Consider the following 56,568-nt stretch of genomic DNA (forward strand, 5'->3'; position numbering starts at 1 on the left):
GCGATTTGGACAATCAGCGAGACGGGCTGGATCAATTGCAAGCCAATCTGATCGAGATTGAGATACGACTGGCGCAAGCCGGAAAGGACATGGCCAGTACGCAGGCCGCAATGGACCAAAACCGGATTGCGTTGCTTGAGACCGCCAACAAGGAAGTCTTCGAACTGCAGGACCGCATCGACATTCTGACCGGCCAGCTGGAGGCTTTGACGGCACGGCGAGACGCCCTCCGGATTCGCGCGCCCGAGCCCGGTTACATTCACGCTGTCGGCTATCCAAACAAGGGCGAAGTGATCGCGGCAGGCACCACTTTGTTCGAATTGATGCCCACCGGACCGCAATTGGTCGCACACTTGGAAATCGATCCTGTCGACATTGGCCATATCAAACGCGGGGACAGCGTCGGTTTGAAATTCGACACTTTTGATGCCCGGCGATTTGGTCAAGTGAACGGAAACATCGCCAGCATCTCGCCCACCTCGGTAATTGATGAAGCCACGGGGATGGGACATTTTCGCGCAACCGTCGCACTCGACAGCGGGTCAATCGGTCAGGGTGTCTGGCAACGTCAATTGCACGCCGGAATGGGGGCATCAGCAGAAATCGTGACCGATGAAAGAACTGTATTGGCGTATCTTCTGAAACCGATAAACCGCTCGTTGCAAGATGCGTTCGGCGAAAGATAGCACATCACCTGGTGTGCGGCGCCGCTAACCGCCCTTCAGGCGTGCCAATAAAACAACTTCGCTGTCCGGCTTGATCGGCGTGAACCAGCTGTCGTTATAGATGCGCCCGTCGATGGCGACCGACACGCCACGATCCAACTGAGGACGCAGGCCGGGATACTTCCCGGCCAGTCCATCCAAAAGCTCACGCAGCGTACTGGCGTCGATCTCAACTTCGGTCTGCGCGTCCGTCATGGCCGCCAGCGATCCCCAAATCTTAACCTGGACCATCGCTGGCACCTTTCCTCAGCTTTTCTGCACTGCGTCCAGAACTTTAGGCGGCGACATCGGCAGCGCCGTCAAACGCACCCCAGCGGCTTCGGAAACCGCGTTGGCAACCGCTGCCAATGGCGGGACGATAGACGTCTCCCCCACACCGCGCACGCCGTAGGGGTGACCGGGATTGGGGATTTCCAAAATAACCGTGTCGATCATCGGCAGATCCGACGCTACGGGGATACGGTAGTCCAAGAACCCGGCGTTTTGCAGGATACCGTCATCACCGTAGATGTATTCCTCGTTCAAGGCCCAGCCGATGCCCTGCACCGCACCCCCCTGAAACTGCCCTTCGACATAGTCAGGATGTACTGCCTTGCCCGCATCCTGGAACACTGTGTAGCGCAGGATTTTGACGGCACCGGTATCGGGATCAACTTCCGTATCAACCATATGGGTCGCAAAGCTCACGCCCGCACCCTCAGGGTTCGCCTCGTGGTGACCGGCAATTGGCCCTCCGGTGTTTGAGGCAACAGCGGCAATGTCCTTTAGCGTCATAGGGGGATGCTTACCCGCATTGGGGCCGGCTGGATGCGCCGCACCGTCTTCCCACTTCACCGCATCCTCTTCGATGCCCCAAACCATCGCTGCGCGTTTACACATTTCACGTTTGGCGGCCCGTGCGGATTCGATCGTGGCGAGACCAACAGCAAATGTGACCCGGCTGCCATCCGTGACCTCGTTTTGGCCCAATGATCCGGTATCCGCCACAATGGTGCGAACCTGTTCGTAGGGAATGCCCAATTCTTCGGCCGCCATCATCGACATCGATGCGCGCGATCCGCCAATATCCGGGTTGCCCTCGGATACGGTCACGGTGCCATCCGGCGTGATGTTCAGGGTCACGCATGTATCACCGCCAAAGTTGAACCAGAAGCCACATGCAACGCCGCGCCCCTGATTTTCACCCAATGGTGCTTTCCAATGGGGATGGTCTTTGGCCGCCCGCAGCGTGGCCTCGAGCCCGATCGCTGGGAAAGTCGGGCCGTAAGACGCCTTTGTCCCTTCGCGGGCCGCATTTTTCAGACGTACCGCCAAAGGATCAAGATCAAATCCTTTGGCCAGTTCGTCAATCGCACTCTCCACGGCAAAGGCTGCCATTGGCGCGCCGGGCGCACGATATGCTGCCTGTTTGGGTCGGTTCGTGACCACATCCCAGCCGATTGTCTTAACGTTTTCAAGATCATAGGGCGCAAATGCCGACATCGATCCGAATTCGACGGGCGAGCCAGGATACGCCCCGCCCTGATATCGAAGCTCAGCGCTCGCAGCGGTGATCTGGCCGTCCTTAGTCATGCCAATGCGCACATCAATCGAGCTTGACGCGGTCGGTCCCGTGGCGCGCAGCACCTCCGAGCGGCTCATCACCATCTTGACGGGACGTCCGGTTTTCTTGGACAGCGCCAGCGCAACAGGCTCCAGGAACACAGTGGTTTTGCCACCGAAACCGCCACCAATTTCCGACGCGGTCACGCGCAACTGGCCCTGTTCCATGCCCATGATCGCCGCGCAAACGTTACGCACCATGTAGTGCCCTTGCGTGCAACACCACAAATCGGCCTGCCCATCGGGACTCATTGACGCCAGACAGGCGTGAGGCTCTATATAACCCTGGTGTGTCGCCTCGGTCCGGTAGGTGCGTTCCAGCACGCGGTCGGCCTTGGCCAAACCCGCCTCGACATCACCGTGGCCAAACTCATAGCGCGCCAAAACGTTGGCCGACATGCCCGCAGGAACCGTTTCGTTCGCCCGACCTTCATGCAAAACGGGCGCATCTTTTTCCATCGCTGCGTCCACATCCGTGACATGGGGCAACACATCGTAGTCAACCTTGATCAGCTTCAGCGCTTTCTTGGCAACCGCCGCATCATTGGCCGCGACACCGGCGACCGCATGGCCGTCATACATGGCCTTGTCGCCCGCCATGCAGTTGTCAAGAATGTCAGCGGTGAAGTCATCATCGGTGATCTCATTAAAATCCGCGCGCGTAACGACAGCATGCACACCGGGCAACGCCTCGGCAGCCGACGTATCGATGGATTTGATCCGCGCATGGGCGTGGGGTGACCGCAGCACCCGCGCGATCAACATACCCGGCGCGCTGATATCCGCGCCAAAACGCGCCTTGCCCGTTACCTTGTCAATCCCGTCAGGTCGCTTGACCCGCGTCCCGACGACTTTGAATTCGCGTGTTTGATAAAGCTGTTTGTCATCAAGTGCCATCAGGAGGCCTCCCGCATTTCCTGCGCCGCGTCCATTACGGCCCGAATAATCTTATCATACCCCGTGCAGCGACAAAGATTGCCCGCCAACCAATAGCGTGTTTCTTCCTCCGTCGGATCCGGGTTTATTTCCAAAAGTGATTTTGCCGCCACCAGGAGACCCGGTGTGCAGATGCCGCACTGAAGGGCCGCATGTTCAATGAATTTGCGTTGCAGAGGGTGCAGGTTTTCACCTTCCGCCATGCCTTCGATGGTACCGATCTCGCACCCTTCGGCCTCCGCGCCCAAAACAAGGCAGGAACATACAAGCCGACCGTTCACCGTGACGGAACATGCCCCACAATCGCCCGTGCCGCAGCCTTCCTTGGCGCCGGTCATGCCCAGACGGTCGCGCAATGCATCCAGCAGCGTTTCATCCGCCTCACACAGGAATTCTGTAGGATCGCCGTTGATCGACGTCGTCACATGGATCTTGCTCATGCTGCACCTCCAGCGCGGTTCTTGGCAATAATGGCGGCACGTCGTCCCAAAACACCGGCCACATGGATGCGGAAATCAACAGTACCGCGTTTGTCATCAATTGGTGACGCTGCGGCCGAACAGGCGGCCGCCAACGCATCAAGCGCGGCATCGTCCAATGTGGTGCCGATAATGGCATTGGCCGCGTCGTCGACCAGCAATACCGTGGGCCCTACAGCCCCCAAGGCCAAACGCGCGTCTGTGCAGGTGCCATTTGCATCCAACGTCACAGACACGGCACACCCCACGACAGCAATGTCCATTTCGGTGCGCGGAATGAAGCGCAAATACGCATCCGATGATCTGTCCGGACGCGGTGGCAAAACGATTGCCTCGATCAGTTCACCTTTGGTCAGCGATGTTTTCCCGGGCGCCGTCGGAATGTCCTGAACCGGTACAACGCGCGTTCCCTTCGGTCCCGCGATATGCGCCATGGCGTTGGCCGCGACCATTGCTGGCACGCTATCCGCGGCGGGCGATGCATTACACAGGTTTCCCGCCATGGTGCAGCGTCCCTGAATTTGCGTAGAGCCGATCAGGTTCGTGGCTTCGACAACACCGGGCCAATCCGCAACCAGATCCGTGTGTTCCCCCATCTGGGCGCCGGATACCGCCGCGCCAATACGCCACCCATCGTCGCTTTGAGTGATCTGGCCAAGCGCATCAATGCGCTTGAGATCCACGACCGTGTCAGGATCGGCCATATCCGATCTCATCCGCACCAGCAGGTCGGTACCGCCAGCTAAAATTCTGCAGTCGCCGGAATGTTCCGCCAATGCGCTGACAGCTTCATCAACTGTCGTTGGGGCCAGATATTGCATGATACGCCTCCGTCAAAATTGAATGGGCTCTTACTTGCGGACTACATCGCATGACGGGTTGGATGACAAGCAAGTTTCTTGTCGCACCGCGCGAAATCGCCCCTGTTCTAAACCTGTGTAGATTGCGCGAGTTTGCGGACTGGTCTGACAGCGCCGTTTATTGCGCAGGCACCGACGCCGCCGTGATACATCTTGATGCCACGGGCCGTCTCGCATATCTGATCGTGACAGGTTCAAGACACGCACAGAAAGCCCCCATGGAAACGCTGGAAAAAATCGACCGCGCACTTATGTCGACGATCATAACGGTGTTGATGCTGACTGTTGGTATCTATCTGTGGGATAAGCAATATTTTACTTTCAAATTCGCCGCCGAGGATGGTTTCGCAGAATACGGCACGGCGATCGCCCTGTTTGTGGCCTGCCTGATCCTGATCAAAAACGCCTTGTCGATGAAAGGCCGCGCCACAAAACTGGCGGTTGGATTGACTTTTTTCTACGCGCTTTTGTTTTTCTTCGGCGCAGGTGAGGAGATTTCTTGGGGGCAGCGGATCTTTGGCTGGGAAACCAGCGAGGCCATGAAAGACATCAACCGTCAAGATGAAACCAACCTGCACAACATCGAAATCGGGGGCGTAGCGTTGACCAAACATCTGTTTGGCCCTGTTCTGACGACTGTGATTTTGCTCTACCTCGTTGTTCTTCCTCTTCTTTATCCGCGCTCAGGCGTGATCGAACAGATCGCGAACCGGTTCGCTATTCCCGTCCCTGGCCTGCGTCATGCCGCACTTGCCCTACTTGGCAGTGTGATCATCGCCGCCATCAGCGTGGAACGGAAATGGGAGGTATATGAGCTCGTTTTCGGCTTGCTGGTCGTCTCGATATTTCTCTCGCCGCAAAATCGCGAGCACGTCACCTAAACGCACACAGACGACGTTATCCGTCAAATTTTCCCCGTGACCCGCGGGGCGGTAAACCTGTTGATGTCTCCCATCAGAACCGGGCGCTTTCAGCCCGCAAGAGGAGACAGAAGATGAAGAAAATGGTCGCCGAGTTCATCGGCACGTTCACATTGGTATTGCTGGGGTGTGGCTCTGCGGTAATTGCCGGGGCCGATATTGGCCTTATGGGCATCAGTTTTGCTTTCGGCCTTGCCCTTATCGGCATGGCCTACGGAATTGGCCCGGTATCGGGCTGCCACATCAACCCGGCGGTTTCTCTAGGCGCGGTTGCCGCAGGCCGGATGGATATGGGTGAGGCAGTGCAATACATCATCGCACAAGTCGCTGGTGCGATTGCCGGTGCCCTTGTTCTTTTGATGATCGCCAGCGGTAAGGCAGATTACTCCGTTGCCGAAAACGGACTGGGCCAAAACGGTTGGGGCGCGGGGTATCTGGGTGAATACACCATGATGGCCGCCTTCCTGTTTGAACTGGTTGCGACGTTCCTCTTTGTGACCGTCATTCTTGGTGCAACAGGCGCAGGCACACCATCGGCCATGGCCGGTCTGGCAATTGGCCTGGCATTGGTTGTGATCCATCTGGTGGGCATCAACGTGACCGGTGTTTCCGTGAACCCGGCGCGCTCCATTGGCCCCGCACTCTTTGCAGGCGGTGGCGCATTGGCACAGCTGTGGCTCTTTATCGTCGCGCCAATCATCGGCGGCGTTCTGGCCGGCATCGTATTCAAGTCCGGCTTGCTGGACGCAGACGTGGCCGACTAAACGAAATCACGGGGACGGGATCAGATGATCTCGTCCTCGTCATAAAGCGGTGCAGCCTCGATATGGGCTGTCACGCCATCAGCGGCATCATCAGCCCGGGACGTTTCTGCGATGTGAAACATGGCCTCACCTTCATAAACAACCGGCATGTTTGTCCGCCCGATCACAATGCCTTCGACATCAGCGCTGACTTCGGTCTCGACCTCCCCAAAGGGATCCGTGACCGCGCCCAGAATGGTTCCTGGCGTGACCGTATCGCCAATTGTCAGATAGCCCCGGAACAGCCCCCGGCAGGCGCACGGTACCAACTGGACGCGCCGCAGAATACAGGCGTGCCTCGCATCTTTGGCACACCCTTGGCCGGGATCATGGCCAGATGCCGCATCACGCGCAAAATGCCGCTGACACCGGCCCGCGCCGCCAACTCATCAAACCGAAGGCCTTCACCACCTTCGTACAGAAGCACATCAACGCCCATTTCTTCGGCGGCCATACGCAAAGAGCCATCACGCAGCTTCGAATGCATCATGACAGGCGCACCAAAGGCCTGACCCAGATCACGCAGGCGGTCATTGCCGGGTGTCAGACGCAGCTGCGGCATATTAGTGCGATGGATGGCGGCGGAATGCAGATCAATTCCTACATCTGACCGCGCCACAACTTCGGTCATGAAAATATGTGCCAAACGCGAGGCCATTGATCCTTCGGCCTGCCCCGGAAAACATCGGTTCAAATCGCGCCGATCCGGCAGATATCTTGCGTTGTTGAGAAACCCGAACGTGTTGACAATCGGCACTGCCAGTAACGTCCCCGCCATCGTTTTCAGCGCATCTGCCCGCAAAAGGCGGCGCACGATTTCCACGCCGATGACCTCGTCCCCATGGATGGCCGCAGAGACAAACATGACCGGTCCGGGTTTGCGCCCATGGATCACATGCACCGATAAGTTGACCGGCGTGTGATCCGACAATGTGCTCACGGGCACGTCCACCGTACGGCGCGTGCCGGGCGCAACTTCTGTACCGTTGATTTTGAATGGTTCGCGCATTGCCATCGCTGCTGTCCCAGTTGTTTTGCTCACCGATAGGCAAAATCCATCGGCCTGTCCATCAACGCCCGCCAACCGCATTCTTTCATCACTTCACGCTCTGGTGACCAGCAACCCGCCAAGACTTGGAAATCACGCGCCAACGCGCCATCTTAAGAGCAAGTAAATGAACGTGAGGATGTTGCCATGACCTACACCAAAGACCCCGACGCGATTTCCCGTCTCAGCCCGGAAGAATACCGGGTCACACAGGAATCCGGCACCGAGCGTCCCGGCACAGGCAAGCTTCTGGCCAACAAAGAGCCTGGTATCTATGTGGATATCGTCTCGGGAGAGCCACTGTTTGCCTCGTCCGACAAATATGAAAGCGGCTGCGGATGGCCCAGCTTCACCAAGCCCATCGAACCCGCGCATATCAACGAGTTAAGCGATACCACCCTTGGCATGGTGCGCACTGAGGTGCGCTCGACCCATGGCGACAGCCATCTGGGCCATGTCTTTCCCGACGGCCCCCGCGATCGGGGTGGTTTGCGCTACTGCATCAACTCCGCCAGCCTGCGGTTCGTCCATCGCAATGAGATGGAAGCAGAAGGCTATGGCGAATACTTAAACCAAGTGGAGGATATCTGATGAGCGAACGTGCTGTTTTGGCAGGTGGCTGTTTCTGGGGCATGCAGGATCTGATCCGCAAGCTTCCCGGCGTGACAGCGACCCGTGTCGGTTACACCGGCGGCGATGTGCCCAATGCCACCTATCGCAACCACGGCACCCATGCCGAGGGGATTGAGATCAACTTTGAGCCGGAAACCATCAGTTTTCGCGAGCTTCTCGAGTTTTTCTTTCAGATCCACGATCCCACCACACCCAACCAACAGGGCAATGATCGGGGCATGTCCTACCGGTCCGCGATTTATTATGTCGATGATGTGCAAAAGGCCGTGGCCGAAGACACGATCGCCGACGTAAATGCCAGCGGGCTCTGGCCCGGTCGGGTGGTCACAGAATTGGAGCCCGTGGGTGATTTCTGGGAGGCTGAACCCGAGCATCAGGATTACCTGCAGCGTATCCCCAACGGATATACTTGCCACTTTGTGCGACCCGGGTGGCGTTTGCCCAAGCGCGATGCGGCCGAGTAACAGCGCCATAGCGCACGGTTTGCTGGGCCAACCCGCGCCTGAGTTGCGCGTGGCCCATTGGATCGACGGATCAGGTGAGCCGATGGAGAACCCTCTTCGGCTGGCCGATCTGGGTGATGGTTTCAAGGTGATCTATTGTTTTCAGCACTGGTGCCCCGGCTGTCACTCTCATGGCTTTCCAGCGCTGCAGTTTTTGCACAAAACGCTGGCCGGAAAGGGGTTTGAATTCGCCGTGATCCAGTCGGTTTTCGAGGGGTTTGAGGAAAACACCTTCGATCGTCTGCGCCCAACCCAAGAGCGCTACGGCCTTGGCATTCCTTTCGGGCATGACGTGCAACCCGACGGCGCTGGCATATCGAGTTTCATGCAGGATTACGAAACCGGTGGCACGCCCTGGATCACCGTAATTGATCCGTCGGGGCAGGTAAGTTACGCCGATTTTCACCTCGATCCGAAACGGTTTCTGTCAGCTCTTGGTCAGAACGTGCCCGATCAATGGGCCTGATCAGGGTCGGCTTTGGCGGCGGCTGCCACTGGTGTACCGAAGCGGTGTTTGCGTCTTTGCGCGGCGTTGAACACGTTGATCAAGGTTTTGCACGCGCCCGTGCTCCGGATGACACGTGGTCAGAGGCCATTGATCTGCTCTTTGATCCTGCGTTGACGCCCCTTGAGGCATTGATCGAAGTGCACTTGCGAACCCATGCCAGCACGTCCAATCACAAAATGCGCGGCAAATATCGGAGCGCCATTTACACCGTATCCGAAGAACAGGCCATGGACGCTGACAACGCCCTGCAGGCCTTACAATCCGGGTTTGATACGCCACTGGTAACCCGAGTGCTGCATTTTGAAGCGTTCAAGCCATCGGACGCACAATTTCAGAATTACCACCTGAAACATGCAGAAGGGCCCTTTTGTGCGCGCTACATCGATCCAAAACTGGATCTATTGAGAGCAGAATTCTCGCATCTTCTCGGGGAATGACCCCTGCGTAGAGAGATTGGGTTCTGTCACAGTTTCAAATTTGTCGGCACGCCAACCTTATCGAGCAAGTCCTGACCGGGCACCAACCCAAAGAAATCGAAGAGTTCCTTCACCCGCTCAGGGCGGTTCAGATCATCCGTCGTGGTCTCAAAAAATTTGCATTCAGGGTATTTCTGGCGAAATGCCTCACCAAGCGCATAAGTTTCATCCCAATACCACGACACAGCAGCTCTTTGATACCCGGGGAACAGGGCAGGCTCTTCTGTATCAAGACCCATTCTTTTGCCAATTTGGCTCAACTTTGCCACACCGGATTGCACCGCGCGGGCAAGAGAATACCCGGCAGCACCCGGCAACCCCATAAATCCGGGAGGCCCGTTTATCGGTGCTGCGATGTCGGGCGTCAGAATGTATCGACGCCCGAGTTTTGCCAGGGGACCTGAGCCCGCGCGCAGGGTGCTGTTCACCACCGCCTCTTTATCGCGGCGCAGAACGACCACACCGATGTCAGATGGGTCGAGATGTTCCATCAATGGCCATGCGAAACCCTTGACGAAACAATGCGTTGTGTCGGCGTAAATCAGTCCCTGATCCGACGCTTTTCTAACTGCTTCCGCGACATGTAGGGCAACGTCGCGCATCGGCCCCGCATCGCCACGCTGATACCGCCGCAAAGGTTCTCCGAACCCATGTGGTTTAACCTCATGATGGCTAATACAGTTTGTCGCGCCGTCAAAAAGCCCGGACAGGTAATGTGACCCGCTGCGGCCAGGGCTGACGCAGAATATAGCATGGACCATTTTAAAACTTTAAGCGAACTGGTTTCACGTTATCTGCTAGCCTGCCCGTGCGACGACAAAAAGACGTCTTTAAGGCAAGGTTTGGTTCAATTGCCAAGTTACTCGTCAAATATTTGTAGTGCAGTGACCTGCAGCATTGAAGCTGCAGATCACGCTGTCAGAAAATGCTCTCGCAATCGCAAAAGGTCAGCCTGGCATTTTGGTCTTCCGTAGGTAGGGCAGCACTGTCTCGAACTCCCCGAACTTGGCCTTGGCGTCCTCGTTCGACACGGTCGGCGGGATGATCACGTCTTCGCCCATCTGCCAATCCGCAGGTGTCGCCACACCTTTACCCGTCGAGGTTTGTAAAGCATCAAGCGCCCGAAGAACTTCGCCGAAATTACGGCCCACGGTCATTGGGTAGGTCATATTCAGCTTCAATTGCTTATCCGGGCCGATGATGAACACGCTGCGCACCGTAGCGCTGTCGGCGGGAGTTCGGCCATCGGGCATATAGGCTTCGGCTGGCAGCATATCGAAGGCCTTGGACACGGCCAGACCTTCATCCGCGATTATCGGAAAACCGGCTTTGGCACCGGCCACGGTCTCGATATCACCCTTCCACTTCTTGTGATCCTCAACCCCGTCCACCGACACACCGATGACCTTGGTGCCGCGCTTCTCCCATTCGGCACTTAGCCGCGCCACGGCGCCAAATTCGGTTGTGCAGACCGGCGTGAAGTCTTTGGGGTGCGAAAACAGGATCGCCCAGCTGTCCCCGATCCAGTCATGAAAGGTGATTGTGCCCTGATCGGTCTCGGCCGTGAAATTCGGTACCGTGTCGTTAATTCTAAGTCCCATGTCATTTTCCCTTTTCGACGTTTTCAATACAGTCGCGATTAATCAACAAACAGTGCAGAACTTTAAAACTGCCATCTTGAAGCTTCCGCTGTCCCCTGACACAGTGCCGCGAAATTCACGGAGGTCAACCATGATCGAGAAAAGAAATTTCTACATCAATGGCACATGGGTGGCGCCGGTCACCGCCAATGATCATCACGTCATTGACCCCAGCACCGAAGAGCCCTGTGCGGTCATTTCCCTGGGTGGACAGGCCGACACAGATGCGGCTGTGGCAGCGGCCAAAGCCGCATTGCCCGGCTGGATGAACACCCCGCCTGCCGATCGTATCGCGGCGGCAGAACGCATCCTTGCCGCCTACGAAGCCCGTGCCGAGGATATGGCGCAAGCCATCAGTCTGGAAATGGGTGCCCCGATTGATATGGCGCGCCAGCAGCAGGTGACATCCGGAACATGGCATATCTCGAACTTCATTACAGCGGCCAAATCCTTCGCCTTTGATGCACCATTGGGTGAACACGCGCCAAATGACCGGATCATCCACGAAGCGGTGGGCGTCTGCGCATTGATCACACCGTGGAACTGGCCAATGAATCAGGTCACGCTCAAGGTTATCGCCGCGATGATCGCCGGCTGTACGATGGTCCTGAAACCATCAGAAGAATCCCCGTTGAATGCCACTCTCTTTGCCGAGATCGTCGACGCCGCGGACATACCACCCGGTGTTTTCAACTTGATCAACGGCGATGGCGCCGGTGTTGGCAGCCAACTAACCGCCCATCCGGATGTGGACATGGTCAGTTTCACTGGCTCGTCCCGTGCGGGCAAACTCATTTCCAAGTCTGCGGCTGATACACTCAAACGTGTCAGTCTTGAACTGGGGGGCAAAGGGGCGAACCTCATTTTTGCAGACGCCGATGAAAAAGCCGTCAAACGCGGCGTTTTGCACTGCATGAACAATACCGGACAATCATGCAATGCGCCGACGCGCATGTTGGTAGAGCGCGACATCTACGATCAGGCGGTTGAAACCGCGGCAGAGGTCGCAGGCAAGGTATCCGTAGGATCAGCGCATGACGAAGGGCGGCATATGGGCCCCGTCGTGAACGAGGTGCAATTCAACAAAATCCAGGCATTGATCCAAAAGGGCATCGATGAGGGCGCCAGATTGGTCGCTGGCGGCACGGGGCGGCCCGACGGCCTGAACCGCGGTTTTTATGTGAAACCAACGGTTTTTGCCGATGTCACCCCCGATATGACCATCGCCCAGGAAGAGATTTTTGGCCCTGTCCTGTCGATCATGGCCTTTGATAGCGAAGAAGACGGGATTCAGATTGCCAATGACACACCTTACGGTCTGACAAACTACGTCCAGACGTCGGACCCGGCCCGCGCCAACCGGCTGGCCCGCGCGCTTCGGTCCGGGATGGTTGAAATGAACGGTCAGGGACGCTCCGCCGGATCTCCCTTTGGCGGCATGAAGCAATCCGGTAACGGGCGCGAAGGCGGCACATGGGGCATTGAAGACTTTGTCGAAGTCAAAGCCGTCTCCGGGTGGACACCGGGCGCTTGAGATGCAGCTTTGCGCCTTTGTCCTGCACCTGCTTCGCGCCGATCAGCGCCGGGAGAATGCGCAAACGCTGAGAGAAACTTGCGGTCTGGCCAGTGAAATATGGCCGGCTGTTGACGGGTCGACATTGGCATCTTCGGACCTTAGTGCCCTTGTGCGGAAACAGGTCTTCGAACCGGCCTATCCCTTCACTTTAAAGCCGGGTGAAATCGGGTGTTTCCTGAGCCATCGGCAGATGTGGGCTGAAATTGTCCGCCGTGAATTGCCCGCCGCCTTTATCATCGAAGACGATGCCGGACTGGATATGACTCAATTCGACAGCGCGCTTGATTTGGCCAGCCAACATATTGAAAAATTAGGATATATCCAATTTCAAACACGACACCTCGCCGGACCAAGCACATTGATCGATAGCGCTGGTGGATGCGCGCTTGTGGTGCCGGAACAGGGCGGCTTGCGCACCACGGCACAGATGGTCAGCCAGACGGCCGCGCGACACTTGCTGGACAAATCGCAAACCATAGACCGGCCCGTGGATACGTTTGTTCAAAGCCATTGGCACACAGGTCTTCGACCCGCATCGATCACGCCATCGGGCGTGTTGGAGATCGGCGAAACTCTTGATGGATCAACCATTCAGGGCGGCAAGAAACCACTAATGGAAAAGCTGCGCCGCGAATTTTCACGGGGCAGATATCGCAGTGCGGTCAAACGTTTGTCTCACCACAGCGCGGCACCTGCAGAAGGCGGATTGCATGGCTGACCGTATCATTTCGCGCCTCTTCGGCGGTGCGGGCAACCAGCTTTTTCAATATGCTGCGGGTCGGGCATTGGCGGACCATCTCGGTTGCGATCTGGTGCTTGATACGCGTTACGTCGCCGACAGCGCGGACCGCGGGGATTGTTTTGAGCATTTTGCCAACGCCCGCTTTATCCGCGACGCTCCTTTGCCCCCTTCTAAGTCTGATGGCGCGATCAAATACGGCCTCTGGCGCAAATTTGGCCGCGATCCAAGGTTTCACCGCGAGCAGGACCTCGGCTTTGATCCGGCTTTTTTCGAGCTTGGGTCTGGCACGTATTTGCACGGCTACTGGCAGTCCCAGAAATACTTCGCACCAATCATGAATGAGCTGCGCCGGGATCTGCAATTTACAACGGAGCTGAACCCCGCAAACGCCGCAATGGCCACCGAGATCGCAAAGGCGCACATGCCGGTAGCGCTTCATGTCCGGCGCGGTGACTACATTGCCTCTGGCAGTTACGCCGCCTGCTCACCCGCTTACTACCGTGCGGCGACGGACTTGTTGGCACAAACACTCGGAACCCACCTGACCTGTTTCGTGATCTCGAATGACCCGGCCTGGGCGCGCGAAAATCTGGATCTGGGGCAGGAAACGGTTTTCGTTGATCTGAACGATGAAAAGACAGGCCATTTCGACCTGCATCTGATGTCGCTCTGCGCCCACAATGTCATTGCCAACTCCACCTTTTCGTGGTGGGGAGCATGGCTGAATTCGTACGCTGAAAAACGCGTGGTTGCACCCAAGGAATGGTTTGCAAAGGATGCCCTGAAAAACCCGGATATCTGCCCCGAGGATTGGTTGCGGCTCTAGTGTGCCCCCGTCAAACCCTTTAAGACATCAGCCATGACGACGGATCATGATATCGCCAATGCGCTTTTTGTGCCCGAGACCGTGCACAAGCGCGATATATTTTCCGAAACCATTTCCGGCACGTTAGACGGGATCGATGATTTCCCTGTGGTTTTGCGCAAACTGGACGGCGTTCCAATCTATGCCCGGCCCATCGCATGGTTTCTGGCGCGAAAGGAAATCAAAGGGTTACGGGCAGTCCAAGGCATTGAGGGTGCGCCCGTTTTGGTCCGTGTCGACAAGACCGGCCTCCTGCGCAGCTGGACCCAGGGCACGCCGCTTCAACTGGCAAAACCGACCGAAGCGGCGTGGTATATCGACGCCAAACGCCTGTTGCGGCAAATGCGACGTGCCGGTGTCACGCATAATGACATCGCCAAACCGCAAAACTGGCTGATGACGCCCGATGGGCGCGCGGCGGTGATTGATTTTCAACTGGCCTCCGTTCACCGGCGCAAGGGCACCCTGTTTCGGGTCATGGCGCGTGAAGATCTGCGGCATTTGCTGAAACAAAAGCGGGCATATGCGCCTGACCTGCTGACGCCGTCCGAACACCGGATGCTGGCCACCAAGGCGCTGCCCGCCCGCATCTGGATGGCTACGGGAAAACGGCTCTACAATTTCATCACAAGGCGCCTGATGAACTGGTCAGATGGCGAAGGAACAGAGGATCGGATCAGCCGCGATGGCCCCGCCTTGATCGCGGCGCTGGCAGATCATCCCGATATCCACGATGTGGCGCTGCACACCTATGCCTTGCCAGCCAAAGGTGTCGGCCTCTATGCATTCGTCGAAACCTCTCTCGGTATGGAGGAACTTCGCGCGCTTGTTCCTGACCCGAAACCGGAATTGATCCAACCCGTTTCATCCCTGCCCCGCACCTCCGACGGGCACCTGCGCGATGACGCGCTCAATCTGATCGCCACCAATCGCCTGGATGAACTGGAACTGCTGCAAGCGGACGATCCAGCGCTTGCCAAATCCCTCAAACCCATCATCAGTGAACGCCTAAACCTGACAGATCGCGTCTTGCGGGCCTGAATTAGAACGGCACCGGTGCCTTGAATGACATGCCGCGACCCCCATCCGGATGTTTGAGCCGCAATTCCTGCGAATGCAGCATCAACCGCGGATGCGCGGCCGCAGCACCAGTTGCGTAAAGCGGATCGCCCAAAATGGGATGCCCCAGGGCCAGCATATGCACCCGCAATTGATGGCTCCGCCCGGTCTTTGGGCTCAGTTTGACGCGGCTTTCACCGTTACCCGCCCGCATCACCCGCCAACCGGTCTCCGCGGGTTTGCCGGTTTCGTGACATACCTTTTGCAAAGGCCGGTTGGGCCAATCCACGATCAGCGGCAAGTCAACAACGCCTATCTTGGGCTGCAACTCACCGTAGACCCTTGCAACATATGTCTTTTTTGTCATGCGCTTTTCAAACTGCAGGCCCAGATGCCGCTGCGCATAGGGTGTCAATCCGAACACCATCACACCTGATGTATCCCGATCCAAGCGATGAACCAAAAGAGCGGTCGGGAAGGCCTCCTGAACGCGGGTGAGCAAGCAATCAGCCAGATGTGCGCCCTTACCAGGCACCGAAAGCAGCCCCTCGGGTTTGTTCACAACGACAATCTCATGGTCTTCGTGCAACACATCCAATGGCGTATCAGGGGGCGCATAATCTGACATATCAGCCGCTTACACCAACCTGTCTCCAAGCGCCAACCCCGAGGAGACTGCCGGAGGCAGACGACGAGACATCAGGCGCGGGCCAAGGGCCCGCACAATCAGATCACCTTTATGCCTTGGCGCGCTCGCCCTTGGGGTCATACATCGGGCGCAGGCTCGCCTCAGCTGTGACCCGTGTGCCTGCCACGTCGATCTCATAGGTGGATGCCAGAACCTGATCCGGTGTTTCCCCTTTGCACGGCACATATCCCAGGCCCATCGCGGCCCCAAGGTGATGGCCGTAGCTGCCCGACGACAGATATCCCACGATTTCACCATCCCGGATCACCGGCTCGTTGTGGTACAAGAGTGGCTCGGGATCGGTCAGCTTGAATTGCAGCATCCGGTTTTCAAGACCCGTTTCCTTTTTGCGCAGCACCGCATCACGGCCAATGAAGTCCGGCTTGGCGGTCTTCACGGCAAAGCCCAAGCCCGCCTCCAGCACATGGTCTTCGCAGGTGATGTCATGGCCAAAGTGGCGGAAGCCCTTCTCAATCCGGCAGCTGTCCATCATGTGCATACCGCAAAGCTTCATGCCATGCGCCTGCCCGGCTTCATGCAGCACTTCAAACGCATGCCCGGCCATGTCCGAGCCGACATAGACCTCCCAACCCAGCTCACCCACATAGGTCACACGGTGAACGCGAGCCCTGCCAAAGCCCAGCTCAATCTCCTGCGCCGTGCCAAAGGGGTTTACGTCATTGCTGAAATCATTCGGGGATGCGGCCTGCAGCACCTCGCGCGCCTTGGGCCCCATCACGGCCAACACGCCTTCGCCTGCCGTCACATCGGTGATGACCACGTTGAAATCGCCCTTATGGCGCATCATCCAGGTCTGGTCTGCCTGTCGCGTCGCGGCAGGGGTCACCACCAGATATGAGGTTTCGGTCAGGCGCGTGACGGTCACATCCGCCTCGATCCCGCCCGTGTTGTTCAGGAACTGCGTATAAACGATCTTGCCATTGGGCACGGAGTAATCGCCGCCGCCCACGTAGTTCATGAACGCTTCGGCATCCGGCCCTTCGACCCGGATTTTGCCAAAGGAGGACATGTCGTACATGCCCACGCCCGTGCGGATCGCGTTATGCTCTGCCGCTGCGTTGTCGAACCAGTTCTGGCGCTTCCATGTGTATTCATACGCGCGCTCCTGGCCTTCGTTGGCAAACCAGTTGGCCCGTTCCCAGCCCGCAATCTCACCCATGACCGCGCCTTGTTCCAGCAAGTGATGGTGGAACGGCGTGCGGCGCACTCCGCGAGCCGTGCGTTTTTGCAAGTAAGGGAAGTGATCCGCATAGAGCAGGCCAAGCGTTTCTTTCGAACGTTCGAAAAGATAGTGCTTGTTGCCCTGGAAAGGCTGCATCCGACTGATATCGACATCGCCCAGATCGAACGGTTTTTCACCCGCATCCATCCATTGCGACAGCGCTTGACCCGCGCCGCCTGCAGATTGAATCCCGACAGAATTGAAGCCCGCGGCGACCCAGACATTGTCCATTTCAGGCGCCAGCCCGAGGTGATATGCGTCATCGGGCGTAAAGCTCTCAGGACCGTTGAAGAAGGTATGAATGCCAGCCTCCGCCAAAAGCGGCATACGTTCACAGGCTGCTTCAAGGATGGGTTCAAAGTGATCAAAATCTTCGGGCAGCTGATCAAATTCAAAACTGTCCGGGATACCATTCATACCCCATGGTTTTGACACCGGCTCAAACGCACCCAAAAGCATTTTGCCCGCATCTTCCTTGTAATACGCGCATTCATCCGGCACCCGCAGCACTGGCAGCTGTTTCATGCCCTCAATTGCTTCCGTCACAATGTAGAAGTGCTCACACGCGTGCAGGGGTACGTTCACCCCGGCCATACGGCCCACTTCGTGGCCCCACATGCCCGCACAGTTTACGATCATGTCGCATTTGATATGACCTTGGGCTTTACCATCGTCACTGGCCCAATCCACACCGGTCACACGGCGGCCATCCTTGGCAATCCCGGTGACCTTGACGCGTTCTTTGACGGTTGCACCGTTCTGGCGGGCGCCCTTGGCCAACGCCAGGGCGATGTTGGCCGGATCACCCTGCCCGTCCAGCGGCAACCAGACCCCTGCGGTCACATCATCGACATTCAGATGCTCGTACTTTTCTTTGACCTCTGCCGGGCTGATTTCCTCAACCTCAACGCCAAAGGCGCGCGCCATACCGGCCTGGCGGAAAATCTCTTCCTTGCGCTCTTCGGTCAACGCAACAGTGATCGACCCACAGCGTTTGAATCCAGTCGCAACGCCAGTCTCGGCTTCAAGGTTGCCATAGAGTTCCTGACTGTATTTCGCCAGCTTGGTCATGTTGGCCGTCGCGCGCAGCTGCGCAATCAGGCCAGCCGCGTGCCATGTCGTGCCACAGGTCAGTTGCTTGCGCTCGAGCAAGACAATGTCTTTCCAACCAAGCTTGGCCAGGTGATATGCGACAGAGCACCCGATGACACCGCCACCAATAATGACCACACGCGCCTGCGAGGGAAGTTCCATGTCCAAGTCTCCTGTCAATTCTGTCGACGCCGCTCGGGGCGACGGCGGTAAACCCATCTGGCTGGGATCATTCTACTGTTACCGGAGGAGATTACCCCGCGCGATCCGTCAGGCAATCCAAATATTTCAGCATGTCAGCCGGATTTGGACCCGGCACCACGCCGCTGTTTGCGTACCGCCTGCGGCGTCAGGCCAAACAGCCCACGATAGTGCGGCGTGAAACCACTTGGGAATCCACAGGCCAGTGCGATTTCATTGATCGGCATAGAGGTGTTCAAGAGCAGGTTGTTGGCCTTGTTAAGCCGCAGAGCCCGGTAGTATTCCGCCGGGCGGCTGGCCAGTTTATCGCGGAAGCGCCGCTCGAGGGATCGGGACGAAACGCCGACCAGTCGGACCAGTTCGGAAATGGGCAAAGGTTCTTCGATATTGGCCTGCATGAGGGCAATACAGTCATCCAGTTCCCGGTCGCCCGTCAACGATACCGTGCTGCCGCCAAAGGGCTGCAATGTCCCCAGATCACGAATGCGGTCATGCAAGAGCACATTCGCAACCGCCGTCACGGTGGCAGAAGGAATATGTCGGCTCATCAATGTCAGGACCACGTCGACGGTCGATCCCATGCCCGCACAGGTAATGATCTGCCCTTGTTCCGTCGCAAGCACCTGGGTTGTTTCCTCAAGCCCGATTTCTTCCTGCAAAATCGCCCGATTTTCCCAGTGGGTCGTCATGCCGCTGTCGCCGCGTTCCCCGATGTACCGGCTGGCCGCTTCTGCCAGCAAAATCACGGTGGCGCCGCGGCTGACATAGGTATCTATGACGCGGCCCATCGACAAATCCGGATGGGCGGGATCCGCGTTGCCCAGCACAAACACGTAATCTGCTTCCGGGTAGGATTCGAAAGGGACGGTGTTTACCGTCGCGTCCGCCGGGGATGCAACCAATCCTCCCCCAGCCGACATGCTGCGCCACGCAAAAACCTGTTTGAGCATCAGTCGGTTTGCCAGGCGCAACTGGTCGACAACCCCGGCATATTCAGTCAGCACAAAGCCCTCTGTCAGCAACAGATCGAATTGAACAGGTTTGGGGTCAGCCTCTACCATTGTCCGATACTACACAATATCGTGCCCGGCTGCTTGAATTTGCTGTGACAGCTCCGCGATATGGTCTGGCCCGACTTCGCAGCACCCCCACAATCGTGGCCCCCTGACCAACCCATTCCATCGCGAATTTCGCATAGGCAGATGGGGTCAGATCAACCCGCGCCTCCAGCGCATCAACGGTTGGTCTATCCTGCAAATAAGCCTCGGAAATTTGTGTGAACCCGTTGGCATAGGCGCCAAACGGCAGTCCAAACTTCTTTATTTTTTTCAAAGCTGTACCAATCACTTCGGGGCGCGAACAATTGATCAAAACGGCCGCCGGCGCGTGTTTCGCAATCAGAGGTTCCAAGAGGTCCAAGCTTTCGCCAGAACGCAGGCGCGTACCGTCTTCATCATCCACTGTAACCGCGATCCAAACCGGCTTTGTCGACATGGCAGCACCCTGCAGCGCGCCTTCGGCATGTTCCAATGACGCCACAGATTCCAGCAGGATCAGATCGACCCGATCCTGTAGCAATTCGACAATCTCAGCAAACCGCGGCGCGGCCACATCGGGCGCGATACGGATGTCCGGGCGATAGGTGGCCTCCAGCGGGCCAATCGTCCCGGCAATCCTGCCTGCACCATTATGGGTCGCACGGGATGCCTCAATTTCGGTCAGGGCATTTTCAACCAATCCCGGCATCAGGTCAGGATCAAGATTGACCTTTTCTAACCGGTCGCGATGCACACAATAAGTATTGGTCGAGGCGATCGTCGCCCCGGCACGGTAATAGGCGTCATGCACCGCTTCGACCATGCCGGGATGATCCATCATCACCTGGATAGACCAGATCGTTGTCGGGACGTCGCCCGAACGTTTCATCAATTCCTGGCCAATCGAGCCATCCAGCAGGTGTATTTGCGCCATGGTATTCCCTCAGTTCATTCTCACGTGGCCCAGGGCAGCAATATCAGCTTGCCCGCCTGCGCCTTGGATTGGAAATCCTCCTGCGCCGTGTGGATGTGCCGCAAGGGATAGGTTTTGGCAATCACCGGTTTCACTTTGCCCGCAATTGCCAGATCAACCAGCCCCTCAAACACGTCGCGCGACATGAAGGAACATCCGTGGATCGTGATGTCCCGCAGGTAAATCTTGCGCAGATCCGCCTCGACCATCGGTCCGGCAATGGCCCCGGATGTCGCGTAATGCCCGCCCGGTTTCAGCGCCATGATCAGATCAGGCCAGGCTTCGCCCGCCACGACGTCGATCACCACATCAAACCGGTCCTGCCCCACATCCGCGCCGCGCGGCAGCACATCTATGGCACCGGCCTCGTAGACGCGTGCCGCCTTGGCGTCTGCCGCAATGCCTGTGACCCGCGCGCCCAGCAACGTGGCCAATTCCACTGCCGCAAGGCCCACCACGCCTGACGCACCGGTGATCAGCACATGATGATCTTGCCCGACGCCTGCGCGCTTCAATTGGTTCCAAGCGGTGCCGTAGCCGCAGGGGATCGCGGCAATTTCTGCGTCGCCCAGGGGTGAGGTGCTCACGTCAAAGACCTCATCGGCCTCCAGCAGGCAAAACTGCGCAAATGCGCCATCCACTTCCGAACCAAGCGCGATGTAAGATACCGGGTTGTCCGTCTTGGGGCGTGGAATATTGATCTGGCTGGTGACGCGCGTGCCAAGCGCCGGGGTTGTCACGCCCGCGCCCTGCGCCACGACCTGCCCACAGATATCGCCACCCTGAATGCGGGGAAATCCAAGCGCCCCGTCCCAGCCTCCGGCTTCAACCTTGGCATCCTCGCCAACATCTTCGGTCGCGGTGGTGACTTCGGATGCATACCAACCGATGCGCGTGTTGATATCGGTATTGTTCACTCCCGCGGCCAGAACCTTGACCAGCACCTGGCCCGGTCCGGGCGTTGGCACGGGGATATCCTCGCGAAATTCCAGCACCTCCGGCCCGCCATGGCCGGTCAGATAGACACCGGACATCTGCGCCGGGATCATTTCGCTGGCTCTTGCGCGATGTCCTTGAGGCCCAGCAATACGGCCGCACCAATCATCAGCGCGCCAGAGATCCGGTTGATCCAGACGCCTGTCAGGTTTTTGACCCGCCCAACGGTGCGCACCGCCGCCCAGCCCCACAGCAACAGGATCACACCGTCCACAACCAGATAGGTCACGCCAAGGATCAAAAGCTGCGGCAGAACCGGCAGTGCAGGGTCAATAAATTGCGGAAACAACGCGCCAAAAAAGACCACGGCATAGGGGTTGGCGGATGACGTTACAAACCCTTGGCGGAAAAGTTTGCCTCCCTGCGCGGCATCCGGGCTTTCTGCCTTGGCGGTCTGGAACATCAGTCGCAAACCGATCCAGACGAGGTAGGCAACGCCCAACCATTTCACCACCCAAAGCGCATTGGCAGAGGCGGCGACAAGGGCTGTCAAACCAAATGCCGCCAGGGTCATCTGGACGGCATTGGCGCTGAGGTCACCCGCAATGGTCGCCGTGGACCGGCGCAGCCCATGGCGCAGGCTGTTGGAGATGATCAGAAGTTGGCTGGTATCTGGCGGCGTCGCAAAAAACGCCGCCAGAACCCCTAGGTAGATAAGGTAGGTTTCGATGCTCAAGCACGTATCCGTTCGTTCTGCGGATCCCACAATGGCTGATCCTGCTGAACAACAGCCTTGCACCGCTCGCCGTAAATTTCCACCTCCAACTCGGTACCGGGCTCCGCCAGATCGGCGCGGATCATGGCCAGTGCGATGCTGGCATTGACCCGGTGCCCCCAGGCGCCGCTGGTGGTTTCACCCACGACCTCATCGCCGGCCCAGATCGTCGACATATAGGGCGCATCGGCCTCTTTAGCGTCGATGATCAGCGTCGAAAACGCCTTCTTGCGGCCCTGCTGCTTTTCAGACATCAGCGCGGCTTTGCCTTTGAAATCCTGCGGTTTGTCGAATTTCACGAAACGCTCATGCCCGCCTTCCAGCAGGGTGTAGTCGGTGCTCAGATCGCCCTTCCACGCGCGATACCCTTTTTCGATCCGTAGAGAATTCAGCGCATACATGCCAAATGGCGTGGCGCCGGCTTCCAAAACGGCTTCGTAGATCGCAGGCATCACGGCGTTTTCGGCGTGGACCTCCCATCCTAGCTCTCCTGCGAAGGACACACGTGCCAGAAACGCCTTTTGCCCGGCCACGGTAGCGTGCTGATGGGTCAACCAGCCCAGGGACAGATCCGCATCGGTCAGACCCGACAGGACATCGCGGGATTTCGGACCGGTGACGATCAGCGCCGACCGCTCGGTCGTTGTCTCATTCACCGTCACGCCATCCGGCACGTTTTGGCGCAGCAGATCACCGTCATGCCATTGCGCAGGTGCCGCTGTGATCAGAACAAAACTGTCCTCTTCCAGACGGATGCACGAGAATTCCGTCAGGATGCGGCCCCGGCTGTCGGAGACGTAAACGAGGTTCATCCGCCCGATCTTGGGCAGACCGCCGGTCACAAAACCGCGCAGCCATTCATCGGCCCCCTCGCCTTGCAGCCAGAAACGGCTGAAGCCCGGCAGGTCAAGCACGCCGCAACCATCGCGGACCGCTTCGCACTCTTCCTTGACGCGCTGTTCCCACGGGCCATTGCGGTTCCAGGTCTGTGTGCTTTCTTCAGATGTGTCATCGCCCGGCTTGGCGAACCAGTTGGCACGCTCCCAGCCATTATAGGTGCCCATCACGCCGCCCAGTTCCCGCACCTTGGCGTCATTGGGGCTGTGTTTCTTGTCACGACCGGCAGGCCATTCGTGATGCGGGAAATGCATCGCATATTCGTGGCCGTAAGTCTCCAGCGCCTTCTGCAGGCAGTAATCATGGTCCGCGTAATCGGTGTACCGGCGCGGATCGACGGCCCACATGTCATGCTCGGTCTCGCCATGCATGATCCATTCGCTGAGCACCTTACCAGCACCGCCACCCTGGGCGATCCCGAAGGTGAAGCTGTGCCCTTCAAAGGCATTCTTAACGCCGGGCATCGGGCCGATCATTGGCAGGCCATCAGGCGCATAAGGAATTGGGCCGTTGATGTTGCGACCGACACCAGCCTCACCAAGAAGCGGCATCCGCTCCATCGCGTCCTCGATATACCATTCCAGACGCTCCAGGTCGTCGGGGTAAAGCTGGAAACTGAAATCCTCTGGCATCGGATCTTCGGGGGTGACCCAATGCGCCTTACAGTTCCGCTCATACGGCCCAAGGTTCAGACCGTTTTTCTCCTGACGCAGATAGTATGACGTGTCCACGTCGCGGATCATCGCAACCTTCTTGCCGTTCTCCTTGGTCCAGGCTTCCAGCTCGGCAATTGGCTCGGTCAGGAAATACTGGTGCGACATCACAACCATTGGCACGGTACGCCCGCCGAATGGCTTGAACATCTCGCCCACGCGCTGCGCGTAGTAGCCCGCGCAGTTGACGACATACTCGCACTTGATCTCACCTTTTTCGGTTTTGACAATCCATTCGTCGCCATCTTTGTCGATCCCCGTGACCGGGCAGAACCGTTCGATCTGGCCACCAGCCGCACGGGCACCTTTGGCCAGTGCCTGGGTCAACTGAGCCGGGTCGATATCGCCGTCCAGCGGATCCCAAAGGCCACCTTCCAGATCATGCGTTTCCATGAACGGGTTGTACTGCTGCAGCTCTTCAGGCGTGCAGATGTCCATTTGCAGACCCTGATACCGGCCCATTCCGGCCACGCGTTCAAATTCCTGCATCCGCTCTTTGCTATGGGCCAGACGGATCGCACCGGTGACGTGATAATTCATTGGGTAATCAACATCTTCACCCAATGTCCGGTACATCGACGCGGAATAACGCTGCATGTTCATCACGGCCCAGGAGCCCGCGAAATTCGGCACGTTGCCAGCCGCGTGCCAGGTGGAGCCGGCCGTCAGTTCGTTCTTCTCCAGAAGGATGCAGTCCTTCCAGCCGGCCTTGGCCAGATGATAAAGCGTCGAGGTGCCGACGACACCGCCACCGATGATGACCACGCGGGCGGTTGAAGGTAGATCAGCCATTTGCAGACTCCGTTTCTTGTTGTTCGTATTCAGTGTTCAGTTGTTCGGGTGACGGCATCGGGTGATGCCCTCAGGATTTTTCATGTTGCGGCAAGCCATCCTTGATCTCGTAATAGTCGCCCTTGTCAGCCACGAAGATATGGCTTTCGAGCTTGAGGCCGGTGGGCTCATCGAGTGCGCCAAGCGAAAAGCTGATCTCGTCTTCATCATGGGCCGTCCAGAACAGAAAGGTGCCACAGGTCGGGCAGAAGCCGCGTTTGGCCGATGCGCTGGCTTCAAACCACTTCACCGTGCCGGAAACATGCATGTCTTTTTCTGCGGCGCTGGAGGAGGCCCAGAAATGGCCCGACTGCTTGCGGCACTGGCTGCAATGGCAGGAGGTGGCGCGTCCCAAAGGCCCATCAATGGAAAAACGTACCTCTCCGCACAGGCATGATCCGGTTTGCATATCAGGCCCTCCCAGGCGTGGCGGCGGTGCCCAGAAGCGCGCCGTAGATGATGAAACACAAGGCCAGCACCCGCCGCAGCCAGACATTGAAAACTGCCCCCAACGCCGCGCGGCCCAAACCGGCGCCCAAAGCCGTGTACGTGATGTAGCTGAGCGCCGTCAGCGTCAGCGCCGTGGGGAAGATCACCCACATCTGCGTGCCGATCGGCACATCTGGCTGAACAAACTGACTGAAAGCGGCCAAATAACCAGCGACAGATTTCGGGTTGATCGTGGCAATCGCAAAGGCGCGCCAGAAAACCGACCCTTGTGGCGCATCCACTGTCACCATCCGGCGCGCGGTGATCCAGCCGCGCACGCCCATGTAGATCAGGAACGCCGCGCCCAGAAGTTTCAGGATCTGAAACGCGGCCGGAGAGGCCACGATCAGCGCCGTAATTCCAAGCGCCGACAGCGTCAGGAAGAGGCAGGCCTGCGCCAGGATCGCCAGCACGGCAATCAGCCCCCGGCGAAACCCGATGGTCATGCCATTGGTGATGCAGTTGACCGCATTTGGCCCCGGGGTGATTACAAAGACCGCCCAGAACACCGCGAATATGGTCCATCCCTCCCAACTCATGGCATCAATACACCGGCGGGGCGATCACCCAGATCGCAACGGCAGGTTCATTATACGGGTTGACCCATTCATGCGGCTCGCCGCGGATGCGGAAACTATCACCGGGGTGGATCGTGAAGACGGCGCCATCGATCACCAGATCCAGTTTGCCCGAGATCAGAAAACCGACTTCCTGTGTCGGACGCTGGATGATCTCACCCGCGCGGCTATGCGGGGCAAAGGTGGAATGCACCATTTCAAAATCGTCGGTCAGGTCGGGCGACAGAAGTTCCTCAACCAAGCCACCGGGACGTGTGCCCAACTGGCGCCGCGCGCCCTTGCGCACGACATAGCCCGCCTCCGAGGCGGGGCTGGCCGAATGCCCGAAGAGAAGCGAAATCGGTACATCTAGCCTGGCGGCAATCGCCCTCAGGTCGCTGATCGAAGGTTCGGACTTGTCGCGCTCCACCTGGCTGAGCCATCCCACGGACCTGCCCAACTGTTCGGCAAGGTCACTCAGGGTCACGCCACGCGTTTTGCGCAATGCCCGCAAATCTGCACCCAGGGTGCGCGATGCGGCAATGTCGGATTGGTGCATGGGGGCGTCCTTGGTGAAAATTACCTTCGGTTTTTCACGATGCCCCGAATCGGTGAAATTTCAAAGCGGTTTTTCACGATTCACCGCGAAATCTGACCGTCATGCAGAATGTTTTTTGTAACAATCCGGCTGGGAAACCGCTTCGTGACGCCGCGTTACTCCGCAGAAACCCGCAAAAGGTAAGGTTTTCCTAACTTGGCAGCGGGCCAAAAATCACCGAACGAGCGCGAAATACCACTCACGGACGCCCCCGTCGGGAGACGTCGCCCATCGCCCCGGGGGCCTATTTCCTCGGGGCGAAACCGGTTTTCAGCGCGCAAAAACTGCGTCCAGGATGCCGCGTAGTTGATCCGCATCTGTTTGCGTGAAGGCGCTTGGTTGATCACTGTCGATGTCCAGAACGCCCAGCAAAGTGCCCGCCTTGTCCCAGACCGGCAGCACAATTTCAGAGCGGGTCGAACTGGCGCAAGCGATATGACCCGGAAACGCGTCAACGTCATCGACCAGTTGCGTTTCACCTGTAAGTGCCGCAGCACCGCAAACACCGCGTGAAAATGGAATAACCAGGCAGCCGTGCCCCCCTTGATAGGGTCCGATCTTCAACAGCTCCGGTGCGACCACGCGATAAAACCCGGTCCAATCAAAACGGTCATCGGCGTGGTGCAACTCACACACAATCGTGGCCATCAGAGCGACCACATCGTCTTCGCCTTCGGTCAGGGCAGCAATGGTCTTGGCGATATGGTCATAGTCGATCATCATGGCGCCAGTTTTGTCATATCGCTTGGACACGAACCATCCCAAAAATCCGGTTCAGACCCGTTCAATAGCAATGGCCGTGCCTTCGCCACCGCCAATGCAAATGGCCGCAACACCCCGTTTCAGCCCACGTTTTTCCAGCGCGTTGAGAAGGGTCACCATGATCCGCGCGCCGGACGCTCCAATGGGATGGCCCAGCGCGCAGGCGCCGCCATTCACATTGACCTTGTCACGCGCCAGGCCCATTTCATGCATGAAGGCCATGGGGACAACCGCAAAGGCTTCGTTCACCTCCCACAGATCCACATCATCCTTGGTCCAGCCGATTGATTTCAATAGCTTTTGCGCCGCTGGAACGGGTGCCGTCGTGAACCAGCCCGGCGCTTGCGCATGGGATGCGTGCCCCAAAATCCGCGCACGCACATTCAAACCCTTCGCTTCGGCCGCATCGGATGAGGCCAACACAAGGGCCGCTGCTCCATCCGAGATCGAACTGGCATTGGCCGCCGTAACAGTGCCGTCCTTGCGAAAGGCGGGTTTCAACTGTGGGATTTTTTCGGGTCGCGCCTTGGCCGGTTGTTCATCGGCCGAGATCACGATGTCGCCCATTCGCGTGGCAATCGTCACGGGCGCAATCTCGCCCTCGAACGCACCGCTTGCCTGAGCAGCCAATGCGCCTTCCAATGATCCGATGGCATAGGCATCCTGTGCTTCGCGGGTGAACTGGAACTTCTCGGCACAATCTTCGGCAAAGGTGCCCATCAGGCGGCCTTTGTCATAGGCATCCTCCAACCCATCGAGGAACATGTGATCTTGCACTTGCGCGTGGCCGATCCGGGCGCCGCCACGCATCTTGGGCAGCATATAGGGCGCGTTTGACATGCTCTCCATGCCGCCTGCGATCATAGTGTTGGCATGGTCCAGAGCAATCTGGTCAAAACCCATCATCGCAGCCTTCATGCCCGAACCGCACATCTTGTTGAGGGTTGTGGCGGGCACATCCTCCCCCAACCCGCCTGCAAACCCGGCCTGGCGTGCGGGCGCCTGACCCTGACCTGCGGGCAGCACGCAGCCCATCAGAAGTTCATCCACGGTCTCAGCCCGCGCATCGGCCAGTGCCGCGCGAATAGCCGCGCCACCCAGAACAGACGCTTCCACGCCGTCGAAATCCCCCTGAAAGCCGCCCATAGGTGTGCGGGCTGCACCCGCAATAACAACATCCTTCATCGCGACATCCTCCTGATTTTTTCTGGCCCTGAATACCGAATGGTAAGAATTGGGGTCTAGCCTGAATGGTATTACTACGTAGCGGATGAGGTCACCATGGACTTTCAAAGTACCACTCACGGCACCACTAAAGTCATCACAGTTAACGCTCAGCGTATCGATGCTTCGGTTGCTATCCAGTTCAAGGACGCCATGCGCGCCGCAACTGAGGATGGTCCCGATCACGTTGTGCTTGATCTGGGCCAGGTTGCATTTGTCGATTCAAGTGGCCTTGGCGCCATTGTCGCATCGATGAAACAAATGGGCGCAACCCGAAAACTCGATCTTGCAGCTTTGACGCCGGACGTCTCAAAAGTGTTCCGGCTGACACGTATGGACACGGTTTTTAAAATTCATCCTGACGTCGATGAAGCCCTGCCACGCGCCAGTTAAGCTGAGGCTTAGCAGGGAAAACAGTCTAGGAACCGCTGTGAAGTACAGGGCACTGCAACACGGGTTTAGCATTTCCATGATCGGCACCGAGGCGTCGGTTCGAACAGCATTGGCCCGTTTGCGCGGGGAGCTCAGTGAAAATGGCGTCGATCCCGATCTCTGCGCGACGGTCGAAATCGCCATGGCCGAGGCGCTCAACAACATTGTCGAACACGCTTATGCAAATGAACGCCCCGGACCGGTCGATATCGTGGCAGATATCGGCAAGGATGGGATTACGTTCAACCTGCGTGATCGCGGGCATGCGCTGCCCGGGCTTGAACTGCCCGCGGGCGAATTGCCAAAAGCAAATGTAGAACTTGCTGAGTTACCGGAAGGGGGATTCGGTTGGTTCCTGATGCACACCTTGACGAAATCTCTCAGCTACACGCGTGTCGACGAAGAAAATCGCCTGACTTTGGTCTTCGCAAACCCTTGATTTTTTTGGGTGATACCCCCTATTTCAGTTGTCTCAATATTGCCCCATTCCCATCTCAATCAGGCCCAACTGCACCAACATAACCGTACCTGTAGCTGCATATGGCTTCCCTCGGCGACGCGTGTTTACAGCCCCCACCCAGTGCGCGTCGTCGAGGCTTCTCTTTCCTGACAATTGGCAATCCCGGCTCCCGGCTCTAGTGTCTGCAAAACTGCAGACATGAGGCTCCGTTATGCGCGATTTTCACATGCCCGGCCGTTCGTCCGTTTTTGCGTCGAATGGCATGTGCGCCACATCCCATCCCCTTGCGGCGCGCACCGCCATCGACATCCTCGAGCGCGGCGGCAATGCCATGGACGCTGCCATTGCTGGTGCGGTGCTTCTGGGTATCTGCGAGCCGCAAATGACAGGCATCGGCGGCGATTGTTTTGCCTTGTTTTCCCCCGCTAGCAGTCAGGACGTCCTGGCCTTCAACGGTTCTGGACGTGCCCCTGCAGCTGCAAGCGCGGACGCGCTGCGTGCAAAAGGTCACACATCCATACCCATCAACAGCGCAGATGCCGTTACCCTCCCCGGTGCAATTGATGCCTTTTGCCAGTTAAATCGGAAGCATGGTGCCTTGGGTCTGGATGCGGTGTTGGCGCCTGCCATCCACTACGCCGATGTTGGCGTTCCTGTCGCACCGCGTGTGGCGCATGACTGGCAAACCGCCAGCCAAAATCTGCAAGGTCACGGGCTTCGACACTACATGCCAAATGGAACACCACTCAAAACCGGTCAGATTTTCCGCAGCCCCGGACAGGCAGAGGTGCTGCGGCGGATCGCAAAAGATGGGCGTGACGGATTTTACACCGGCGATGTTGCCGCCGACATGATCGATACTTTGCGCGCCGCAGGCGGTTGTCACACCACCGAGGATCTCGCCTGCGTCTGCGGGCATGATACTGTGCCGGTATCGGGCGTGTATAAGGGCCTAGAACTGGTTGAGCATCCACCGAACGGCCAGGGGGCGACAGCCATCTTGATGCTGAATATGTTGGCGCTTTTCGACATTGCTGAGCTGGACCCGATGGGCAGTCAACGCGCGCATATCGAAGCTGAAGTCACCAAACTGGCATATGACGCCCGCAATCGGATCATTGCGGACCCTGATGAAACCGCCCGATTGGAGCATATGCTCTCGACAGACACGGCAGCCAAACTGGCAGCTTTGATCGATCCCAAATCCGCGTCTGATGCTGTTCACAAACTGACCGAATCCGTGCATCGGGATACCGTCTACATCACTGTCGTTGACCGCGATCAGATGGCCGTTTCGCTGATCTGTTCCATTTTCCATGGGTTCGGTTCGGGCATCGCGTCGGAAAAATATGGAATTCTCTTTCAAAACCGGGGTGCGGGCTTCAATTTGACGCCCGGCCACCCCAATGAATTGGCGGCAGGTCGGCGCCCAATGCATACCATCATTCCCGGGATAGTACGTGAAAACGGGCGGGTCGCGATGCCATTCGGTGTGATGGGCGGGCAATATCAGTCCTGCGGGCATGCACGCATGCTCAGCAATATGATTGACTTTGGCATGGATGCGCAAAGCGCGATTGACGCCCCCCGGTGTTTTGCGGATGCCGGAGAATTGAAAATGGAGCGTGGTTATTCCGAAAAGGCCTGTGCCGAACTATCCGAAATCGGGCATAAGATTGTGGTTTCCGATGGCCCCATCGGCGGCGCCCAGGCGATTGTGATCCGCCAGGATGGCATTCTGGAAGGAGCAAGTGACGCACGCAAAGACGGCTGTGCATTGGGCTACTGACCCGACGCATGGCGCAGAATTGCTTGCGCAACTAACCAGTCATTGCATCAATTCAGTTGGAAATGCAGAGGGTATTGCCCGTCCTCGAATGGACCGAACATGTCCGGGATATCAGGATGCTCAACCGGTTCGCCGGAATAATCCGCGATCAGGTTCTGCTCACTGACATAGGCGACATAATAGCTCTGCTCATTTTCCGCCAAGAGGTGATAAAATGGCTGATCCTTTACCGGACGGCTTTCCTCCGGGATCGACGAGTACCATTCTTCAGTGTTGGAAAATTCTGGATCTACGTCGAAAACGACACCGCGAAACGGATGTTTCCGATGGCGGACAACTTGCCCGAGATGATATTTTGCACGCGTTTTTAACATTACACACCAGCCCTTGGCACGGACCTTACCGTTTTTTTGCGCAGTTTGTCCAACAATAGCTGCCGTTTAGAACGGAAACAGTCTGTGAACCAGACCTAGACAGTTGGCTGCGCGAAATCCCGCCATCACCGTCAGCGGGGTTGCAAAAATACAATCTGAAATTGCAGATTCCCGTGCAGATTACTGCACTTTGCAATTCCCACGGGGTGTATTTTCCGCTAAACTTTCAGAAAAAATAAACATAGCGAGAGGCAGATGAGCAGAACTCTTCGCGCATTATTGGCGGTAGCGCTGTTGGCTTCGTGCGGCAGTGGCGGTGGTGATCGTGGTCCGGCACCCCGAAATTTGGATAACGCCTGCGCAATCGTAAACGACCGGCCAGAATTCTTGCGGGCGTTTCGCGCGTCTGAACGACGTTGGGGCGTGCCCGTACATGCCCAGATGGCGACCATATATCAGGAAAGCAAATTTGTGGCCGACGCCCGAACGCCCTATCGTTGGTCGGTGGGTGTGATCCCGATGGGACGCCAGAGCTCCGCCTACGGCTATTCTCAGGCACTGGATGGCACGTGGGACGAATATAAACGCGAAACCCGCAGTTTTGGCGCACGGCGTGACAATATCCACGATTCCGCGGATTTCATGGGCTGGTACATGTCCAAATCCAACCAGAGGCTCGGGATTTCACTGAACGACACGCGCAACCAATATCTGGCCTATCACGAGGGGCGCACAGGATTTTCACGCGGCAGCTACAATAGCAAACCCTGGCTGCTCAGGATTTCCAACGAGGTCAGCCAAAGGTCCCAACGCTACGGCGCCCAACTGGCGCAATGTGGCAGAGCCTGACCGCGAAACAAATTTAAAAGGGGGTCATTGATGTGACCCCCAATTTGACCAAAGCAGATTACTTATCCTGACGCACAACTGCGCCTTTGGGCAGGGCGAAAATTTCGTCCTTGAACTGCCCGCCTTTGGTCAGCTCACCCAACACAACCGTGGTCCGTGACCCGCCATTGTCGTTAATGACCCATTGACGCAATTCCACTGGGCTTCCGGTGAACACCAGCTCGATGCTGCCATATTCCGGATGATCCGGGTCCTGCGCCTTCACGGTTGTAGTTTTGTCATCACTGGTATGCCCCACCACCATACGCGCGCGACTTAAATCAACGTTGCGCGCCAGAATGATGCTGAGCGGTGTGCGCCGGAGCGGATAGGCCTCCGCCTTTTGATTGGATTTGGCATCGGCAATCCCCACATGCACGCCGTCCGAGACCACCAATGTGCGATCCGGCGGATTGTATTCAAACCGCACACGCCCCGGCCGTTTGATGAAAATCTGCCCGGTGCTGATAGTCCCGTCATCATTGATCTGGGTGAATTCACCTGTCGCGGATTTCATAGCGTTCAGATATTGGGAAATCACCGGCAGGGACAGCTTTTCAGCTGCGGCGGGTGCCGCCATCAAAACAGTGATCAAACCAGCCGTCAGGGTACGCGCGATATTCATAAGCCACCAACTCCATTCATGCGTCTTGCACCCCACGATGTAGGGTTTGTGCGTCTGTTATGCGATATCAGACGCGTTTTTTCGCGTATCAACGGGGAAACACGGCGCTTCAAGCAATTTTGATCCCAACAAGGTCCAACCGGCGTCAATACGCCGCCAGCCGGGGCCCGTCGGTTGATCGGATCAGGCCTGTTCCGGCACCAGTATTTCACGTTTGCCAACGTGGTTTGCCGCGCTTACGATGCCCTCATCCTCCATCTGTTCAACCAGCCGCGCGGCTTTGTTGTAGCCGATCGCCAGTTTGCGCTGGATGTAGGACGTGCTGCATTTGCGATCTTTGATGGCAATCGCAACAGCCGTATCATAGAGCGCATCTTCGCCATCGGTGTTGCCGCCCGTGTTCAGGCCAAGCACCGCGTCAATGCTGTCGGCCTTCTCTTCGCTTGGCCCGCTGAGCACGCTGTTGACATATTCCGGCGGCCCGTAGGCCTTGAGATTGTTAACCACCTCTTCGACCTCTTCATCACTGACGAAGGGTCCATGGCAGCGCGTGATCTTGCCACCGCCGGCCATGTAGAGCATGTCGCCCATGCCCAGAAGCTGCTCGGCGCCCATCTCGCCCAAGATCGTACGGCTGTCGATTTTTGACGTCACCTGGAAGCTGATCCGCGTGGGGAAGTTGGCCTTGATCGTGCCGGTGATCACATCAACCGACGGGCGCTGCGTCGCCATGATCAGGTGGATACCGCTGGCTCGCGCCATCTGCGCCAGACGCTGGATACAGGCCTCGATCTCCTTGCCCGCCACCATCATCAGGTCTGCCATTTCATCGACGATGACCACGATATAGGGCATCTTTTCCGGCGCGAATTCTTCGGTCTCAAAAACCGGTTCGCCGGTCTCATCGTCGAAGCCGGTTTGAACCGTGCGGCTGAACATTTCGTTCTTCGAAAGCGCCTCGGCCACGCGACCGTTGTAGCCATCGATGTTCCGTACGCCCATTTTTGACATCTTGCGATAGCGGTCTTCCATCTCGGCCACGACCCATTTGAGCGCCACAACCGCTTTCTTCGGATCCGTTACAACCGGGCTCAGAAGATGCGGAATACCGTCATAGACACTCAGTTCCAGCATCTTGGGGTCGATCATGATCAACCGGCATTCATCCGGCGTCAGCTTGTAGAGCAAGCTCAGGATCATGGTATTGATCGCCACGGATTTACCCGAGCCGGTGGTCCCCGCAATCAACAGGTGAGGCATCTTCGCAAGGTTGGCCACAATCGGATCTCCACCGATATCCTTGCCTAGCGCAAGCGGCAGTTTCTGGTTGCCGTCACCGTAATCACGGCTCGACAGAATTTCGCGGAAACCCACCATCTCGCGGTTCTCATTGGGAAGCTCGATGCCGATGACACTACGGCCCGGCACGGTGCTGACCCGGGCGGAAAGGGCCGACATCGACCGCGCGATATCGTCCGCCAGACCAATCACCCGGCTGGCCTTGAGGCCTGGTGCGGGCTCCAGTTCGTACATCGTGACCACGGGGCCCGGACGCACGCTGACGATTTCACCCTTGACGCCGTAGTCATCCAAGACCGCTTCGAGCATCCGGGCGTTTTCTTCCAGTGCTTCATCGCTCAAATGGTGGCGTTGAATGTTCACAGGGTTCGACAAAAGGCTCAACGGCGGCAATTCATACTGCACACGCTGCTTTTCCTCGAACTGCAGTTTTGGCTGCGCTTCTGCCATCGCCCGGGTTGACGGCTGAACTGTTTTGCGTGGTGGATGCTGCACAACCTTGCGGGGCTCGGCCACAGGAATGCGCGGCGCGTCAACCGCGGAATAGGTCTCCATATCCGTCTCAAACGCGTCGTCATCCGCCGGGGCCTCGGGCATGGTCAAGTTGTGCATGTCCATATGCGATGCCGTCAACGGCGGCTCGGCCCGCGGGCCGGTATCGAGGATCAAGGGATCAGGCCCGCGGCCACGCCCCTTGGTCAATGGCGCGACGGACTCAACTTGTACGGCTGGGTTCTGACGCACGCGCGACCGGATGACATCCGCAATTTTTGCACTGATGCGCTCATCCCCGGGGGCATCCGCGTCGCCGTCATAATCGGCGCGGACCAATTCAGGTTCCGGCATCGGATCCGAACGGCGAATGAGCGAAGGCATCCGCGATAGTAGCCCGCCGGATTTTTCCACAGGTGCTTCGCCAGCATCAAGCTCAAGAGGTGGCGCCGTGCGCATCACCACAGGTTCGTGAACGCGGCGCCGTGCCATTTCTTCGGCTTCGTATTCAGCGGCCTCTTCTGCGCGACGCGCGCGGCGATCCGCCAGACGTTCCTGCATCACGCGGGCGGTCTTGCCCGCACCTGCTGCACTTTTGCCCAAGAGCATCATAATGCTGGCATAGGTCATGATGACCCCCACCAGAAGGAACCGCGCAACGCGCAGTATTTCAAATTTTGTAAAGCCCAGGACAAAGGCACCCAGCACCACCATTGCCGCACCCAAAAGCAGCGACAAAACCTTGAGGCTCAGGCTGGCGCTGAAGGGCAAAATCCCAAGTACCGTCCCCAGAACCGTGTCCCCAAAAAGGCCGCCCAGCCCAAAGTTATGCGTTGCATTCCATTCCGCACCCGGCGTCAGGGAAGACGCATAGAGTGCCAGAACCGCCACCCAGATCGGCGCAAAAATCAGCCGTCCGATGGCGCGTTCCTGCCCCATATGCAATGCAAACCGGGCGCCCCAAACGCCTAAAACAATGGCCAGACCCCAGGCGCCCCAGCCCACGATCATGAAGAGAGGGGCGGCTATCGACGCACCAATCGGACCCAGCCAGTTTTCAACCGGCGCATCCGTGGCGGACATCCAACTCGGGTCGTCCGGACTGTAGGAAACGATCAACGCCGCCGCCATTGCGCCAAGTGCAAGCAGCACCAGCCCCAGCAATTCCTTGCCGCGTTTTTCAATCGCTTCGGCCATGTTGCTGTCCAACAGCGGATCGCGTCCCCGTGCCTGATATGCCATGTCTTCCCTCGTTTTCACTCAACCATATAGACAGTCGCGAAGCCGGGTGAGGCCCTGCGCCATCTCTTCTATTGGGGCCACCATCGCGGCCCGGATATATCCTGTGCCGGGGTTTGTGCCCCCGGCGTCGCGACTCAGATACGCGCCGGGCAATACCCGCACGCCTGTCTCCAACCACAATTTCATCGTCGCCTCTTCGCCGTTTTCGACCGGCAGCCAGAGGAAAAATCCCGCCTCGGGGCTGAAAAATCCTGGAACACCATCCATGATTTCATCGGCCCGGGCATATTTCGCGGCATAGAGCGCGCGGTTTTCCACCACATGCGCTTCATCGTCCCAAACCTTTTCCGCCGCATGTTGCAACGGCATCGGCAGCGGACTACCGGCATAGTTCCGCATTTGGCGCACACGTTTTATGGTTTCCGACCCGCTTGCAATGAACCCGCTGCGCAGACCAGGCATGTTTGATCGCTTCGACAAGGAATGAAAGGCCACCAGACGTTCAGGGTCAGCCCCCATTTCATGCGCAACTTCCAGCGCACCTACGGGTGGGGTGTCGCGGTAAATTTCCGAATAGCATTCATCGGCAAAAATCTTGAAATCGTATGTCTCTGCCAATTTGATCAGCGACGTCCAGTAGCTCCGATCCGCCACAGCACCTTGAGGGTTGCTGGGCGAACACAAAAAAGCGACTGAGACCTGATTAAGAACATCGGGCGATAGTGACGCAAAATCAGGCAGATAGCCGGTGTCGCGTGTGGCATTCAGAAAAACTGGTTCGGCGCCGACGCTCAGCGCGGCAACCATGTAAACTTGGTAAAACGGGTTCGGCACCAAGACTTTGGGCTGGCGTCCATCCTTGGTTTCCGGGCAGAGCGCCATCATCGCATTGTAGAGGCCTTCGCGGGTGCCATTAAGCGCCATGACATGCGCATCGGGGTCCAACGTCACGCCGTAGCGACGTCCGACCCAATCACAGATCGCGCGACGCAATCCCGGCGCGCCCTCATTGACCGGATAATTTCCAAATCCATCCGCATTTTGTGCAATAATATCAACGATCCAGCGCGGAAAATCATGCCCCGGTTCCCCGATGGTCATATGAATAGGATCACCGCCAGGCGCATGGGCGTCCAGAAGGGTCCGCAGACGCGGAAACGCATAGGCCGGTAGGTTCGAAAACCGCTCGGGAAACATACAAATCTGCCTCAAGGTTCGGGATCATGATCGCCCCGTTTGATATGAATCTACCCTACCAGAGGCTCAGAGGTCCAGCAAAACCAATGCCTTGGGGGTAAATTGTGGCATTTTTGGCAACCCTAAGCCCAACACCAGCCCAGCCCCTTGTTTTAAAGGCCAATGCGCCGGGGAAATTCCCGCCAGGTCAGTTCAGGGCCTGCTCTGCCGCGCTGGCCAGCCGCAACAATCGTTCTTCACCGAAAGGTTTACCACACAGCATGATGCCGCAGCTTGGGACACCTGTCGGCAACGTGATCGCGCACAGCCCCATCAAATTGCCAACGCGTGTGTTGCGCAGCGCCATCAGATTTTCTTCCAGATAATACGCATTATCCGTCATCAAACGCTCAACATTGGGCGGCAATGTGGGCGCTGAGGGAAGTATTACGGCATCATACCCTGCGACCCTTTTGTGCCAATCCGCACGCAAACGGTCCAGCTTTTGCCATGCGGCCACGTAGTCAGCGGCCTTGAAATCCTGACCCGAGCGGAACCTCTCCAGAATGGGCGCGAACATTTTGTCCGGGTGCGCTTCGATGACCTCCGCCCAGGTGCCATAGGCCTCCGCCGTGAAAAGCAGTCCGGATAATGGCATCGCCTCTGCGATTTCCGGCGCGTCGATCTTCTCAACATGGGCACCGGCGGCCTGCAATCGCTCGACCGCACTTGTGTAGGCCGCTAAGGGTGCATCACGCACGTCCTCCATTGCGGACGTTTGCAGGGCTGCCAACCGCATGCCTTGCATCGAAGCGCCGCGCAGGTCCGCAGGCGCTTTGCCTTCCATCACGGCCAGCGTCAGCGCACAGTCTTCCACACTGCGCGACAAAGGCCCGACCGTATCGAACCGTTCGCAAAGCGGCAACACACCCTCCAGAGACACCCGGCCAGATGTCGTCTTCAGGCCGACAAGATCATTCCATGCCGCGGGTATGCGAACCGAGCCGCCCGTGTCGGACCCTATCCCGCACGCCGCCAATCCAAAGGCCACCGAAGCTGCCGCACCCGAAGAGGACCCGCCCGGCACAGCGCCTGCATCGTTCACATTGGGCGGCGTCGCAGTCATCGGGTTCAACCCGAGGCCCGAAAACGCAAACTCGCTCATATGTGTCTTTCCCAGACAGACCAGCCCTGCGGCCATGGCCGCGCGCAGAACGCGTGCATCCTGGGTCGGTACGCGCCCCGCCAGCAACGCAGAACCAGAACATGTTTCGGTCCCGGCCGTGTCAAACAAATCCTTCCAACTGATTGGAACACCGTCGAGAAGGCTTAAACGTTGGCCGGACTTTGCCCGTTCCGCCGCAGCAGCCGCTTCGGCACGTGCGCGATCATGGGTCACCACCGAATAAATGCGATCCGACGCATCATGTGCTTCGATTGCCGCAAGATATGTTTCCGTCAATTCAACAGGGTCAATTTCACCCGAGCCAATGCCGCGCCCCAGATCGCTGGCACTCATCCACACCCATTCCTGCATTGCAGCCCCCATCATCTGTCTTCCGAAAACCCGACGGTAGCGGCAGTCCGGCGCATGGACAATCCCGAGTAAGCCGCCATATGTAACCTGATGACACATGATGCTGACATATTGATCGTGGGGGGCGGGTTGAACGGGCCTGCGCTCGCTATTGCTCTGGCACAGGCTGGCCACAGTGTGACGATCATCGATGCCCTTGCGGAAAAAGTGCGAAAAAACGCGGGCTTTGATGGCCGGAGTTATGCGCTTGCACTGGCATCGGTACGGCTTTTGCGCGCCATTAACGTCTGGCAAGGCATCGACGAGAAATCTCAGCCGATGCTCGAAATCAAAGTCACGGACGGGCGCGCCGGTCAGGGTGCATCCCCTTTCTTCATGCATTTCGATCACGCCGAAATCGAAGAAGGCCCAATGGGCCACATGATCGAAGATCGTTTTTTGCGTCGGGCGTTTCTGGAGGTAATGGCAGCGACCCCTGGCATTACACACCTCTCTGGCGAAACGGTTGTTGCGCAGGAAACAGACCCCGCGGGCGCGCGCATCACGCTGGCCTCAGGCACGACGCTCTCGGGCCGGTTGCTGGTGGGATCGGATGGCCGTGGCTCCGGAACCGCCGAACGCGCAGGGATTTCCCGAACCGGTTGGGGTTACGGACAAACCGCATTGGTGTGCGCCATCGAGCACGAATTGCCGCACCATGGCATCGCGCATCAGTTCTTTATGCCCCCCGGTCCGCTGGCTATTTTGCCCCTTCCGGGAAATGTAAGTTCGATCGTCTGGAGCGAATCCGTAGAGACCGCAGCAGAATTCGCGGCCCTTTCGGATGCAGATTTCATGCAGGTTCTGCGCCCGCGATTTGGCGACTTTCTGGGGGATATCCAGCTGCGAGGGAAACGGTACACCTACCCGCTCGGTCTCACTGTTGCGAATACGCTCGTGGCTGAACGCTTGGCACTGATCGGGGACGCGGCGCATGGTGTACACCCGATCGCGGGGCAGGGTCTGAACGCCGGACTGCGTGATGTGGGCGCGCTGGCGCATGTGCTGGATGAAGCCACCCGACGTGGTGAAGACATCGGTGCGCCTGATGTATTGGCGCGCTACCAGCAATGGCGGCGCTTTGATACCGCAACACTTGCGATGGCGACCGACCTGACGAATAGATTGTTTTCAAATGATAACCCGCTCCTCCGTTTGGGTCGCGACCTGGGCATGGGGGCCATCAACGCGATGCCATCTCTTCGGCGGAAATTCATTCGGGAGGCCGCCGGTTTAACTGGCGACCTCCCGAATTTGATGCGCGGTTGACCTTCTGCTCGACAGGTTTTCTGCACCGCACACAAACAGTCTTCTGTTTCTAAAGCCGTTGGAACGGCTTCTGTATCAGCCCGCGAATTTCTCCAGCACATCGTTTTCTTCTGCGTCCGGCGCAACCAACCGCAAAACGGGTGCGGCGGGGCGGGCCGCGACGGGATCACCGGGGCGCACGGCACGGTCCGGCGCCTGATAGCGCTCATCCACGGGGCTTGATGTGAAAATCCGGCGCAGGGACAGATCAACGATGTCTGATTTCGGACGCTCCTGCACCGTGACCTGAGGCACCTCGCGCTCTTCCCAATAGGCAGGGTTGTTCAGGATATGTGCGGGCAGCCTGTCACGCAGCAGAACACGACGCTTCTGCTTTTTGACCACAACCTCATGGTGCTGCCCGGCATGGCTGTCAGGATCACTCAATACAACATCACGCAACATCTGCTCGCGAACTTTAAGCGCGTTAATCTCAGACCGAATTCCGGCCAACTCATCAGCGATATTGCGTGTATGGAACATTTTTATTCTCCGTCCTGGTGACAGTGAGAACAAAAACAGAACTTGATTAAAACTGAGTGAATAATATTCAGGTTTTGTTCTCAAGGAACGAAATTATGGAACCGCCGTATTTTCGCGTCTCAATGAGGTGCAGCGCTTCTGGCACGTCGATATCGGTGTTTTCCTCCCAGACAATCAGCGCACCCGGCGCGATCCAGCCACTGGATAGTGCCGCCTTCATCGCGGCTTCACCCAGTGACTTGCCGTAAGGTGGATCGAGGAAAACAAGATCAAAGGCTGGGTCAGGGTTGTCGCCCAGACGTCTTGCATCCCGGCGAATGACATTCGTCTGATCCGACGCACGCAACAGGCTGATATTGTCCGCGAGGATTTTCTGCGCCTTGCGACCATCCTCGACAAAACTCACAAACGCCGCCCCGCGCGACAACGCCTCAAGGCCCAAGGCACCCGTGCCCGCAAAGATATCCAACACGCGCGCGCCACTAACAGGATCACCATAGCCACCGGCCAACACGTTAAAGAGGCTTTCACGCACACGGTCCGTTGTGGGGCGCAAATGCGCTGCGGCGTCGCCCTTGCCCACCGATGCCAGCGCGCGACCTCTATGGGTGCCGCCAATGATCCTCACGCGCGCATCAACTGCTTCAGATCGGCTTCCGGATCGGCCACGATGTCCGGATCAGCCGTTTTGCCGCCATCGATCAGGCGTTTGCCAACCATATAGGCGCGTGGCTCATTCATCGCGTCGACCGCCAGCAGCTGATCCCCCTTGAAGTACCAGAAGGACGCATTTGTCGGCCCGTCGCCAGGGCGTGTAACGATCCGATCATATCCGGTGTTCAGGCCCGCGATTTGCAGTTTCACGTCATATTGGTCCGACCAGAACCACGGTTGTGGCACATAGATCTTGCCCGCACCCATGATGTTTTCCGCTACACATTCCGCCATGTCGATGGCGTTGGGCACACTTTCGAGGCGCGCCCGTCCGCCAGCGTGCGGAAAGGACGCGCAATCGCCCGCGGCCCAGATCGCCGGATCGCTGGTCTGGCCAAGCGCATTCACCTTGATCCCGTTGTCGATCTCAAGCCCGGCTGCTTCGGCCAGGTCTGTGGCGGGCATGATGCCCACACCGACGATCACAAAATCGGCGCTCAGCTCGGAGCCATCACTCAGCCGCGCGCCAGTGACGTGGCCTTCGCCCACCAGCCGTTCAAGTCCGACGCCCTCGCGGATCGCCACGCCATGGCCCTGATGCAAGTTGCGAAAGAAATCCGATGTTTCCTTGGCCGCAACACGCTGCAAAATGCGGTCAGCCATCTCAACCAGCGTGACATTCAAACCCTTGCTGGCCGCCACCGCCGCAGCCTCCAGACCGATATATCCACCACCGACAATCAAAACCCGTTTGCCCGCGCCAAACCCCGGGGCCATTGTGTCGACATCCTTGAGGTCACGTACAACAAACACGCCCTCCAGCTCCCCCCAATCGCGGCGGGCAGGCGCCGGGGCGTGGAACCGGTGGTCAGCACCAGATGATCGTAGGGAATGCGCGCTTCACCCACGGCAACTTCCTGCGCCGCGCGATCAATCCCTGTCACATTCTGGCTCAGGCGCAGATCGATATCGTTTTCGCCATAAAAACTCTCGGGTCTGAGATAGAGCCGTTCCAACTCCATTTCGCCCAACAGGTATTTCTTCGACAAAGGCGGGCGCTGGTAAGGTGGGACAGGTTCTTCACCGATCAAAGTGACCGCCCCGTCAAATCCACTATTGCGTAATTTTGCCACCAGCGACGACCCGGCCTGCCCCGCGCCAACCACAACAACCCGCGTCATTCCGCTTTCTCCCTGATTCATCCGTGGCCTTGCCTACGTTCACGGCCTATATCTACACTCACGAGAAACGCAATTGATAGACAGGATGCGACCATGAGTATTTCCACGGGCGACAAACTTCCCGAAGCCACCCTGATGCAAATGGGCGCAGAAGGCCCCGAGGCGGTTTCGCTGGCCGAAAAGACCGCAGGCCGCAAGGTGATCATCTTTGCGGTGCCCGGCGCCTACACACCCACATGCCATTCCGCGCATGTGCCGAGTTTTATCCGCACCAAGGACGATCTGGCTGGCAAGGGCGTGGACGAATTGATCTGCGTCAGCGTCAACGATCCGTTTGTGATGAAATCATGGGGCGAGGCCACGGGCGCGACCGATGCAGGCATCACAATGCTGGGCGATGCGGATGCGTCCTTTACCAAGGCCATCGGCATGGATTTTGACGCACCGCCCGCCGGCCTGCTGTCTCGTTCCAAACGCTACGCGATGCTGGTGGAAGACGGTGTTGTCAGCGTTCTGCAGGCCGAAGAAAACCCCGGTGTGTGCGACGTTTCCGGCGGTGAAGCTATGCTGGACGCCATCTGAACATTCAAGCCGGGCGCGTATTTTTTCCTGCGCCCGGCACTTTCGCATCTCTTCCAGCTGGACGTTGAAATCCGCCCGATCCGGGCCTGCGATGCAACACGTCACCCGGCAATTTCGCAAATCGCCCGTTTGTTATCGCAAACGCTGTTTTCCCTGACCGCTGAAGGCGCTAGAAGGCGCGCAACAGGCAGGAGCAGTTATGACCACACCGAAACCCGTCGTCTTGTGTATTCTTGATGGCTGGGGCCTCTCCGAACGGACGGAGGCCAATGCACCAGTGTTGGCAGACACTCCCACCTTTGATCGCCTGATGGAAACCTGCCCAAGCAGCACCTTGATTACCCATGGCCCTGATGTGGGATTGCCGGAGGACCAAATGGGTAACTCGGAGGTCGGCCATATGAACATCGGTGCCGGTCGCGTGGTCGAGATGGATTTGCGCCGGATCGATCAGGCCATTCGCACCGGAAGCTTTGCCAATCTGCCAGGCATCCAGCATTTCGCCGGGCGCCTTAAAGCTTCAGGCGGCACCGCACATCTATTGGGTGTTCTCTCTGATGGTGGCGTGCATTCGCATATCGAACACATGATCGCCGCCGCGCGTGCCCTCACCGATCATGGCCTGCCTGTGGCAATCCACGCCTTCACGGATGGCCGCGACGTCGCACAGGTATCTGCCAAAACCTATCTGGAAGAGCTGCGCGATGCACTGCCGCCGGAAGCTTTTATCGCCACGGTCAGCGGGCGTTATTACGCGATGGACCGCGACAACCGGTGGGACAGGGTCAAACTGGCCTATGAAGCGCTGGCAAATGGTGAAGGATACACCGCCAAGACAGCCGCCGATGCGATCGAAAACGCCTATGGCAAGGGCCGTACGGACGAGTTTATCAAGCCCCGCGTTCTCGGCGATTATGCCGGAATGAAAGACGGCGACGGTATTTTATGTCTCAACTTCCGCGCGGATCGAGCCCGTGAAATTCTGGCCAGCTTTGCTGATCCGGATTTCAAACATTTCGAAACCGGTCCACGACCCAATTTTGCGATTGTCAGCGGCTTCACCGAATATTCGCGCCGTCATGCGACCTATATGGATTGCATCTTCCCTGACGAGAGGCCCGAAAACACCCTGTCTGAATGGGTCGGCAAAAAAGGCAAACGCCAATATCATACCGCCGAGACCGAGAAGTACCCCCATGTCACATTCTTCCTGAACGGCGGAAAGGAGACGCCAGAGCCGGGCGAAGACCGCGACGTTGCCCCGTCTCCGGATGTCCCGACTTATGACGAACAACCCGAAATGTCGGCCGCAGAAGTGACCGACAATGTCGTTGGTGCGATCGAGGCGGCATATGACCTGATCATCGTCAACTACGCCAATCCGGATATGGTGGGCCATACCGGTGATCTGAAAGCGGCAATGGCGGCATGTGCTGCGGTGGATCAGGGATTGAGCCGCGTTGTCAAAGCGCTGGAAAAAGCGGGCGGGTCGATGATTTTGACGGCGGACCATGGCAATTGCGAAGTTATGGTCGATCCGGATACCGGCAAACCGCACACCGCGCATACGCTTAACCCGGTACCTGTCATCCTGACGGGTGGGCCGGATGGCGCCGCGTTGAGGCCCGGCCGTCTGGCAGATTTGGCCCCAACTGTTTTGCACTTGATGGGCCTGCCATTGCCTCCCGAAATGACCGGTAAGAGCCTGATCACATGAGGATTTGGCCAGGGATCGCAGCAATTTTTCTGGCAGGCACCGCCTTTGCCCAAGAAGATTTTGCAGCAGATGCTGCCCGCAGCGCCGCTGCACAACTCGCAGAGGCGGCCATTCGTCTGGACGAAGCAGAGGGCGCGCGCAACAGGGTGAAGGCGCTGACCGAAACCATTCAGGCCTTTGAAAGCGGGTTGGAGGCGATGCGCGAAGGTCTGCGCCGCGCTGCAATCCGGGAAGAAGTCCTGACCCGGGATTTGCGGGCGCGCGAAGATGAGATATCGCGGCTACTGGGCGTCTTGCAATCCATGGGCAGCGCGCCGTCACCGGTCCTGCTCTTGCATCCTTCGGGGCCCGTCGGCACCGCCCGATCCGGCATGATCCTGGCCGAGGTGACGCCCGCATTGAATGTGCGTGTGGCTGAATTACGCGACAAAGTGCAGGAGGTCAGTGTGTTGCGCGCCTTGCAACAAAGCGCCGCCGATACACTGCAAAACGGGCTCGATGGCGCACAGGACGCGCGCACTGCCCTGTCACAGGCTATTTCTGATCGGACGGACCTGCCGCAACGCTTCACCGAAGACCCGGTGAAGACCGCGTTGCTGATCGCCTCTACGGAAACGCTCGAAGGCTTTGCCAGCGGCCTCAGCCAAATCGCAGTCGGTGAAGCGCCAGGCAGCCTGCCCGACATCACAGACCGCAAGGGCGCGCTGACACTGCCCGTCCCGGGCCGGGTTCTGCGTCAGGCGGGCGAGGCTGATGCAGCAGGTATTTCCCGCCCTGGAATTGTGCTGGCCACACGCCCCCGCGCGCTTGTGACAACACCCACGGCCGCGACATTGCGCTATAGCGGGCCTTTGCTTGATTACGGAAATGTTATCATTCTCGAACCTCAGGCGGGAATTCTGCTGGTGCTTGCGGGGCTCGACGTGGTCTATGGTCAGATAGGACAGGTGCTTCCCGGTGGCAGCCCCGTGGGATTGATGGGCGGAATTGATCCTGATCCCGGCGCATTATTGCCACGTGACGGGCAGGAAACGGCTACCGGTCAGACCGAAACCCTCTATATAGAGGTGAGACAAGATAATTCCGCCGTGGACCCGGCACTGTGGTTCAAGATTGACGAAGGATGACGATGCGATGAAAAAATTCCTGATGGCCGCCGCGGCCGGAACGCTGACAGGCGTGGTGGTGACCACCCAGGTCGCTGCCCCTTTGCTGGCACAGGAAGCTGCAAAAGCGACCAATGTTTACGAACAGCTGGACCTGTTTGGAGATATCTTTGAGCGCATCCGATCACAATATGTCGAAGAGGTAGATGAAGCTGATCTGATCGAAGCAGCGATCAACGGCATGCTGACATCGCTTGATCCACATTCCAGCTATCTTTCGCCAAATGACGCGGCCGATATGCGGGTGCAGACGCGCGGTGAATTTGGCGGTCTGGGGATCGAAGTCACGCAGGAAGATGGGTTCGTCAAAGTCGTCTCGCCGATTGATGGCACCCCCGCGGATGAGGCCGGCGTCGAAGCTGGCGATTTCATCACCCATGTCGACAATGAAAGCGTTCTGGGTCTGACCCTTGATGAGGCAGTTGATCTGATGCGCGGCCCAGTGGGCAGCGAGATCGTGATCACTGTGGTGCGCGAGGGAGAGACCGAGCCGTTCGACGTCTCCATCGTACGCGACACGATCAAGCTGACCGCGGTTCGCACCCGTACCGAGCAAGATACCGTCGTGCTCCGCGTCACTACATTCAACGACCAGACCTATAAGAACCTTGAAAGCGGTTTGAAAGAACAGGTCGAAGAAGCCGGCGGGTTTGATAACATTCGCGGCATCATTCTGGATTTGCGCAACAACCCGGGCGGATTGCTGACACAAGCGATCCGTGTTTCCGATGCCTTCCTTGAGAAGGGTGAAATCGTCAGCACCCGCGGACGTGCGCCCGAAGACGGTGATCGTTTCAATGCCACCGAAGGGGATTTGGCTGATGGCAAACCGATTGTTGTTCTGATCAACGGCGGCTCCGCCAGTGCTTCCGAGATCGTTGCCGGTGCCCTCAAGGATCACCGCCGTGCCATTGTTGTGGGCACCAAGAGCTTTGGCAAAGGCTCGGTTCAGACCGTCATGCCGCTGCGCGGTGACGGGGCTATGCGCCTGACGACGGCGCGCTATTACACGCCATCAGGCCGATCGATTCAGGCCCTTGGCGTCTCGCCCGACATTGTGGTGGAACAACCGCGCCGTGCGCCTGAATCCGAGGATGAAGAGGAAGAAAACCAGCGCGGCTTCCGGTCAGAGGCCGATCTGCGTGGCAGCCTCAACAACGATAGTCTGTCCGAGGACGAAATTCGTCAGATCGAAGAAGACAATGCCCGCGCAGAAGAAGCTGCAAAGCTGCGCGAGGATGACTACCAGCTGGCCTATGCCATCGACATCCTCAAAGGCCTCACGGCGCTGAATGGCGACGAATAGAGCATTTTGCTTTTGGTAAATCTTAACGCCGCGGCTTGGTTGGCCGCGGCGTTTTCTTGCCCGCCTGTTTGAGGCGAAAGACCCCGGCACTGGAATGGCGGTGCTCGAATGTTTATGTCAGTGACATACCAAGAAAGCGGAACTTCGAATGACCCCCGCAGAAATTGAACTGCTTCCTTACCGGCCCTGCGTGGGCGTGATGTTGGTCAATCCGGACGGCCATGTCTTTGTTGGCCAACGTCTGGATAACAACACAGCAGCATGGCAAATGCCTCAGGGTGGTGTGGATCCGGGCGAAGCGCCGCGCGATGCGGCCCTGCGGGAATTGTGGGAAGAAACCGGTGTTGTGTCTGATCTTGTCACGGTCGAGGCCGAGACGCAGGATTGGATCGCGTATGATCTGCCGCACGATCTGGTGCCGCGCCTCTGGAAAGGGCGGTATCGCGGGCAGGAACAGAAATGGTATTTGCTGCGCTTCAACGGCACGGATGCAGATGTGAACATCGCAACCGAACATCCTGAATTTTCCGAATGGCGATGGTTGGCCGCCAACGAACTTGTGGCCAATATCGTGCCGTTCAAGCGCAATGTGTATGAACGCGTCCTTGACCAGTTTGGAGAGCTTCTATGAAACGCTATCTTTTGCCCGTCGTGCTGTCGTGCGCCGCAAGCCCGGCCCTGTCACTCTCATGTCTGCCACCGGATGTGACCAGCAGCTACAACGAGGCCGCAGCCTCTGAGAAAACCTATGTTGTCGTACATGGCACTTTGAGCTTTGACGAAAGTCAATTGCCCGAGGTCGATTTGAACCGTCAGGACGAAACCCCGCCGGAAACAGACATCCCGGGGCGTCTGACCGGGAAATCCCTGTCTCAGGCCGGGTTCGAGGCGGCGTTTGACCGGCCCGTGACAGTCCGTGCCATGTGTTTTGGCCCTTGGTGCGGGCGGCCTGTGTCAGGGACGGACTACTTGGCGTTTCTGGAAAAGTCAGGGGACAGCTACGTGCTGGCCGTCACGCCCTGTGGCGGGTTCGAATTTGCCGAGCCGACGAAGGCGATGCTGAAGCAGGCAACCCAGTGCATGAAGGGCAAGAACTGTAGCAACTGAGCTAAAATGGCGCGGGCTCCCACATGGGACTCGCAAAAAGAACAAAACGTGAATATGATGTACGTCTGCCATGTTCACCGAGTTATCGATCACCTCTAATTTCACCTTTCTCACCGGGGCCTCCCACCCCGAGGAATACGTGCATCACGCAGCCCAGCTGGGACTGCCGGCACTTGCCATCGCGGATGAAAATTCCGTGGCCGGGATTGTGCGGGCGCATGTGGCCGCCCGCGACATTGCCCGTCAGGTGGCCGAGCGCCGCGCACATGAGGCCAGGGACGGCCCCATTGGACCACCTGCACCAGAGGGCGCGGCACCCCCCACATGGGATGCAAGTCCGCGCCTGATCCCCGCCGCGCGGATCGTGCTGGAAGACGGGCTGACACTGACTGCACTCCCCCGGGATCGTACCGGTTGGGCCAGTCTATGCCGCTTGCTGACCACAGGCCGTCGTCGCGCGCCCAAGGGCGAATGTCGCCTGATGCTGTCCGACCTGACGGGCGATACCACCGCGGGTCTCGCCCTTTTGCTCCATCCGCCAACCACGCCACATTTGCCGCGCGGCGCGGATGGATGGATGCCGCTGGCACAACGGCTGACGCGCCGCCTTGCTGCGCAATTACACCTGTTGATGGCCCCGCATTACGACGGACAGGACACCACACGGTTTACCGCCCTGAGCAAGGTTGCCGACGATCTGGGCCTGCTCACCGTCGCCTCCGCCACCCCCCGCATGCACCGCGCCACCCGTCGTCGTCTGGCAGACGTGCTGACTTCCATTCGCACCGGGACACGCATTGATGATCTGGGACGCGGTGCACTGGCCAACAGTGAAAACCGTCTGCGGTCCGAATCCGAAATGCGCCGCATTTTTGCAGGATACGAAGCCGCCGTGGACCGCACGGGCGAACTGGCCCGGTCCCTCACCTTCTCGCTTGACGAATTACGCTATGAATATCCCAGCGAAATCGCCCAGGGCGAAACCCCGTCCGACCGCCTGCGCCGCCTGGCTTTTGAAGGTCTGAATTGGCGCTACCCTCACGGCGCGCCCGAGAAGGTGCGTGCCATGCTCGAACATGAGCTCGATCTGATCGCCCGCCTGAAATACGAGCCCTATTTCCTGACCGTACATGACGTTGTCGCCTTTGCGCGGAGCCGCAACATCCTCTGCCAGGGGCGCGGCTCAGCCGCCAATTCCGTGGTGTGCTACTGTCTTGGCGTCACTTCGGTTTCCCCCGAGATCGGCACGATGGTCTTTGAGCGGTTTGTCAGTGAGGCGCGGGATGAACCGCCCGATATCGACGTCGATTTTGAGCATGAACGCCGCGAAGAGGTGATCCAGCATATCTATGAACGCTATGGCCGCCACCGCTCCGGGCTCTGCGCGACGGTGGTGCATTACCGCGGTAAACGCGCGATCCGCGAGGTGGGCACCGCGATGGGCCTGAGCCAGGACACCATTGGTGCGCTCTCCTCGCAGCTCTGGGGGTTCTTTGCCGCGGGCGCGTTGGAGCGGGAACGGATGCTGGAAATCGGTCTTGATCCCGATGATCGCCGCCTGAAACAGACCATGGCTTTGGTACATGAAATCACCGGCTTTCCCCGCCATCTAAGCCAGCATGTGGGCGGGTTCATCATGACCGAGGGGCGCCTTGATGAACTGGTGCCGATTGAAAACGCCACCATGGAAGATCGCACCGTGATCTGCTGGGACAAGGACGATATCGAGGCGCTTGGCATCCTCAAGGTCGATGTGCTGAGCCTCGGCATGCTCACCTGCATCCGCAAGGCGTTTGATTTGCTGGCCCAGCATCATGGCCACCGCTACACGCTGGCCACGCTGCCGCCAGAGGATGCGCGCGTCTATGACATGCTTTGCAAGGCCGACAGTATCGGCGTCTTTCAGGTCGAAAGCCGGGCGCAGATGAACTTCCTGCCGCGGATGAAGCCGCGCACCTTCTATGATCTGGTGATCGAGGTCGCGATCATCCGCCCCGGCCCCATTCAGGGCGATATGGTGCACCCCTATATCCGCCGCCGTAATGGCGAGGAGAAGGTACAGTTCCCCTCCGATGCCCTGGGGGAGGTGCTGGGCAAGACCCTTGGCGTGCCGCTCTTTCAGGAACAGGCGATGCAAATTGCCATCATCGGTGCAGGCTTTTCCCCGGATGAGGCCGATCGGTTGCGCCGGTCGCTGGCCACGTTCAAGAAACATGGCAATGTCAGTGAATTTCGCACGCGGTTCATGAAAGGCATGCGCGCCAATGGCTATGATGATGATTTCGCCGACAGGTGCTTTTCCCAGATCGAAGGCTTCGGCAGTTATGGCTTTCCCGAAAGTCACGCGGCCAGCTTCGCGCTCCTGGTCTATGCCAGCGCCTGGATCAAATGCCACCATCCCGGCATCTTTGCCTGCGCGCTTCTGAACTCCCAACCAATGGGGTTTTATGCCCCTGCCCAGATTGTCCGTGACGCACGCGAGCATGGCGTCACCGTCCGGCCTGTTTGTGTGCAATCGAGCTATTGGGACAATGTGATGGAACCCGATGGCCAGGGGGTGCTAGCCCTGCGTCTGGGGTTTCGACAGATCAAGGGCTTTGCCGAGGAGGATGCCGCCTGGCTCACCGCCGCGCGAGGCAATGGCTACGCGGCGGTGGGGGATCTTTGGCGGCGCGCGGGCCTCAACCCCGCCACGATCACGCGTTTGGCCGAAGCAGATACTTTCGCAGTTCTGGGCCTGACCCGTCGGGAAGCACTATGGGAAGCCAAGGCGCTGGCAGGGGGCGCACCCTTACCACTCTTTGCCCTGGATATGGATGGCGAGGCCATTGCCGAGCCTGCCGCGCACTTACCCAACATGACCTTGGGCGAAAATGTTGTAGAGGATTATGTCTCGACCCGCCTGTCTCTCAAGGCGCACCCTCTGGCATTGCTACGCGATCAACTGTCGCCGGCAGAGGCACAAACCCACGAAAACCCTGCTCCGGAACGCGCCACGCGGCATTATTTAAAGTTGAGTTGAATATTTCGAATCATATTCACCCAAAACAGAAAAGAGCGCTAAACTAGGCCTGTCAGAATCAAAATCGGTCCTAAATAAAGGGACCTCACTATTTTTGGGGAGTTAAAATCCGCGAATACGAAACAAATTCTTAACATGTTATAGTTGAGTTAACTTTTCATTAACCACAGTTAACGAGGCTAGACATGCAAAACGAATGGATACTCGACGTTCTTGCCGATCTCAAAACATTCGCTCAACAAAACGGGCTGGGTGTTCTGGCCGAGCAGTTGGATGACACACAACTAGTGGCCGCGAGTGAGCTGGCGTTGACTGGGGAAGGAAATACTGCCGATGAACGCGGCCCCGCCTATGCGGCTGGATACAATATTGGAGGCCTTGGAAGACGCCTCTGAACTAAGCGGCCTGCAAACGGCCATCGAACACCTGCGCGACCACTTCAAAGTCGACCATATGGTATACCACTGGGTCAGCGGTGCCGGAGATCAATATGGATGTGGCACCTACTCGCCAGAGTGGGTGCAGCGCTATTTGCAAAAAGAGTACCTGCAGAATCGATCCCGTGATCCAAGGGTGCTATCAACGGTTCCATCCTGTGGACTGGAAAAGGCTCGATTGGTCCAGCAAGGCCGCACGGGCCTTTCAACAGGAAGCCATAGACTATGGCGTTGGAAACCAAGGATTTTCTGTCCCGGTCCGTGGGCCTAACGGGCAATTCGCACTCTACACTGTCAGCCATAACTGCGACGACGACACATGGGCGGCCTTTACTGAACAGCACCGCCGTGACCTGATCCTGATCGCGCATTACTTCAACCAGAAAGCGCTGGATTTTGAACCGGATCGAAAACCGGAACAGGCGCAGGCATTGTCCCCCCGTGAGATCGACGCAATCACGCTTCTGGCCATGGGATACAGCCGGGCGCAGGTGGCGGAGACGCTGACGATTTCAGAGCACACGTTAAGGGTCTACATCGAATCAGCACGTTTCAAGCTTGGCGCGATGAACACGGTGCACGCAGTGGCCCGTGCCCTATCCCGTGGTTTGATCGTGATTTGACGGTCAAAGAATGCCGCTGATGCCGGTCTGGAATGCCAAAACATCCCAGTGCAAGGCACGAAAACCTGGTCCAAAACCATCGTAAACCACAGCCCGAATTGGTTTACGAACCGTTCGCACCCCCGAGGTGCCGTTAACAAAGGGCCCCCATCTTTGGTGATGAAAACCAGAAAAGGGGACGCCAATGCTGCGTTACATCTACGGAAATGACCTCGCAAAACACCCGACACTCTCGGAAACCATGTTTCAAGATCGGGCGGATCAATTCAAAACGCGGCTTGGCTGGGAGGTCTCGGTCAATGAAGAAGGCTTCGAGCGCGACAGCTATGATGGGCTGAACCCTCTCTACGTCATCTGGGAAAACGAAGACGGCACCCATGGCGGCTCCATGCGCCTTCTGCCCACAACCGGGCCCACAATGGTCAACGACCATTTCAGCCACCTCAATGAGGATGTGCACATCACCAGTCCCTTGATTTGGGAATGCACCCGCTTTTGCCTGTCCCGTGGTGCTGGATCGCAGGTTGCTGCCGCCCTGATGCAGGCCGGCGGCGAGATCATGCGCAACTTTGCCATCAAACATTACGTCGGTGTGTTTGACGCCCGTATGGTCCGGATTTACCGCGCCATTGGGTCTTCACCCGAAATCGTAGGCTCTCAAGGCGAGGGCCGCGATCAGATCAGTGTTGGTCTATGGGAATTCACTGATGAGGCCCGCGAAAAAGTAGCCAAGCGCTCGGGCATCTCAATGGAACAATCCGACGCGTGGTTCCAGGCCAGCTTCGGCCCCAACGTCCCGGGTCACCCCTATCGGCAAATGGCCCATGCCCCGGCACGTATCCATCCGACATTGGACCGCGTATCGGCCTAATCTGACAGTTCTCACTCTGGTCACTGGCGTGGTGCGGCTGTAGGGTCGCGCCATGTCTGCACCTGCCCTTACATTTTCCCACGATCAAGCGGATGCACATGACCGCATCGCAGATGTTTTGCGACGCGCGGGCATTGATCTGGACGAAGGTTTACTAACACCACCACGGGACGGTGCCTCAAGCACAATGGCCGTGATCGGTAAAGCAGGGTCGGGAAAAACCCTGCTGCTGGCCGCCCTCTACCGGGCGCTGGAAGAGGCCGGTGTTGATGTCGTGTCCGGCGACTACGAAGGACGCAGGCGCAAGGATCGCCGCACATTGGCCATTCTTGCACCCACCAACAAGGCCGCCAGCGTTTTGCGGATGCGTGGTGTGCCAGCGACCACCATCCACCGCATTCTCTACACACCTGTCTATGACCCGGAATATGAAAAGATCGCCGAATGGTTGGCAGGTCACGGGGAACGTCCTGAGATCGAAGGGTTGACCGATGTTGCGCTGGACCGCGCGCATGCGTTTTTTCAATCCAACAAATCCATCCCCGGCGCATTGGCTGCGGCTGGCCTGCGGGGGTCAGATTTCATCACCGGCTGGAAACGCCGCGAAGAGCCGTTGGATGTTGGTTTTGTCGACGAAGCCTCCATGCTGGACGACAAGCAGTTTGAAGATCTGCAGGAAATTTTTCCCACGCTGCTTTTATTCGGAGATCCGGCGCAATTGGCTCCGGTGAATCAATCCGGCTCGATGGTGTTTGAAGCTCTGCCAGCCCCGGCCAAGTTGGAATTGCACCGCGTCCATCGGCAGGACGCTGACAACCCCATCCTCGATCTGGCCCATGCCCTGGCAGATCCTGAAACGGATTTTCATCGCTTCGAGCAGATGATCGAAAGTGCCGCCCAGAAGGATGATCGCGTGGTTATGGCGCAACGTGTCGAGGTCGACCTCATGGCGCGCAGCCCGGTTTTGGTGTGGCGCAACGCAACACGCATTCGACTGATCAATGCATTCCGTGCCGTGCATGGCGCGCCGGAAACCGAATTGCTCGAAGGCGAGCCGCTGATCTGCGATGGCATCGAACTCCCGCTCAAGCACCGCAAGAAACGGCTCGACCTCGAAGCTCGCGGATTGATCAAAGGAGCTCAGGTTGTCTATTTGGGGCCCGGCCGCAAACCTGGCTTTTCGCGCCTGCATGTCATGGGCGCAGAGGACCCGCAGGTCAGCGCCGCCAGCATCGTCAAAATTGAAAAACCAGATGAAGAAGAACCTTTTATCCCCTTCGCCGCGCGTATGGGAGCGACTTTTCTGCATGGCGCGGCTGTGACCATCCACAAGGCACAAGGCAGCCAGTGGAATGACGTGCAGGTCTTTGCCCCTGATCTCTACGCCGCCTCTCGCATGGGCCGAACAGAGGCAGGCCAACCGCTCTGGAAGCGTCTGGCATATGTGGCCATCACCCGGGCCGAAGAGCGCCTGCACTGGGTCGTGCGCAACCGGCTCTCAAAACCCACAGGTGGGCTGCGCATCGACGATCTGCGCGTTGCGCCTGCGCCACTTGAACTGGAGGCCGAAGACCAATGAAAACGATCCTGATCACCGGGGCCAGCTCGGGCATAGGCGCTGCCACCGCCCAGATTTTTCTCGACGCCGGCTGGCGTGTTGGAATGCTGGCGCGACGGGCGGACAAACTGCAGGCACTCACAGACGCCAATCCAAATGCCGTTCCCTTGGTGGCCGACGTAACCGACCCCGACGCCATGGAAAGCGCCTTCGCCACGTTCATGTCCCAAGCGGGTCGCCTTGATGCACTCTTCAACAATGCGGGCATGTTTGGCCCTTCCGGGCCGATAGACGAAATTCCACTGGATGCGTTCGAAGACGTGATCAACGTCAACATTCGCGGCATGTTCATTGCCGCACGCCTCGCCTTTGCCCAAATGCGCCGGCAATCGCCTCAAGGGGGGCGAATTATCAACAACGGTTCGCTATCTGCGCATAATCCACGCCCCGGCTCGGTGTGCTACACCACATCGAAACACGCAATCACAGGTCTCACGCGCAGCCTGTCACTGGACGGGCGCGCCTTTGATATCGCCTGCGGTCAAATCGATATCGGCAATGCAAAATCCGAACTGGTTGAAGATTTGAACAAACGCGCACAGGTTGCCAATCCCGATGCGCCTCTCATGCCCATGATGGATGTTGAGGATGCCGCACGTTCCGTTCTGCACATGGCGCAGCTCCCGGGCAGCGCCAATGTTCAGTTCATGACGGTTCTGGCCACCAAGATGCCCTATATCGGCCGTGGGTGACGCGCTACGCTGGCTGTTGGACCCCGAGTACACAGGCCAAAGGCCGCGGACGAGATATCGAGCGTGCGCATCCGCGCACTCAATGTGACAAGATAACCCTATCCGCGCCGCAATATCTGAAATGCAGCCGCAGCACCCCATCCAGCGGCGATCGCAATCGCCAGTGACATCAGCCCGTAGAGCATCGGTTGTTCCCGTGACAGATTGTAAAGCCACCGTTCCAATCCGACCTTGCGCACATCAATGGTCGTTTCGAACTGTGATACAACGTAGCCCTTGCGGGTCAGGAATATACGCGTCGCATAATCCCCCTCTGTCAGGTTCGACGGCAGCGTGATCGACGTCCTGAACAGCGTCTGCTGATCCAACGCGACATTACCTTCAAGCAACTGATAGGCATTGTTGCCTTTGCGAATACGCACAAGCGCTTCTGCAAAGCTCTGAGGGTCGCTGACCTGTGGCGATGCCCCGACAAGCTTAATCGCCTTCGGGATCGAAATCCGGTGACGTAAATCCTCAATCGGCGCCAAAACATCTTTCAAAGGTCCCGTTGTCGCCACAGCATAAAAACTGGGCGCTGCCTTCACTTCGACAGCGTCGGTATTGACCCAGATACCCAGTTTCTTTTCCTTGCGGCGCACCGTCAGCGGCACCGACGGCCCAGCAATTGCGACAATCACCTCCAGCGGTTCGTCCGGTATCGGCGCTTCGCGCTTCACGGCGCCGAAGACCAGCAGTTCAGATCCGTCGAAATCGGCTGTAATCGCCACTTCGTCTGCGCTCAGGCCCAACACCACATCTTCTGCAAATGCGGGCACCGCGATCAGGCACAGTACGAAAAGGACACGTAACATCAATGCCCCCCGTCGCGCCGATGGAATAGAGTTCGGACGGCATGATCAGCAGATCCAGCGCCAGTTTGAAGCACACGGCTAGAACCATCAGAGCCAGTAGAATACGCAGCTGTTCGGCCTTCATCTTCACGCCGATCCTTGTGCCCACCTGCGCCCCGATCACGCCCCCCACCAACAGAAGAACCGCCAGCGCGATATCCACC

The 56,568-nt window shown here is 58.0% G+C and carries 54 protein-coding genes and 3 pseudogenes (2 of these 57 cut by a window edge); 28 read left to right on the plus strand and 29 right to left on the minus strand.

From position 1 onward, the window contains the following. Nucleotides 1-686, plus strand: the 3' portion of a protein-coding gene (locus tag ACZ1HJ_RS01650; RefSeq protein ID WP_472720633.1) for an HlyD family type I secretion periplasmic adaptor subunit. Its footprint begins 640 nt before the window's first position; only the last 686 of its 1,326 coding nucleotides appear in the window; its start codon lies off the left edge, out of view; its stop codon occupies nucleotides 684-686. A 24-nt stretch (nucleotides 687-710) separates the two neighbouring features. Here ACZ1HJ_RS01650 and ACZ1HJ_RS01655 read toward each other — a convergent pair whose 3' ends face one another. The 4 genes from ACZ1HJ_RS01655 to ACZ1HJ_RS01670 are packed head-to-tail and all read right to left on the minus strand — an operon-like array spanning nucleotide 711 to nucleotide 4,563. Next, nucleotides 711-956 (minus strand): MoaD/ThiS family protein, encoded by a 246-nt coding sequence (locus tag ACZ1HJ_RS01655; protein ID WP_472720634.1) that lies wholly within the window; start codon nucleotides 954-956, stop codon nucleotides 711-713. Between the two features lie 15 nt (nucleotides 957-971). After that, nucleotides 972-3,224 (minus strand): xanthine dehydrogenase family protein molybdopterin-binding subunit, encoded by a 2,253-nt coding sequence (locus tag ACZ1HJ_RS01660; protein ID WP_472720635.1) that lies wholly within the window; start codon nucleotides 3,222-3,224, stop codon nucleotides 972-974. Continuing rightward, nucleotides 3,224-3,703: a (2Fe-2S)-binding protein gene (locus ACZ1HJ_RS01665; protein WP_472720636.1), complete on the minus strand. Its 480-nt coding sequence runs from the start codon at nucleotides 3,701-3,703 to the stop codon at nucleotides 3,224-3,226. Before ACZ1HJ_RS01665 ends, ACZ1HJ_RS01660 begins: the two co-directional genes overlap by 1 nt. Next, complete coding sequence (locus ACZ1HJ_RS01670; RefSeq protein ID WP_472720637.1) at nucleotides 3,700-4,563, minus strand: FAD binding domain-containing protein; 864 nt, start codon at nucleotides 4,561-4,563, stop codon at nucleotides 3,700-3,702. The genes ACZ1HJ_RS01665 and ACZ1HJ_RS01670 overlap by 4 nt, the downstream gene beginning before the upstream one ends. Nucleotides 4,564-4,820: 257 nt before the next feature. Between ACZ1HJ_RS01670 and ACZ1HJ_RS01675 the strand changes: the two genes are divergently transcribed. After that, the gene (locus tag ACZ1HJ_RS01675; protein WP_472720638.1) at nucleotides 4,821-5,483 is read left to right on the plus strand and encodes a hypothetical protein; all 663 of its coding nucleotides are present in this window, start codon (nucleotides 4,821-4,823) and stop codon (nucleotides 5,481-5,483) included. A gap of 113 nt (nucleotides 5,484-5,596) precedes the next feature. Continuing rightward, on the plus strand, nucleotides 5,597-6,286 hold the full coding sequence (gene aqpZ / locus ACZ1HJ_RS01680; RefSeq protein ID WP_472720639.1) for an aquaporin Z: 690 nt from the start codon (nucleotides 5,597-5,599) through the stop codon (nucleotides 6,284-6,286). Nucleotides 6,287-6,306: 20 nt separating this feature from the next. Here the strand turns inward: aqpZ and ACZ1HJ_RS01685 are convergent. Next, nucleotides 6,307-7,340, minus strand: a pseudogene (locus ACZ1HJ_RS01685) (succinylglutamate desuccinylase/aspartoacylase family protein). A gap of 180 nt (nucleotides 7,341-7,520) precedes the next feature. Between ACZ1HJ_RS01685 and msrB the strand changes: the two are divergent. From msrB to ACZ1HJ_RS01705, 4 genes are read left to right on the plus strand one after another with little or no spacing between them, the layout of a single operon-like run. Continuing rightward, entirely contained in the window at nucleotides 7,521-7,964 is a 444-nt protein-coding gene (gene msrB / locus ACZ1HJ_RS01690; RefSeq protein ID WP_472720640.1) for a peptide-methionine (R)-S-oxide reductase MsrB, read from the plus strand. Next, nucleotides 7,964-8,470: a peptide-methionine (S)-S-oxide reductase MsrA gene (gene msrA / locus ACZ1HJ_RS01695; RefSeq protein WP_472720641.1), complete on the plus strand. Its 507-nt coding sequence runs from the start codon at nucleotides 7,964-7,966 to the stop codon at nucleotides 8,468-8,470. Before msrB ends, msrA begins: the two co-directional genes overlap by 1 nt. After that, nucleotides 8,457-8,975, plus strand: a complete 519-nt coding sequence (locus ACZ1HJ_RS01700) for a peroxiredoxin family protein (protein WP_472720642.1) — start codon at nucleotides 8,457-8,459, stop codon at nucleotides 8,973-8,975. The genes msrA and ACZ1HJ_RS01700 overlap by 14 nt, the downstream gene beginning before the upstream one ends. Beyond that, nucleotides 8,966-9,454 (plus strand): peptide-methionine (S)-S-oxide reductase, encoded by a 489-nt coding sequence (locus ACZ1HJ_RS01705; protein ID WP_472720643.1) that lies wholly within the window; start codon nucleotides 8,966-8,968, stop codon nucleotides 9,452-9,454. Before ACZ1HJ_RS01700 ends, ACZ1HJ_RS01705 begins: the two co-directional genes overlap by 10 nt. Before the next feature lie 26 nt (nucleotides 9,455-9,480). Here ACZ1HJ_RS01705 and ACZ1HJ_RS01710 read toward each other — a convergent pair whose 3' ends face one another. Together ACZ1HJ_RS01710 and ACZ1HJ_RS01715 are read right to left on the minus strand one after the other, a co-directional pair. Then, on the minus strand, nucleotides 9,481-10,254 hold the full coding sequence (locus ACZ1HJ_RS01710) for a hypothetical protein (protein ID WP_472720644.1): 774 nt from the start codon (nucleotides 10,252-10,254) through the stop codon (nucleotides 9,481-9,483). A gap of 186 nt (nucleotides 10,255-10,440) precedes the next feature. Beyond that, nucleotides 10,441-11,094 carry a peroxiredoxin gene (locus tag ACZ1HJ_RS01715; protein WP_472720645.1) on the minus strand — a complete coding sequence of 218 codons (654 nt, stop codon included), beginning with the start codon at nucleotides 11,092-11,094 and terminating at the stop codon, nucleotides 10,441-10,443. 130 nt (nucleotides 11,095-11,224) lie between these two features. Between ACZ1HJ_RS01715 and ACZ1HJ_RS01720 the strand changes: the two genes are divergently transcribed. Genes ACZ1HJ_RS01720 through ACZ1HJ_RS01735 form a run of 4 tightly spaced genes read left to right on the plus strand, consistent with a single transcriptional unit; the run spans nucleotide 11,225 to nucleotide 15,357 of the window. Beyond that, complete coding sequence (locus ACZ1HJ_RS01720; protein ID WP_472720646.1) at nucleotides 11,225-12,667, plus strand: aldehyde dehydrogenase family protein; 1,443 nt, start codon at nucleotides 11,225-11,227, stop codon at nucleotides 12,665-12,667. Nucleotide 12,668: 1 nt separating this feature from the next. Then, a complete protein-coding gene (locus ACZ1HJ_RS01725) occupies nucleotides 12,669-13,427 on the plus strand; it encodes a glycosyltransferase family 25 protein (protein ID WP_472720647.1) in 759 nt (252 codons plus the stop codon). Next, nucleotides 13,420-14,277, plus strand: a complete 858-nt coding sequence (locus tag ACZ1HJ_RS01730) for an alpha-1,2-fucosyltransferase (protein WP_472720648.1) — start codon at nucleotides 13,420-13,422, stop codon at nucleotides 14,275-14,277. The genes ACZ1HJ_RS01725 and ACZ1HJ_RS01730 overlap by 8 nt, the downstream gene beginning before the upstream one ends. 33 nt (nucleotides 14,278-14,310) lie before the next feature. Next, nucleotides 14,311-15,357: a serine/threonine protein kinase gene (locus ACZ1HJ_RS01735; RefSeq protein ID WP_472720649.1), complete on the plus strand. Its 1,047-nt coding sequence runs from the start codon at nucleotides 14,311-14,313 to the stop codon at nucleotides 15,355-15,357. Between the two features lies 1 nt (nucleotide 15,358). Here ACZ1HJ_RS01735 and ACZ1HJ_RS01740 read toward each other — a convergent pair whose 3' ends face one another. The 12 genes from ACZ1HJ_RS01740 to ACZ1HJ_RS01795 form a co-directional block, all read right to left on the minus strand. After that, on the minus strand, nucleotides 15,359-16,003 hold the full coding sequence (locus ACZ1HJ_RS01740) for an RluA family pseudouridine synthase (RefSeq protein WP_472720650.1): 645 nt from the start codon (nucleotides 16,001-16,003) through the stop codon (nucleotides 15,359-15,361). 109 nt (nucleotides 16,004-16,112) lie between these two features. After that, nucleotides 16,113-18,560, minus strand: a complete 2,448-nt coding sequence (locus ACZ1HJ_RS01745; RefSeq protein ID WP_472720651.1) for a GcvT family protein — start codon at nucleotides 18,558-18,560, stop codon at nucleotides 16,113-16,115. 134 nt (nucleotides 18,561-18,694) lie between these two features. Continuing rightward, on the minus strand, nucleotides 18,695-19,660 hold the full coding sequence (locus ACZ1HJ_RS01750; RefSeq protein ID WP_472720652.1) for a GlxA family transcriptional regulator: 966 nt from the start codon (nucleotides 19,658-19,660) through the stop codon (nucleotides 18,695-18,697). Next, nucleotides 19,647-20,570, minus strand: coding sequence for a homocysteine S-methyltransferase family protein (locus ACZ1HJ_RS01755; protein ID WP_472720653.1), 924 nt, complete (start codon nucleotides 20,568-20,570; stop codon nucleotides 19,647-19,649). The genes ACZ1HJ_RS01750 and ACZ1HJ_RS01755 overlap by 14 nt, the downstream gene beginning before the upstream one ends. A 20-nt stretch (nucleotides 20,571-20,590) precedes the next feature. Next, nucleotides 20,591-21,658, minus strand: a complete 1,068-nt coding sequence (locus ACZ1HJ_RS01760; protein WP_472720654.1) for a zinc-binding dehydrogenase — start codon at nucleotides 21,656-21,658, stop codon at nucleotides 20,591-20,593. Next, nucleotides 21,655-22,281 (minus strand): LysE family translocator, encoded by a 627-nt coding sequence (locus ACZ1HJ_RS01765; protein ID WP_472720655.1) that lies wholly within the window; start codon nucleotides 22,279-22,281, stop codon nucleotides 21,655-21,657. Before ACZ1HJ_RS01765 ends, ACZ1HJ_RS01760 begins: the two co-directional genes overlap by 4 nt. Beyond that, a complete protein-coding gene (locus ACZ1HJ_RS01770) occupies nucleotides 22,278-24,722 on the minus strand; it encodes a GcvT family protein (RefSeq protein ID WP_472720656.1) in 2,445 nt (814 codons plus the stop codon). The genes ACZ1HJ_RS01765 and ACZ1HJ_RS01770 overlap by 4 nt, the downstream gene beginning before the upstream one ends. 70 nt (nucleotides 24,723-24,792) lie before the next feature. Next, a complete protein-coding gene (locus tag ACZ1HJ_RS01775) occupies nucleotides 24,793-25,170 on the minus strand; it encodes a GFA family protein (protein ID WP_472720657.1) in 378 nt (125 codons plus the stop codon). 1 nt (nucleotide 25,171) lies between these two features. Continuing rightward, complete coding sequence (locus ACZ1HJ_RS01780; protein ID WP_472720658.1) at nucleotides 25,172-25,789, minus strand: LysE family translocator; 618 nt, start codon at nucleotides 25,787-25,789, stop codon at nucleotides 25,172-25,174. A gap of 4 nt (nucleotides 25,790-25,793) precedes the next feature. Then, nucleotides 25,794-26,366, minus strand: a complete 573-nt coding sequence (locus ACZ1HJ_RS01785; protein ID WP_472720659.1) for a helix-turn-helix domain-containing protein — start codon at nucleotides 26,364-26,366, stop codon at nucleotides 25,794-25,796. A 309-nt stretch (nucleotides 26,367-26,675) separates the two neighbouring features. After that, nucleotides 26,676-27,128, minus strand: coding sequence for a GAF domain-containing protein (locus ACZ1HJ_RS01790; protein ID WP_472722132.1), 453 nt, complete (start codon nucleotides 27,126-27,128; stop codon nucleotides 26,676-26,678). Nucleotides 27,129-27,179: 51 nt separating this feature from the next. Beyond that, on the minus strand, nucleotides 27,180-28,352 hold the full coding sequence (locus ACZ1HJ_RS01795; RefSeq protein WP_472720660.1) for an acetyl-CoA C-acyltransferase: 1,173 nt from the start codon (nucleotides 28,350-28,352) through the stop codon (nucleotides 27,180-27,182). A gap of 96 nt (nucleotides 28,353-28,448) precedes the next feature. Between ACZ1HJ_RS01795 and ACZ1HJ_RS01800 the strand changes: the two genes are divergently transcribed. From ACZ1HJ_RS01800 to ACZ1HJ_RS01810, 3 genes are all read left to right on the plus strand, one after another. Beyond that, complete coding sequence (locus ACZ1HJ_RS01800) at nucleotides 28,449-28,784, plus strand: STAS domain-containing protein (protein ID WP_472720661.1); 336 nt, start codon at nucleotides 28,449-28,451, stop codon at nucleotides 28,782-28,784. A gap of 37 nt (nucleotides 28,785-28,821) precedes the next feature. After that, nucleotides 28,822-29,262: an ATP-binding protein gene (locus ACZ1HJ_RS01805; RefSeq protein WP_472720662.1), complete on the plus strand. Its 441-nt coding sequence runs from the start codon at nucleotides 28,822-28,824 to the stop codon at nucleotides 29,260-29,262. A gap of 232 nt (nucleotides 29,263-29,494) precedes the next feature. Beyond that, nucleotides 29,495-31,072: a gamma-glutamyltransferase family protein gene (locus ACZ1HJ_RS01810; protein ID WP_472720663.1), complete on the plus strand. Its 1,578-nt coding sequence runs from the start codon at nucleotides 29,495-29,497 to the stop codon at nucleotides 31,070-31,072. 47 nt (nucleotides 31,073-31,119) lie between these two features. Here the strand turns inward: ACZ1HJ_RS01810 and hspQ are convergent, their stop codons facing one another. Continuing rightward, entirely contained in the window at nucleotides 31,120-31,446 is a 327-nt protein-coding gene (hspQ, locus tag ACZ1HJ_RS01815) for a heat shock protein HspQ (protein WP_347533057.1), read from the minus strand. Nucleotides 31,447-31,701: 255 nt separating this feature from the next. On the opposite strand from hspQ, the gene ACZ1HJ_RS01820 reads away from it, so the two are divergent. After that, nucleotides 31,702-32,295 (plus strand): transglycosylase SLT domain-containing protein, encoded by a 594-nt coding sequence (locus ACZ1HJ_RS01820; RefSeq protein ID WP_472720664.1) that lies wholly within the window; start codon nucleotides 31,702-31,704, stop codon nucleotides 32,293-32,295. Between the two features lie 58 nt (nucleotides 32,296-32,353). Here the strand turns inward: ACZ1HJ_RS01820 and ACZ1HJ_RS01825 are convergent, their stop codons facing one another. From ACZ1HJ_RS01825 to ACZ1HJ_RS01840, 4 genes are all read right to left on the minus strand, one after another. Beyond that, nucleotides 32,354-32,959, minus strand: a complete 606-nt coding sequence (locus tag ACZ1HJ_RS01825; RefSeq protein ID WP_472720665.1) for a LolA family protein — start codon at nucleotides 32,957-32,959, stop codon at nucleotides 32,354-32,356. Nucleotides 32,960-33,142: 183 nt separating this feature from the next. Beyond that, entirely contained in the window at nucleotides 33,143-35,992 is a 2,850-nt protein-coding gene (locus tag ACZ1HJ_RS01830; protein WP_472720666.1) for a DNA translocase FtsK, read from the minus strand. An 18-nt stretch (nucleotides 35,993-36,010) separates the two neighbouring features. After that, a complete protein-coding gene (locus tag ACZ1HJ_RS01835; protein ID WP_472720667.1) occupies nucleotides 36,011-37,189 on the minus strand; it encodes an aminotransferase class I/II-fold pyridoxal phosphate-dependent enzyme in 1,179 nt (392 codons plus the stop codon). 187 nt (nucleotides 37,190-37,376) lie between these two features. Further along, nucleotides 37,377-38,705, minus strand: a complete 1,329-nt coding sequence (locus ACZ1HJ_RS01840) for an amidase (RefSeq protein WP_472722133.1) — start codon at nucleotides 38,703-38,705, stop codon at nucleotides 37,377-37,379. A gap of 90 nt (nucleotides 38,706-38,795) precedes the next feature. On the opposite strand from ACZ1HJ_RS01840, the gene ACZ1HJ_RS01845 reads away from it, so the two are divergent. Next, nucleotides 38,796-40,013 (plus strand): FAD-dependent monooxygenase, encoded by a 1,218-nt coding sequence (locus ACZ1HJ_RS01845; protein WP_472720668.1) that lies wholly within the window; start codon nucleotides 38,796-38,798, stop codon nucleotides 40,011-40,013. 75 nt (nucleotides 40,014-40,088) lie between these two features. On the opposite strand, the gene ACZ1HJ_RS01850 is transcribed toward ACZ1HJ_RS01845, so the two are convergent. The 3 genes and pseudogenes from ACZ1HJ_RS01850 to ACZ1HJ_RS01860 all read right to left on the minus strand — a co-directional run bounded on the left by ACZ1HJ_RS01850 (nucleotide 40,089) and on the right by ACZ1HJ_RS01860 (nucleotide 42,370). Next, a complete protein-coding gene (locus ACZ1HJ_RS01850; protein WP_472720669.1) occupies nucleotides 40,089-40,535 on the minus strand; it encodes a hypothetical protein in 447 nt (148 codons plus the stop codon). Between the two features lie 67 nt (nucleotides 40,536-40,602). Continuing rightward, on the minus strand, nucleotides 40,603-41,163 hold the full coding sequence (gene rsmD / locus ACZ1HJ_RS01855) for a 16S rRNA (guanine(966)-N(2))-methyltransferase RsmD (RefSeq protein WP_472720670.1): 561 nt from the start codon (nucleotides 41,161-41,163) through the stop codon (nucleotides 40,603-40,605). After that, nucleotides 41,160-42,370, minus strand: a pseudogene (locus ACZ1HJ_RS01860) (NAD(P)/FAD-dependent oxidoreductase). Before ACZ1HJ_RS01860 ends, rsmD begins: the two are co-directional and overlap by 4 nt. A 93-nt stretch (nucleotides 42,371-42,463) precedes the next feature. Here ACZ1HJ_RS01860 and ACZ1HJ_RS01865 point away from each other — a divergent pair. The 12 genes and pseudogenes from ACZ1HJ_RS01865 (at nucleotide 42,464) to ACZ1HJ_RS01920 (ending at nucleotide 55,511) form a co-directional block, all read left to right on the plus strand. Next, a complete protein-coding gene (locus ACZ1HJ_RS01865) occupies nucleotides 42,464-42,952 on the plus strand; it encodes a redoxin family protein (protein WP_472720671.1) in 489 nt (162 codons plus the stop codon). Between the two features lie 199 nt (nucleotides 42,953-43,151). After that, nucleotides 43,152-44,669, plus strand: coding sequence for a 2,3-bisphosphoglycerate-independent phosphoglycerate mutase (gene gpmI, locus ACZ1HJ_RS01870; RefSeq protein ID WP_472720672.1), 1,518 nt, complete (start codon nucleotides 43,152-43,154; stop codon nucleotides 44,667-44,669). Beyond that, the gene (locus tag ACZ1HJ_RS01875; RefSeq protein ID WP_472720673.1) at nucleotides 44,666-45,796 is read left to right on the plus strand and encodes a murein hydrolase activator EnvC family protein; all 1,131 of its coding nucleotides are present in this window, start codon (nucleotides 44,666-44,668) and stop codon (nucleotides 45,794-45,796) included. Before gpmI ends, ACZ1HJ_RS01875 begins: the two co-directional genes overlap by 4 nt. Nucleotides 45,797-45,803: 7 nt before the next feature. Next, a complete protein-coding gene (locus tag ACZ1HJ_RS01880) occupies nucleotides 45,804-47,141 on the plus strand; it encodes a S41 family peptidase (protein WP_472720674.1) in 1,338 nt (445 codons plus the stop codon). A 148-nt stretch (nucleotides 47,142-47,289) separates the two neighbouring features. Further along, nucleotides 47,290-47,772, plus strand: a complete 483-nt coding sequence (locus ACZ1HJ_RS01885) for an RNA pyrophosphohydrolase (RefSeq protein ID WP_472720675.1) — start codon at nucleotides 47,290-47,292, stop codon at nucleotides 47,770-47,772. Beyond that, a complete protein-coding gene (locus ACZ1HJ_RS01890; protein ID WP_472720676.1) occupies nucleotides 47,769-48,248 on the plus strand; it encodes a hypothetical protein in 480 nt (159 codons plus the stop codon). The genes ACZ1HJ_RS01885 and ACZ1HJ_RS01890 overlap by 4 nt, the downstream gene beginning before the upstream one ends. A gap of 70 nt (nucleotides 48,249-48,318) precedes the next feature. Beyond that, the gene (locus ACZ1HJ_RS01895) at nucleotides 48,319-51,270 is read left to right on the plus strand and encodes an error-prone DNA polymerase (RefSeq protein ID WP_472720677.1); all 2,952 of its coding nucleotides are present in this window, start codon (nucleotides 48,319-48,321) and stop codon (nucleotides 51,268-51,270) included. Nucleotides 51,271-51,455: 185 nt separating this feature from the next. Then, nucleotides 51,456-51,665 carry a hypothetical protein gene (locus ACZ1HJ_RS01900; protein WP_472720678.1) on the plus strand — a complete coding sequence of 70 codons (210 nt, stop codon included), beginning with the start codon at nucleotides 51,456-51,458 and terminating at the stop codon, nucleotides 51,663-51,665. Continuing rightward, nucleotides 51,604-52,330: pseudogene (locus tag ACZ1HJ_RS01905) on the plus strand (helix-turn-helix transcriptional regulator). The gene ACZ1HJ_RS01900 and the pseudogene ACZ1HJ_RS01905 overlap by 62 nt, the downstream one beginning before the upstream one ends. A 184-nt stretch (nucleotides 52,331-52,514) precedes the next feature. Then, nucleotides 52,515-53,201, plus strand: coding sequence for an acyl-homoserine-lactone synthase (locus ACZ1HJ_RS01910; RefSeq protein WP_472720679.1), 687 nt, complete (start codon nucleotides 52,515-52,517; stop codon nucleotides 53,199-53,201). A 52-nt stretch (nucleotides 53,202-53,253) separates the two neighbouring features. Continuing rightward, nucleotides 53,254-54,780: an AAA family ATPase gene (locus ACZ1HJ_RS01915; protein ID WP_472720680.1), complete on the plus strand. Its 1,527-nt coding sequence runs from the start codon at nucleotides 53,254-53,256 to the stop codon at nucleotides 54,778-54,780. Then, the gene (locus ACZ1HJ_RS01920) at nucleotides 54,777-55,511 is read left to right on the plus strand and encodes an SDR family oxidoreductase (protein ID WP_472720681.1); all 735 of its coding nucleotides are present in this window, start codon (nucleotides 54,777-54,779) and stop codon (nucleotides 55,509-55,511) included. Before ACZ1HJ_RS01915 ends, ACZ1HJ_RS01920 begins: the two co-directional genes overlap by 4 nt. 98 nt (nucleotides 55,512-55,609) lie before the next feature. Here the strand turns inward: ACZ1HJ_RS01920 and ACZ1HJ_RS01925 are convergent, their stop codons facing one another. Both ACZ1HJ_RS01925 and ACZ1HJ_RS01930 read right to left on the minus strand, forming a co-directional pair. Beyond that, nucleotides 55,610-56,365, minus strand: coding sequence for a TIGR02186 family protein (locus tag ACZ1HJ_RS01925; RefSeq protein WP_472720682.1), 756 nt, complete (start codon nucleotides 56,363-56,365; stop codon nucleotides 55,610-55,612). Next, nucleotides 56,250-56,568 carry the 3' portion of a sulfite exporter TauE/SafE family protein gene (locus tag ACZ1HJ_RS01930; RefSeq protein WP_472720683.1) on the minus strand. 710 nt of this gene lie beyond the right edge of the window, so only the last 319 of its 1,029 coding nucleotides appear in the window; its start codon lies beyond the right edge, outside the window; it ends in the stop codon at nucleotides 56,250-56,252. Before ACZ1HJ_RS01930 ends, ACZ1HJ_RS01925 begins: the two co-directional genes overlap by 116 nt.

The organism is Roseovarius sp. JB2-10, from assembly GCF_055693585.1.

Coding starts and splice junctions, on each gene's coding strand:
- ACZ1HJ_RS01885 (WP_472720675.1), top strand. CDS start 47,290: ATGACCCCCGCAGAAATTGAACTGCTTCCTTACCGGCCCTGCGTGGGC.
- ACZ1HJ_RS01875 (WP_472720673.1), top strand. CDS start 44,666: ATGAGGATTTGGCCAGGGATCGCAGCAATTTTTCTGGCAGGCACCGCC.
- ACZ1HJ_RS01900 (WP_472720678.1), top strand. CDS start 51,456: ATGCAAAACGAATGGATACTCGACGTTCTTGCCGATCTCAAAACATTC.
- ACZ1HJ_RS01740 (WP_472720650.1), bottom strand. CDS start 16,003: ATGTCAGATTATGCGCCCCCTGATACGCCATTGGATGTGTTGCACGAA.
- ACZ1HJ_RS01890 (WP_472720676.1), top strand. CDS start 47,769: ATGAAACGCTATCTTTTGCCCGTCGTGCTGTCGTGCGCCGCAAGCCCG.
- ACZ1HJ_RS01770 (WP_472720656.1), bottom strand. CDS start 24,722: ATGGCTGATCTACCTTCAACCGCCCGCGTGGTCATCATCGGTGGCGGT.
- ACZ1HJ_RS01660 (WP_472720635.1), bottom strand. CDS start 3,224: ATGGCACTTGATGACAAACAGCTTTATCAAACACGCGAATTCAAAGTC.
- ACZ1HJ_RS01790 (WP_472722132.1), bottom strand. CDS start 27,128: ATGATGATCGACTATGACCATATCGCCAAGACCATTGCTGCCCTGACC.
- ACZ1HJ_RS01865 (WP_472720671.1), top strand. CDS start 42,464: ATGAGTATTTCCACGGGCGACAAACTTCCCGAAGCCACCCTGATGCAA.
- ACZ1HJ_RS01895 (WP_472720677.1), top strand. CDS start 48,319: ATGTTCACCGAGTTATCGATCACCTCTAATTTCACCTTTCTCACCGGG.
- ACZ1HJ_RS01655 (WP_472720634.1), bottom strand. CDS start 956: ATGGTCCAGGTTAAGATTTGGGGATCGCTGGCGGCCATGACGGACGCG.
- ACZ1HJ_RS01810 (WP_472720663.1), top strand. CDS start 29,495: ATGCGCGATTTTCACATGCCCGGCCGTTCGTCCGTTTTTGCGTCGAAT.
- ACZ1HJ_RS01835 (WP_472720667.1), bottom strand. CDS start 37,189: ATGTTTCCCGAGCGGTTTTCGAACCTACCGGCCTATGCGTTTCCGCGT.
- ACZ1HJ_RS01845 (WP_472720668.1), top strand. CDS start 38,796: ATGACACATGATGCTGACATATTGATCGTGGGGGGCGGGTTGAACGGG.
- ACZ1HJ_RS01780 (WP_472720658.1), bottom strand. CDS start 25,789: ATGAGTTGGGAGGGATGGACCATATTCGCGGTGTTCTGGGCGGTCTTT.
- aqpZ (WP_472720639.1), top strand. CDS start 5,597: ATGAAGAAAATGGTCGCCGAGTTCATCGGCACGTTCACATTGGTATTG.
- ACZ1HJ_RS01915 (WP_472720680.1), top strand. CDS start 53,254: ATGTCTGCACCTGCCCTTACATTTTCCCACGATCAAGCGGATGCACAT.
- ACZ1HJ_RS01910 (WP_472720679.1), top strand. CDS start 52,515: ATGCTGCGTTACATCTACGGAAATGACCTCGCAAAACACCCGACACTC.
- ACZ1HJ_RS01700 (WP_472720642.1), top strand. CDS start 8,457: ATGCGGCCGAGTAACAGCGCCATAGCGCACGGTTTGCTGGGCCAACCC.
- ACZ1HJ_RS01730 (WP_472720648.1), top strand. CDS start 13,420: ATGGCTGACCGTATCATTTCGCGCCTCTTCGGCGGTGCGGGCAACCAG.
- ACZ1HJ_RS01800 (WP_472720661.1), top strand. CDS start 28,449: ATGGACTTTCAAAGTACCACTCACGGCACCACTAAAGTCATCACAGTT.
- msrB (WP_472720640.1), top strand. CDS start 7,521: ATGACCTACACCAAAGACCCCGACGCGATTTCCCGTCTCAGCCCGGAA.
- ACZ1HJ_RS01710 (WP_472720644.1), bottom strand. CDS start 10,254: ATGGTCCATGCTATATTCTGCGTCAGCCCTGGCCGCAGCGGGTCACAT.
- ACZ1HJ_RS01665 (WP_472720636.1), bottom strand. CDS start 3,703: ATGAGCAAGATCCATGTGACGACGTCGATCAACGGCGATCCTACAGAA.
- ACZ1HJ_RS01735 (WP_472720649.1), top strand. CDS start 14,311: ATGACGACGGATCATGATATCGCCAATGCGCTTTTTGTGCCCGAGACC.
- ACZ1HJ_RS01670 (WP_472720637.1), bottom strand. CDS start 4,563: ATGCAATATCTGGCCCCAACGACAGTTGATGAAGCTGTCAGCGCATTG.
- ACZ1HJ_RS01705 (WP_472720643.1), top strand. CDS start 8,966: ATGGGCCTGATCAGGGTCGGCTTTGGCGGCGGCTGCCACTGGTGTACC.
- ACZ1HJ_RS01880 (WP_472720674.1), top strand. CDS start 45,804: ATGAAAAAATTCCTGATGGCCGCCGCGGCCGGAACGCTGACAGGCGTG.
- ACZ1HJ_RS01775 (WP_472720657.1), bottom strand. CDS start 25,170: ATGCAAACCGGATCATGCCTGTGCGGAGAGGTACGTTTTTCCATTGAT.
- ACZ1HJ_RS01795 (WP_472720660.1), bottom strand. CDS start 28,352: ATGAAGGATGTTGTTATTGCGGGTGCAGCCCGCACACCTATGGGCGGC.
- ACZ1HJ_RS01725 (WP_472720647.1), top strand. CDS start 12,669: ATGCAGCTTTGCGCCTTTGTCCTGCACCTGCTTCGCGCCGATCAGCGC.
- ACZ1HJ_RS01920 (WP_472720681.1), top strand. CDS start 54,777: ATGAAAACGATCCTGATCACCGGGGCCAGCTCGGGCATAGGCGCTGCC.
- ACZ1HJ_RS01850 (WP_472720669.1), bottom strand. CDS start 40,535: ATGTTCCATACACGCAATATCGCTGATGAGTTGGCCGGAATTCGGTCT.
- ACZ1HJ_RS01715 (WP_472720645.1), bottom strand. CDS start 11,094: ATGGGACTTAGAATTAACGACACGGTACCGAATTTCACGGCCGAGACC.
- ACZ1HJ_RS01720 (WP_472720646.1), top strand. CDS start 11,225: ATGATCGAGAAAAGAAATTTCTACATCAATGGCACATGGGTGGCGCCG.
- ACZ1HJ_RS01785 (WP_472720659.1), bottom strand. CDS start 26,366: ATGCACCAATCCGACATTGCCGCATCGCGCACCCTGGGTGCAGATTTG.
- ACZ1HJ_RS01820 (WP_472720664.1), top strand. CDS start 31,702: ATGAGCAGAACTCTTCGCGCATTATTGGCGGTAGCGCTGTTGGCTTCG.
- ACZ1HJ_RS01755 (WP_472720653.1), bottom strand. CDS start 20,570: ATGGCGCAAATACACCTGCTGGATGGCTCGATTGGCCAGGAATTGATG.
- msrA (WP_472720641.1), top strand. CDS start 7,964: ATGAGCGAACGTGCTGTTTTGGCAGGTGGCTGTTTCTGGGGCATGCAG.
- hspQ (WP_347533057.1), bottom strand. CDS start 31,446: ATGTTAAAAACGCGTGCAAAATATCATCTCGGGCAAGTTGTCCGCCAT.
- ACZ1HJ_RS01840 (WP_472722133.1), bottom strand. CDS start 38,705: ATGCAGGAATGGGTGTGGATGAGTGCCAGCGATCTGGGGCGCGGCATT.
- ACZ1HJ_RS01830 (WP_472720666.1), bottom strand. CDS start 35,992: ATGGCATATCAGGCACGGGGACGCGATCCGCTGTTGGACAGCAACATG.
- ACZ1HJ_RS01925 (WP_472720682.1), bottom strand. CDS start 56,365: ATGTTACGTGTCCTTTTCGTACTGTGCCTGATCGCGGTGCCCGCATTT.
- ACZ1HJ_RS01750 (WP_472720652.1), bottom strand. CDS start 19,660: ATGGTAGAGGCTGACCCCAAACCTGTTCAATTCGATCTGTTGCTGACA.
- gpmI (WP_472720672.1), top strand. CDS start 43,152: ATGACCACACCGAAACCCGTCGTCTTGTGTATTCTTGATGGCTGGGGC.
- ACZ1HJ_RS01675 (WP_472720638.1), top strand. CDS start 4,821: ATGGAAACGCTGGAAAAAATCGACCGCGCACTTATGTCGACGATCATA.
- ACZ1HJ_RS01745 (WP_472720651.1), bottom strand. CDS start 18,560: ATGGAACTTCCCTCGCAGGCGCGTGTGGTCATTATTGGTGGCGGTGTC.
- ACZ1HJ_RS01760 (WP_472720654.1), bottom strand. CDS start 21,658: ATGATCCCGGCGCAGATGTCCGGTGTCTATCTGACCGGCCATGGCGGG.
- ACZ1HJ_RS01825 (WP_472720665.1), bottom strand. CDS start 32,959: ATGAATATCGCGCGTACCCTGACGGCTGGTTTGATCACTGTTTTGATG.